Annotated in this window: 55 protein-coding genes and 1 pseudogene; 28 read left to right on the forward strand and 28 right to left on the reverse strand. The window is 48.3% G+C overall.

Annotation, left to right across the window (positions count from 1 at the left end; translation table 11 throughout):
- Positions 1 to 365: 365 nt before the first annotated feature.
- Positions 366 to 1,688: an extracellular solute-binding protein gene (locus ACTHRH_RS16845; protein ID WP_186328525.1), complete on the reverse strand. Its 1,323-nt coding sequence runs from the start codon at positions 1,686 to 1,688 to the stop codon at positions 366 to 368.
- Positions 1,689 to 2,171: 483 nt separating this feature from the next.
- Between ACTHRH_RS16845 and ACTHRH_RS16850 the strand changes: the two genes are divergently transcribed.
- Entirely contained in the window at positions 2,172 to 2,981 is an 810-nt protein-coding gene (locus tag ACTHRH_RS16850) for an AraC family transcriptional regulator (RefSeq protein ID WP_440416730.1), read from the forward strand.
- Positions 2,982 to 3,494: 513 nt separating this feature from the next.
- Here ACTHRH_RS16850 and ACTHRH_RS16855 read toward each other — a convergent pair.
- Positions 3,495 to 3,893, reverse strand: a complete 399-nt coding sequence (locus ACTHRH_RS16855; protein ID WP_379289084.1) for an NUDIX domain-containing protein — start codon at positions 3,891 to 3,893, stop codon at positions 3,495 to 3,497.
- A gap of 232 nt (positions 3,894 to 4,125) precedes the next feature.
- On the opposite strand from ACTHRH_RS16855, the gene ACTHRH_RS16860 reads away from it, so the two are divergent.
- The 3 genes from ACTHRH_RS16860 (at position 4,126) to ACTHRH_RS16870 (ending at position 6,296) form a co-directional block, all read left to right on the forward strand.
- Positions 4,126 to 4,542: a hypothetical protein gene (locus ACTHRH_RS16860; RefSeq protein WP_440416671.1), complete on the forward strand. Its 417-nt coding sequence runs from the start codon at positions 4,126 to 4,128 to the stop codon at positions 4,540 to 4,542.
- 79 nt (positions 4,543 to 4,621) lie between these two features.
- Positions 4,622 to 5,410 (forward strand): hypothetical protein, encoded by a 789-nt coding sequence (locus ACTHRH_RS16865; protein WP_440416673.1) that lies wholly within the window; start codon positions 4,622 to 4,624, stop codon positions 5,408 to 5,410.
- Between the two features lie 103 nt (positions 5,411 to 5,513).
- On the forward strand, positions 5,514 to 6,296 hold the full coding sequence (locus ACTHRH_RS16870; protein ID WP_440416675.1) for an alpha/beta fold hydrolase: 783 nt from the start codon (positions 5,514 to 5,516) through the stop codon (positions 6,294 to 6,296).
- 103 nt (positions 6,297 to 6,399) lie between these two features.
- Here ACTHRH_RS16870 and ACTHRH_RS16875 read toward each other — a convergent pair whose 3' ends face one another.
- The 4 genes from ACTHRH_RS16875 to ACTHRH_RS16890 all read right to left on the reverse strand — a co-directional run bounded on the left by ACTHRH_RS16875 (position 6,400) and on the right by ACTHRH_RS16890 (position 9,157).
- Positions 6,400 to 7,083, reverse strand: a complete 684-nt coding sequence (locus ACTHRH_RS16875; protein ID WP_440416677.1) for a hypothetical protein — start codon at positions 7,081 to 7,083, stop codon at positions 6,400 to 6,402.
- A gap of 455 nt (positions 7,084 to 7,538) precedes the next feature.
- Positions 7,539 to 7,739, reverse strand: coding sequence for a hypothetical protein (locus tag ACTHRH_RS16880; RefSeq protein ID WP_379289092.1), 201 nt, complete (start codon positions 7,737 to 7,739; stop codon positions 7,539 to 7,541).
- 343 nt (positions 7,740 to 8,082) lie between these two features.
- The gene (locus ACTHRH_RS16885; protein ID WP_440416679.1) at positions 8,083 to 8,319 is read right to left on the reverse strand and encodes a hypothetical protein; all 237 of its coding nucleotides are present in this window, start codon (positions 8,317 to 8,319) and stop codon (positions 8,083 to 8,085) included.
- A 466-nt stretch (positions 8,320 to 8,785) separates the two neighbouring features.
- The gene (locus ACTHRH_RS16890) at positions 8,786 to 9,157 is read right to left on the reverse strand and encodes a hypothetical protein (RefSeq protein ID WP_379289094.1); all 372 of its coding nucleotides are present in this window, start codon (positions 9,155 to 9,157) and stop codon (positions 8,786 to 8,788) included.
- Positions 9,158 to 9,401: 244 nt separating this feature from the next.
- On the opposite strand from ACTHRH_RS16890, the pseudogene hisD reads away from it, so the two are divergent.
- A pseudogene (hisD, locus tag ACTHRH_RS16895) lies at positions 9,402 to 10,714 on the forward strand (histidinol dehydrogenase).
- 761 nt (positions 10,715 to 11,475) lie between these two features.
- Here hisD and ACTHRH_RS16900 read toward each other — a convergent pair.
- Entirely contained in the window at positions 11,476 to 12,432 is a 957-nt protein-coding gene (locus ACTHRH_RS16900) for an ABC transporter permease (protein WP_440416681.1), read from the reverse strand.
- Positions 12,425 to 13,351: an ABC transporter ATP-binding protein gene (locus tag ACTHRH_RS16905; protein ID WP_440416683.1), complete on the reverse strand. Its 927-nt coding sequence runs from the start codon at positions 13,349 to 13,351 to the stop codon at positions 12,425 to 12,427. Before ACTHRH_RS16905 ends, ACTHRH_RS16900 begins: the two co-directional genes overlap by 8 nt.
- 370 nt (positions 13,352 to 13,721) lie before the next feature.
- Here ACTHRH_RS16905 and ACTHRH_RS16910 point away from each other — a divergent pair, with 370 nt between their 5' ends.
- From ACTHRH_RS16910 to ACTHRH_RS16940, 7 genes are all read left to right on the forward strand, one after another.
- Complete coding sequence (locus ACTHRH_RS16910) at positions 13,722 to 14,684, forward strand: LacI family DNA-binding transcriptional regulator (protein ID WP_144941343.1); 963 nt, start codon at positions 13,722 to 13,724, stop codon at positions 14,682 to 14,684.
- Between the two features lie 92 nt (positions 14,685 to 14,776).
- Complete coding sequence (locus tag ACTHRH_RS16915; RefSeq protein WP_379289116.1) at positions 14,777 to 16,033, forward strand: ABC transporter substrate-binding protein; 1,257 nt, start codon at positions 14,777 to 14,779, stop codon at positions 16,031 to 16,033.
- Between the two features lie 120 nt (positions 16,034 to 16,153).
- Positions 16,154 to 17,029, forward strand: a complete 876-nt coding sequence (locus ACTHRH_RS16920; protein WP_144941345.1) for a carbohydrate ABC transporter permease — start codon at positions 16,154 to 16,156, stop codon at positions 17,027 to 17,029.
- On the forward strand, positions 17,029 to 17,865 hold the full coding sequence (locus tag ACTHRH_RS16925) for a carbohydrate ABC transporter permease (RefSeq protein ID WP_440416733.1): 837 nt from the start codon (positions 17,029 to 17,031) through the stop codon (positions 17,863 to 17,865). The genes ACTHRH_RS16920 and ACTHRH_RS16925 overlap by 1 nt, the downstream gene beginning before the upstream one ends.
- A 34-nt stretch (positions 17,866 to 17,899) precedes the next feature.
- Positions 17,900 to 20,188 (forward strand): glycoside hydrolase family 65 protein, encoded by a 2,289-nt coding sequence (locus ACTHRH_RS16930; protein WP_440416686.1) that lies wholly within the window; start codon positions 17,900 to 17,902, stop codon positions 20,186 to 20,188.
- A gap of 24 nt (positions 20,189 to 20,212) precedes the next feature.
- On the forward strand, positions 20,213 to 20,860 hold the full coding sequence (gene pgmB / locus ACTHRH_RS16935) for a beta-phosphoglucomutase (protein ID WP_379289104.1): 648 nt from the start codon (positions 20,213 to 20,215) through the stop codon (positions 20,858 to 20,860).
- A gap of 14 nt (positions 20,861 to 20,874) precedes the next feature.
- The gene (locus ACTHRH_RS16940; protein WP_379289106.1) at positions 20,875 to 21,684 is read left to right on the forward strand and encodes an inositol monophosphatase family protein; all 810 of its coding nucleotides are present in this window, start codon (positions 20,875 to 20,877) and stop codon (positions 21,682 to 21,684) included.
- A gap of 154 nt (positions 21,685 to 21,838) precedes the next feature.
- Here the strand turns inward: ACTHRH_RS16940 and ACTHRH_RS16945 are convergent, their stop codons facing one another.
- From ACTHRH_RS16945 to ACTHRH_RS16955, 3 genes are all read right to left on the reverse strand, one after another.
- A complete protein-coding gene (locus ACTHRH_RS16945; RefSeq protein WP_440416688.1) occupies positions 21,839 to 22,429 on the reverse strand; it encodes a hypothetical protein in 591 nt (196 codons plus the stop codon).
- Positions 22,430 to 22,725: 296 nt separating this feature from the next.
- Positions 22,726 to 23,082 carry a GIY-YIG nuclease family protein gene (locus ACTHRH_RS16950; RefSeq protein ID WP_144942030.1) on the reverse strand — a complete coding sequence of 119 codons (357 nt, stop codon included), beginning with the start codon at positions 23,080 to 23,082 and terminating at the stop codon, positions 22,726 to 22,728.
- Positions 23,083 to 23,108: 26 nt separating this feature from the next.
- Positions 23,109 to 23,867 carry a DUF2087 domain-containing protein gene (locus ACTHRH_RS16955; RefSeq protein WP_440416735.1) on the reverse strand — a complete coding sequence of 253 codons (759 nt, stop codon included), beginning with the start codon at positions 23,865 to 23,867 and terminating at the stop codon, positions 23,109 to 23,111.
- 369 nt (positions 23,868 to 24,236) lie between these two features.
- Here ACTHRH_RS16955 and ACTHRH_RS16960 point away from each other — a divergent pair, with 369 nt between their 5' ends.
- From ACTHRH_RS16960 to ACTHRH_RS16990, 7 genes are all read left to right on the forward strand, one after another.
- Entirely contained in the window at positions 24,237 to 24,647 is a 411-nt protein-coding gene (locus ACTHRH_RS16960; protein ID WP_379289110.1) for a YjdF family protein, read from the forward strand.
- Positions 24,648 to 24,877: 230 nt separating this feature from the next.
- Positions 24,878 to 26,110 (forward strand): aminopeptidase, encoded by a 1,233-nt coding sequence (locus ACTHRH_RS16965; protein WP_440416691.1) that lies wholly within the window; start codon positions 24,878 to 24,880, stop codon positions 26,108 to 26,110.
- Positions 26,111 to 26,439: 329 nt separating this feature from the next.
- Positions 26,440 to 26,988 (forward strand): sigma-70 family RNA polymerase sigma factor, encoded by a 549-nt coding sequence (locus ACTHRH_RS16970; protein WP_379289409.1) that lies wholly within the window; start codon positions 26,440 to 26,442, stop codon positions 26,986 to 26,988.
- Complete coding sequence (locus tag ACTHRH_RS16975; RefSeq protein ID WP_379289411.1) at positions 26,975 to 27,934, forward strand: DUF4179 domain-containing protein; 960 nt, start codon at positions 26,975 to 26,977, stop codon at positions 27,932 to 27,934. Before ACTHRH_RS16970 ends, ACTHRH_RS16975 begins: the two co-directional genes overlap by 14 nt.
- A gap of 683 nt (positions 27,935 to 28,617) precedes the next feature.
- A complete protein-coding gene (gene thyX / locus ACTHRH_RS16980; RefSeq protein ID WP_440416693.1) occupies positions 28,618 to 29,304 on the forward strand; it encodes an FAD-dependent thymidylate synthase in 687 nt (228 codons plus the stop codon).
- Between the two features lie 663 nt (positions 29,305 to 29,967).
- On the forward strand, positions 29,968 to 30,282 hold the full coding sequence (locus tag ACTHRH_RS16985; protein WP_440416695.1) for a PadR family transcriptional regulator: 315 nt from the start codon (positions 29,968 to 29,970) through the stop codon (positions 30,280 to 30,282).
- The gene (locus tag ACTHRH_RS16990) at positions 30,283 to 30,819 is read left to right on the forward strand and encodes a DUF2812 domain-containing protein (RefSeq protein ID WP_440416697.1); all 537 of its coding nucleotides are present in this window, start codon (positions 30,283 to 30,285) and stop codon (positions 30,817 to 30,819) included.
- A gap of 518 nt (positions 30,820 to 31,337) precedes the next feature.
- On the opposite strand, the gene ACTHRH_RS16995 is transcribed toward ACTHRH_RS16990, so the two are convergent.
- The 6 genes from ACTHRH_RS16995 to ACTHRH_RS17020 form a co-directional block, all read right to left on the reverse strand.
- A complete protein-coding gene (locus ACTHRH_RS16995; RefSeq protein WP_440416737.1) occupies positions 31,338 to 31,805 on the reverse strand; it encodes a GNAT family N-acetyltransferase in 468 nt (155 codons plus the stop codon).
- A gap of 251 nt (positions 31,806 to 32,056) precedes the next feature.
- Complete coding sequence (locus ACTHRH_RS17000; protein WP_260982156.1) at positions 32,057 to 32,995, reverse strand: AraC family transcriptional regulator; 939 nt, start codon at positions 32,993 to 32,995, stop codon at positions 32,057 to 32,059.
- 83 nt (positions 32,996 to 33,078) lie between these two features.
- The gene (locus tag ACTHRH_RS17005) at positions 33,079 to 34,272 is read right to left on the reverse strand and encodes an acyltransferase family protein (RefSeq protein ID WP_144939473.1); all 1,194 of its coding nucleotides are present in this window, start codon (positions 34,270 to 34,272) and stop codon (positions 33,079 to 33,081) included.
- A gap of 134 nt (positions 34,273 to 34,406) precedes the next feature.
- Positions 34,407 to 35,318, reverse strand: coding sequence for a carbohydrate ABC transporter permease (locus ACTHRH_RS17010; protein ID WP_144939471.1), 912 nt, complete (start codon positions 35,316 to 35,318; stop codon positions 34,407 to 34,409).
- A gap of 3 nt (positions 35,319 to 35,321) precedes the next feature.
- On the reverse strand, positions 35,322 to 36,263 hold the full coding sequence (locus ACTHRH_RS17015) for a carbohydrate ABC transporter permease (protein ID WP_144939469.1): 942 nt from the start codon (positions 36,261 to 36,263) through the stop codon (positions 35,322 to 35,324).
- A gap of 112 nt (positions 36,264 to 36,375) precedes the next feature.
- Complete coding sequence (locus tag ACTHRH_RS17020; protein WP_144939467.1) at positions 36,376 to 37,680, reverse strand: ABC transporter substrate-binding protein; 1,305 nt, start codon at positions 37,678 to 37,680, stop codon at positions 36,376 to 36,378.
- A gap of 583 nt (positions 37,681 to 38,263) precedes the next feature.
- On the opposite strand from ACTHRH_RS17020, the gene ACTHRH_RS17025 reads away from it, so the two are divergent.
- Together ACTHRH_RS17025 and ACTHRH_RS17030 are read left to right on the forward strand one after the other, a co-directional pair.
- Positions 38,264 to 40,900: a hypothetical protein gene (locus ACTHRH_RS17025; protein ID WP_440416700.1), complete on the forward strand. Its 2,637-nt coding sequence runs from the start codon at positions 38,264 to 38,266 to the stop codon at positions 40,898 to 40,900.
- A gap of 316 nt (positions 40,901 to 41,216) precedes the next feature.
- Complete coding sequence (locus tag ACTHRH_RS17030) at positions 41,217 to 41,705, forward strand: GyrI-like domain-containing protein (protein ID WP_440416702.1); 489 nt, start codon at positions 41,217 to 41,219, stop codon at positions 41,703 to 41,705.
- Positions 41,706 to 42,045: 340 nt separating this feature from the next.
- On the opposite strand, the gene ACTHRH_RS17035 is transcribed toward ACTHRH_RS17030, so the two are convergent.
- From ACTHRH_RS17035 to ACTHRH_RS17060, 6 genes are all read right to left on the reverse strand, one after another.
- On the reverse strand, positions 42,046 to 42,840 hold the full coding sequence (locus tag ACTHRH_RS17035) for an ABC transporter ATP-binding protein (protein WP_144939461.1): 795 nt from the start codon (positions 42,838 to 42,840) through the stop codon (positions 42,046 to 42,048).
- The gene (locus tag ACTHRH_RS17040; protein ID WP_379289432.1) at positions 42,840 to 43,790 is read right to left on the reverse strand and encodes an ABC transporter permease; all 951 of its coding nucleotides are present in this window, start codon (positions 43,788 to 43,790) and stop codon (positions 42,840 to 42,842) included. The genes ACTHRH_RS17035 and ACTHRH_RS17040 overlap by 1 nt, the downstream gene beginning before the upstream one ends.
- An 81-nt stretch (positions 43,791 to 43,871) precedes the next feature.
- Entirely contained in the window at positions 43,872 to 44,924 is a 1,053-nt protein-coding gene (locus ACTHRH_RS17045) for an ABC transporter substrate-binding protein (protein WP_144939460.1), read from the reverse strand.
- Positions 44,925 to 45,051: 127 nt separating this feature from the next.
- Complete coding sequence (locus ACTHRH_RS17050; protein ID WP_144939458.1) at positions 45,052 to 45,654, reverse strand: pentapeptide repeat-containing protein; 603 nt, start codon at positions 45,652 to 45,654, stop codon at positions 45,052 to 45,054.
- A gap of 275 nt (positions 45,655 to 45,929) precedes the next feature.
- On the reverse strand, positions 45,930 to 46,361 hold the full coding sequence (locus tag ACTHRH_RS17055) for a hypothetical protein (protein ID WP_379289426.1): 432 nt from the start codon (positions 46,359 to 46,361) through the stop codon (positions 45,930 to 45,932).
- A 17-nt stretch (positions 46,362 to 46,378) separates the two neighbouring features.
- Positions 46,379 to 48,622, reverse strand: a complete 2,244-nt coding sequence (locus tag ACTHRH_RS17060; RefSeq protein ID WP_440416705.1) for a PrsW family glutamic-type intramembrane protease — start codon at positions 48,620 to 48,622, stop codon at positions 46,379 to 46,381.
- Positions 48,623 to 48,932: 310 nt separating this feature from the next.
- Between ACTHRH_RS17060 and ACTHRH_RS17065 the strand changes: the two genes are divergently transcribed.
- The 3 genes from ACTHRH_RS17065 (at position 48,933) to ACTHRH_RS17075 (ending at position 51,383) form a co-directional block, all read left to right on the forward strand.
- Positions 48,933 to 49,904 (forward strand): helix-turn-helix transcriptional regulator, encoded by a 972-nt coding sequence (locus ACTHRH_RS17065; RefSeq protein WP_379290809.1) that lies wholly within the window; start codon positions 48,933 to 48,935, stop codon positions 49,902 to 49,904.
- Positions 49,905 to 50,086: 182 nt separating this feature from the next.
- Positions 50,087 to 50,350, forward strand: a complete 264-nt coding sequence (locus ACTHRH_RS17070; RefSeq protein WP_144939450.1) for a zinc ribbon domain-containing protein — start codon at positions 50,087 to 50,089, stop codon at positions 50,348 to 50,350.
- A 259-nt stretch (positions 50,351 to 50,609) separates the two neighbouring features.
- Entirely contained in the window at positions 50,610 to 51,383 is a 774-nt protein-coding gene (locus ACTHRH_RS17075) for an IclR family transcriptional regulator (protein WP_379290812.1), read from the forward strand.
- A 117-nt stretch (positions 51,384 to 51,500) separates the two neighbouring features.
- Here the strand turns inward: ACTHRH_RS17075 and ACTHRH_RS17080 are convergent, their stop codons facing one another.
- From ACTHRH_RS17080 to ACTHRH_RS17090, 3 genes are all read right to left on the reverse strand, one after another.
- Positions 51,501 to 52,298: a creatininase family protein gene (locus ACTHRH_RS17080; RefSeq protein ID WP_440416708.1), complete on the reverse strand. Its 798-nt coding sequence runs from the start codon at positions 52,296 to 52,298 to the stop codon at positions 51,501 to 51,503.
- Positions 52,299 to 52,482: 184 nt separating this feature from the next.
- The gene (locus ACTHRH_RS17085; RefSeq protein ID WP_379290851.1) at positions 52,483 to 53,226 is read right to left on the reverse strand and encodes an SDR family NAD(P)-dependent oxidoreductase; all 744 of its coding nucleotides are present in this window, start codon (positions 53,224 to 53,226) and stop codon (positions 52,483 to 52,485) included.
- Between the two features lie 85 nt (positions 53,227 to 53,311).
- The gene (locus ACTHRH_RS17090; RefSeq protein ID WP_379290816.1) at positions 53,312 to 54,424 is read right to left on the reverse strand and encodes a hypothetical protein; all 1,113 of its coding nucleotides are present in this window, start codon (positions 54,422 to 54,424) and stop codon (positions 53,312 to 53,314) included.
- 334 nt (positions 54,425 to 54,758) lie between these two features.
- Here ACTHRH_RS17090 and ACTHRH_RS17095 point away from each other — a divergent pair, with 334 nt between their 5' ends.
- From ACTHRH_RS17095 to ACTHRH_RS17105, 3 genes are all read left to right on the forward strand, one after another.
- On the forward strand, positions 54,759 to 55,340 hold the full coding sequence (locus ACTHRH_RS17095; RefSeq protein WP_144939485.1) for a TetR/AcrR family transcriptional regulator: 582 nt from the start codon (positions 54,759 to 54,761) through the stop codon (positions 55,338 to 55,340).
- 72 nt (positions 55,341 to 55,412) lie between these two features.
- Entirely contained in the window at positions 55,413 to 55,760 is a 348-nt protein-coding gene (locus ACTHRH_RS17100; RefSeq protein WP_144939448.1) for a DMT family transporter, read from the forward strand.
- A complete protein-coding gene (locus tag ACTHRH_RS17105; protein ID WP_144939446.1) occupies positions 55,760 to 56,074 on the forward strand; it encodes a DMT family transporter in 315 nt (104 codons plus the stop codon). Before ACTHRH_RS17100 ends, ACTHRH_RS17105 begins: the two co-directional genes overlap by 1 nt.
- A 59-nt stretch (positions 56,075 to 56,133) precedes the next feature.
- Here ACTHRH_RS17105 and ACTHRH_RS17110 read toward each other — a convergent pair whose 3' ends face one another.
- Positions 56,134 to 56,355, reverse strand: a complete 222-nt coding sequence (locus ACTHRH_RS17110) for a DUF1128 domain-containing protein (protein ID WP_379290819.1) — start codon at positions 56,353 to 56,355, stop codon at positions 56,134 to 56,136.
- Positions 56,356 to 56,515: 160 nt separating this feature from the next.
- On the opposite strand from ACTHRH_RS17110, the gene ACTHRH_RS17115 reads away from it, so the two are divergent.
- Entirely contained in the window at positions 56,516 to 56,923 is a 408-nt protein-coding gene (locus ACTHRH_RS17115) for a secondary thiamine-phosphate synthase enzyme YjbQ (protein ID WP_144939442.1), read from the forward strand.
- 124 nt (positions 56,924 to 57,047) lie between these two features.
- Here ACTHRH_RS17115 and ACTHRH_RS17120 read toward each other — a convergent pair whose 3' ends face one another.
- The gene (locus tag ACTHRH_RS17120) at positions 57,048 to 57,410 is read right to left on the reverse strand and encodes a DUF4383 domain-containing protein (RefSeq protein ID WP_260982155.1); all 363 of its coding nucleotides are present in this window, start codon (positions 57,408 to 57,410) and stop codon (positions 57,048 to 57,050) included.
- Positions 57,411 to 57,671 lie beyond the last annotated feature (261 nt).

The following is a 57,671-nucleotide window of genomic DNA, read 5'->3' on the forward strand; positions in this document are numbered from 1 at the left end:
TTGGGTTACTTTTCCTGTATGCACCTTTAACCTTTATTCCCATGAATTTTTCGACAAGAACTTTTCACTGTCCAGTAGTATTACAACTACTATATAAAGTCCGAAAATTCTCATTACAGTTTTCATCTGTACAGCCCCTTTCTCTGTTGAGAATAATTTTATAATATATAAATGATTCTGCATATATAGAGTGAAGGGCAGAGAGTTTCTGCCCCTCCTCATCAAACCACCGTACGGAAAATTCCCTCATACGGCTTTCCGATGTTCGTCATTCATGTGCCCATACATCTTGCTGAGCAACCTCACTTCATTCCCGGAGCTACACCAGCGATTGCACTGGCGTTTCTTTGCGTATCACTTTGTCACTATTCCTGCTTAGCTTTCTCATCTTTAATCTTAACTTCCAGCTCCTCTTGCAGTTTCCGTAAAAAAGTAATCACATCATCATCCGATTTCGCAAAATCATCTATTTTATAGTCAACCAATCGATCCCATTGACTTTGCCTCTCTAGCTCTGCTGGTGTCCATTCGTAAAAAGCATCCACATTTTTCCCTACGTAACTAGGGACATCTGCCCCATATTGGCTTAATACATCTTTGTTTTGCAGAACAGAGCCACTTCCAGCCTTTCGAGATATTCTAAGCTGATTCTCTTCGGATACATATTCCAGCAAGACGGCAAAAGCTTCGTTCACATGCTTACTTTCTTTCATAATCATCATTGGAGTTGTTGTTAAATAAGGGTGGACACCGGGAAGTTCAGGCCAGGTCGGTACAGGTGCAATCTCGATTTTCCCCTTGTTTCCTTCCAAATCGCCCCAATCGCCTAGTAAAGTAGCAGACCATCCGGCATTCATTGCAGCAAATCCTTGATAAAATAAATTCCCCTCCACTCCTACATCCATAATGCCCGGAATACTATAATATTGCCTCATTAAATCATAATATTTTCTAAAGGCAGGTTCTTTCGTCAATAACACCTCATCTGTATCAGGATCGACAGGATTAACCGCCCATTGCTCTAACGGGATTTTCGGTTCATCAAAAACCAATCCCGTATACTTCTGACCGTTTCTTTCTCCAGTCATTTGTTTAGCAAGCTCCAATGCCTCATACCAAGTTATTTCCTTGGTCGGGTACTCGATTCCAAATAAATCGAAAATTTCCTTATTATAAAATAAAGCCTTAAATCCTACCCCATCCGGCATCCCTATCAATCTGCCTTCCGGGTCATAGGAACGGGCATACGAAACTAAAGCCGGATTAAGATCCTCCAGGTTAAAATCGCTATTCGCGATCAGATCATCAAGCGGATAGATTAAATCGGCATCCAGTAATTCCTTGATTGTGTCATAATGGATACTAACAACGATATCCGGAACAACACCAGAAGCAAAAATTTCTTCTAAACCACCCCAGGTGGTGTCAAAAGGAATCCGTTCAATGTTAATATTGTCTAATTTTTTGTCTATTTCACCAAACCTGGAATCAAAAATTTGATCATCCCAACCGATGGCGATTTTAATCGTTACCGGTTCTGACGAGTGCTCCTCCTTGTTATCTTGTTGATCATTTTCCAGCCTATTCTCCTGCGATTCGCTATGCATGTCTGTATTCGTAGAACAGGAAGTCATTAAAGTAAATAGAAGTCCTATAACGAGCCAACCGAACCACCTCTTATTCACCATACGATATCCCCTTTCGAGATTTAGCATACATAGTTAATTAGAGTCTAAACAACAATTTGCTTTATTTCCCACTCCCTTCCAACGCCTGCTGCATGAGAGCGCTTTATAATATTATAAAATCATGAAATGGGAAAATGATCTCGTCAAAAGGTAAAGGTTCTCGTCGTGATAAGGTTTTTCCGTTATAAAATATTCTGAAACTTTTCACATCTCGAAGCGGGAATTCTGAATCAACGGCGGGTTATCACCGGTTTGAGTTCTCCTCATTCCGATTTATGTTAATGATACATTTCTAATGTGGGATGTTCTCTATCTAATTTTGCTTAGTTTTCGCACAATTTTGCTTTGGGGATTCGTTATTTATACACCAAAAACGAACCGTACTTTCATTTTATTTTGACCGGTACAAGGGGGATTTTCCATGAATCATAAAGTTGAATATCAGGAATTTCCGGTATTAAAAAGTAAATCCTTCCCCTTTTTATTTATCAACCGCCAAAAGACAATTCTTTAGCTCTTTTTCACCCTCATTGGCATGAGCAAATCATTGAATTAATTTACATGGCAGAGGGAGAAGCGAAATTTCAAATCGATGGGCAAACATTCCATGCGGTTGAAGGAGATATTTTTATCATTCGTGAAAATCTTATCCATGCTGGGGAAGCAATCAACGAAACACCCGATTATTATGCGATTCTATTTAATAGGGAATTACTAATCAACCCCGAGCTGCTTGACTATTATGATAATATCCCCCTCATTAACCCCTTGTCCCCGCCAATAGTATTAAAACCAACGGACGCTAATTATCGGATATTTATAGAACCGTTGCAAGGCATTATCCGGGAATATAACGAGCAAAAAGTCGGTTATGCCATAGCCATAAAAGCATATATCTTCGTCATCACAACGGAATTAGCCAGGCTCTATTCATCTGAAGATAAACCAACCCGAAGCATGGAAGCGGATAAACAAAATATTAAATTGCTAAATCAAATCATTCATTATGTAGAAAAGCACTACCATGAAAAAATCACCTTGGAAGAAATAGCGTCCATTGCTAATATGAGTTCGTCTCATTTTTGCAGAATATTTAAGAAGGCGACAGGGGGAACATTCACGGAATTCGTTAATAAATTCCGCATCAAAAAATCCGAAAAGCTGCTTGACGATCATAGTCTGACCATCACAGAAATATCCGATGCCGTCGGCTTTTGCAACATCAACTACTTTGGCCGACTATTCCGAAGATACAAAAACTGTACCCCTATGCAGTACAGGCACCGACAATAGGAAATAAGACCAATCATACCCATATGCGGATCATCGGCTATCAGAATTGAGGGGATCTTCTTTCGGCAAGCCGGGGTTCTTCTCAAAGCCCCCCATACCGGTCGTCCAACTCATCCCACATACCGGTTAACCACATCATCCTGCCGATTTTCCAACTTGATACATATGGGCGGTTTCCACTTGAACGGCTTTGAGAGTTTTCCCCTCCGTATGATGCATAACTACATAAAAGTGACCTGATTCCGTCCGGTGAAATTGTATCTATGATTTATGCGCAGAATACCCGGACATAGTTTACTATTCTCGTAAAGATAATCCTGAAAGGATAACGAGCGCTCCAACTCATGGCGGCGCCCCTCTTCATTAAGCGGATACCTTTGCGGATGGTAGCATTTGACGAACAATGGTCCTTTATTTGTTTGGATACTCCATAAACAAATACTTCTTCTCTAATCACGGGATCATCGACTACACGAGCTTCCTTTGAAATGACCATAATCATCCCGCCTTTCGTTAAGGGTAGGCAACATTAAAGCATTTAATGACCTTCGATACCTGCCTGTCATGTTTCATTTCTTCAAGTGTAAACCAAGCCACTGCTTTCATAACTTGCTCATTCGGCGGAAGTTCCGGGTCCTCTCCCAGTTGTGCCTCTTCCTCTGGATCAACGCTAACTAAAAAACAGTAATCGGGACCGAGGGAATATGTATCTTCGAATAAAAAGCGTTCGACTCTGCCATTCAGCTTTACTTCCTCCTTGACTTCGCGCAATACGGCTTCTTCCAAAGTTTCTCCCTCTTCTACTGCTCCTCCTGGAAATGTCCAAAAACTGCGATCCCCATGATCGTGAAATACCATTAAAATTCGATTTTTTCTAATAATTGCGGCGCAAACCCTTGGTCTAAGCGTCAATTTTCTTCCTCCTTTTTCACGGCAAATTCAGGGACGAGGTTGTTTTAATATTTGATACCTCCTCTGAGTATTCCTTCTATTTTCCAAAAAAAGTTTACTTATCACCGAAACTGAGTCAAAAGACGCTGTCCTTTTCGCCATGAGAACCTATAATTAAATTTGCGGGCGCTACCGGGACTGGGAAAATAAAATCTCGAAGCTGGATATCCTGCATAATCCAAAGCTGAAGCGGTTGGATTATGCCGATAACCTCATCGTCCAGCCGGACCATACCGTCAAGGGGATAGCCACTTTCACGTACGATGGCTCAGTATCTTACTATACAGCCGTACTTCATTATCAGGGGAATGAGCTTTCTGTTACCGCGGATGTTCCAGGCAAAGCGGATATGAAACGGCTGTCGCCCATCATCAAGAAAGCTTGGCACAACTTTGACGAGCTTAATGGTCGGGCGTTGGACCTGATCGCCCAGACGCATCCTGACGAAGATGTAAGCGAATTGGTCCTGTCCGAGCTTAGGTTTGACGGGGACGGAACCACTCGGTTGGGTTACGATGCGGGGGATACTCCGGCCGGACAACTGTATATTTACGTGTCATTTAATAGAAAGCTTGAAATGAATCGCCAACTCATTTACGAAACTTATTAACTGCCTCAGACGGGTCGGTTCGCATTCATTTTCATCGCTTTCAATTATCCAATTATTGGATTTCATCCGGTGAAATATTTTGGATCAGTCGTTGACCTATATGGAGGAGAATATGACGGACGAATCCTTTTTGGAAAAAGTGAAGCTGTTAATACAGATGCATAGGGAAGGTCTTCTTGGCGGGGAGGTAATGCCTGAGGATGCTCTAATTGGAATGGTCCCTGACGCGGAAATGCCGAACGTGTTGACATTGGGAATGTCGTTAAATTATCAAAGAAATTCTTTCACGCTTTGGGAATTCATCGCGCAGGCTTATCACGATAAAAGTACCAGATGGATATTTCATCCCCGTGCCGTATCCGAAAGCTCCCTGGATGAACTGCGCTTGGCTTTGCTTCAGTATCGTGTAGCTTTACAGCCCAATCGTCATCCGGAAATTTGGCGGAAGGTTTCACAAGGAATCGCTCAATCCTCGGCTAAGGGAGACGTTTGGGGCTTGCTGGAATCGGTGCAATTTGACGTCGCCCCCCTCAAACACATAATGCAGGCCACCCGTAAATCGGAATTTCCGTATCTGTCCGGCCCGAAAATTTTCAATTATTGGCTGTATGTGATGGAGACCTATACAGGAGTTAAATGGAAGTCCCGTGAACTGATTACGGTTGCTCCTGATACACACGTTTTGAAAGCTACGGTCAAATTAGGATTGTGTTCTTCCGATGTAATGAATGGCACGGCAGATGACCGGAAGGCGGTCGCGGAAGCATGGGAAAATGCGCTGCATGGCAGCGGATTGGCACCGATTGACGTTCATACTCCCTTATGGCTGTGGAGTCGTGCAGGATTTCCACCTCTATCCACCAAATAGCCCCCGCCTTATTTGCAAGAAGCAAACGGGAATAGGCATTCACCTTTGTTTCCCTCAGTGAGTATCTTATGGTTGATGCACTTTGATTAACGGAGGAATCGACGTGGGATACTTTGTTACTGTAGAACCGGGAGTAAAGCTCTATGTGGAAGATATTAACCCCGGCGGACATAAGACGATAGTGTTTTTACATGGTTGGCCGTTAAGCCATGAACTGTTTGAATACCAGTTTAATGTTCTACCCGCCATGGGATACCGCTGCATAGGCATAGACTGGAGAGGCTTCGGCAAATCGGATAAACCGATAAGCGGCTACACTTATGACCGGTTGGCGGATGATATCCGAGCTGTCATTGATGCGCTTCAATTAAATCATTTCACTCTTGCGGGGCACTCTACCGGTGGAGCGATCGCCATTAGATATATGGCACGTTACAACGGTTTCGGAGTATCCAGGCTTGTCTTAATAGACGCTGCAGCTCCCAGAGGGTTTACCAAAGAAACGGCCAATCAGCTTCTTACTGAAGCATTAAATGATCGCCCCAAGATGATGCGGACCGTTACAGAAACCTTCTTCTTTCAATATATCACCGAGCCATTTTCGAATTGGTTTATTCACATGGGATTACAAGCCGCCGGCTGGTCAACTGCGGCCATTATCATTTTGCTGAGGGATGAGAACCTGGTGGCCGATCTACACAAAATTGTTGCCCCTACTCTAATCATTCACGGCATTCATGACAAAGTGATCCCTTTCGCGCAAGCTCAAGAACTCCATCACAGGATAAGAAACTCACAGCTCGTCCCTTTTTCATACAGCGGCCATGGTCCATTTTGGGAAGAACGCGACAAATTTAATCAGCTATTGAGGCAATTTATTGGCTGATAGTCATGTTAAGCGTCGGCTATCATGAGAAGCTGTGATAAGAACCGATTGGGAGTTGAAGTGAAAAATATTCTTTTGTAATATTTTGCCAATTTCTTCAGTGTCATGCTCGTTGTAACATCATGGACATTCCAGCCCAAACAATAAAACATGAATCTATAAAATTAATGAAGATCATTTCATTCTTATTTAGAACAACAGCATTTATGTCGTCTTCGCAAGGCTGGTATTGATAGATGCTGCTACTGACATCTTCCAATTTATCCCATTTATTTTCGGTTATAAAAGTTAGAATAAATGGATTTAACAGTGATTCTTCGTACAACCTTTTGTATATATTATAGATTTTCATTTTTGATTCTAAACTTGATAGCCTAGCTACAACAATCGTTTTATCTTCTTTGTAAACTACAACTAAAGAATCGAAGATTGAAAGCAAATTTGATAATGTCAAATCACTTAACTTACTATCCTCTTTAGGATAACAAATCTCACAAGTTAATTTTTCCTTTGAACGATCTTCTTTATTTTCTACAGCACTATAAAAAACATAAAATTGATACAAAGCAAATTGAATTTCTATATTAGACAGGATAACTTCTGCCATATTTTTTTGATCAAATATAGATTCCGCAAAATCAATTCCACTACCGATAATCCTTCTCGTAATAATTTTATTATTTCTTAAAGAACAAACTTCCTGCCTAATAGAATTCATATCTAATGGAACACCATATCGATTATTAAATTCCTTACTATCGATCTTAAAAAGAATTTTTGAAATCATAAAAATCCCCTCCTCATATTAACGCGGGATTCATTAAACCTGTTATGGCCTCTGCTGACTCCTGCGGATTCAGCGTGGCTTCTCAACCACGGTTACGAAGTGACTTCGCGTATTCAGCAGGTCTCCCCAGATAAGAACGTCATCTGTCTGTCCGCAGCCACCCGTGTATACAAGACTAGCTCTTGGCGACTTCGGATTTCGTCTGTTGTGGGGACTCATCCAGCTAGCCTTGCCTCAAATCGAGTTCGTGTACCTTGGCTCGTGCATTTTCCTCTAAGCTTCCTTCAGATTCCGCCTCACGGCGGACACCCTTGCTCTTGGCTAACGGTAGGCGTTCGCCAGCCCCCGTTTCGGGATTTTCACCCTAGAGATGACGCTCATGCTGGGCGTACTCATAAAAAAATGCCGCTAAGTGTTTGCGGCATTTTTTTAAAAATAAGTATTTTGCAGAAGTGTTACTTAGGGTTTCTTTTAAAATATCCCCACAGTAGAAAACCAATTCCAGCGAGAAACGAGATCAGAATGGGGGCATTTGAGATAGGATTACTTATCGCTTCATACGCAGAATTGAAGGTTGGTGACGCTGGCTGCCACTTTGCGGAGGCCAGTATGGCAGCACTGATATAATGGATGCCTTTTTGTGCAATAAACAGCAACGTACTTACTCCTAATAAAAATACCCCGATGCCCTTTTCGTTCATTTAATCACGTCGGATTGCAGACGCCACCACTGCAAGGTGCTTCTTTAAAAATGTAATAACCATCAGGCATTCCTCCATGCATTTCTCTTGCTACGTAAATGTCAACCCAATAATCTTCTTCACCTAAGATTACCCCAGGATGTTCAACCGATCTCTCAAACACAACCTTCTCTCGTATTTAATACTTCCAATTTTATTCCAAAATAATGGGGCTGTCTACCAAATAAATCTTTAAATCACAAAACAAATGTTTAGTTGCATAAAAAGTAAGATTAAGGAACCAAATAATGTAAGTTAATTAACAATCATTTGGTAGCCCAACAATATTTCCAAACCACTTTACGGAATATCGGGCAAAGTACGTTGTGGCTTGACCAAGCCCCTTTTTCTTTGCATAAAAACAAATAGCTTCAGCAGTCATTAATAGAATCACTTGCACCTCTTTAAATTTATTGTTATAATCATCTGTAAATAATTGGCTGAAGGGACTTAAGTTATGAATACCATAGTTCTGAACCAACTTCATCATCATCACAAACAGCGTTAGTACACCTGTAATATTCAGGGTGGGCTAACGCTTCTCGCGTTGGCCTCCCTGCGGCATATAGAACGCGCAGGACCAAGAGGTCTTGCGCGTTTTTTTATTTAATCTAAAAAAAGAAAGGGACGATGGTTTATGCAAAATGTAAAAGGCACCTACGATTTTTAATCGGAGTGTCTTCAGAAGAAGAAAAATTGTCTGCCATGCTCACTCTCGACAAAATTTAAAAAATCGGAAATGAGGGGGTGATTACAAAATGCAACCAGGATCGGGATAAGGACAATTTGGCTGAACCGGCTAAACAAGCTGAAGCAAGCTGAAATCGAACCGGATTATACTGTTAAGGATCTAACGAGAACGGAGGAGATTTAACTGCAGAATTTTGAGATGGGTTAAATGGAAATGGGTGGCGCTCCCCCACTTTCTAGGAGGCAGCGCCCCGACGATGCTTGCTTGCGTCTTATCCCCGCAAACTCGCCAAGCGTCTTCGTATGTTCGAAGCCGTCTCTGTAGGGTTGTCGGTTTGAAAAATAACGTATTTATAGTGCTCGTGCCCTTCCAGCTCGATATGGACCAGCGGCTCGCGGCGTTCAAAGGACAGGAAGTACCACTCATCCGCATATTTAAAGCTGCCTTCATAGATATAAAGGGCCGATATGGAGGTACCGGGCATTCTCAGCATCCAACGCGGAGGGTCAAACTCATCGACTAGTACATTCTTGATGGTGTGATAAGGCATAACCAGCTTTCTTTTGACGGCAAACCAGCTTAATAAACCTTTCATATATAGTGTGATCCCTGTATCACTATACTGAACTTCTCTTCCGAACATGGCAGGCCCTCCTTTACGGTCATTATCTCACAAAGCAGACGGATGTTATTCAAACTTTGCCTGCTCTTCCTCTGAGTACCCGCTGATATTCTTTAACTGTCTTGCGTATGGATCGTTCCTCAGCGTTTCCGCTCGTGATCCTGCAAGAGCAAGCGAGTCTTTCATTTATATTGGTTCTATTTTGTTATACTCCAATGAGCCGCTTTGGTTTCTCCGGAGAAATATTAGTAGGAGGGATACTGGTATGAGCCAAATCATTTTTCGTTTTCCCGAGGAGCGGGAGGCTTTCGCCAAACGATTTCAAACTCACAAGGCACTGTTCGACCGCGGGGTGTTGACGGGGATTTATTCTATTTTTGATGACGTTGCCCTGCATAAGGATGACGGCATTCGCAAGGCAACGAGCACCTATGATCAAGTAGTGCTGGATGATGTGATTCTGCCTCAAGACTATATCGATGAAAGCATCGCCTCGCTTACCCCTGCCTTGAGAGCAGTGATCGACCAGGCAATCGAAAATGTCAGGGAAGTCAACAAAGCCATGAAGCCCGAGTCCTGGGAGCTGGAAATCCGTCCGGGAACGGTAATCGGGGAGAAGGTCAACCGCTGGATTCCGTAGGGATTTGGATTCCCGCCCGGAAAGGCCCGCTGATCTCCACTTCCATCATGCTGGTCACCGCAGCCAAGGTAGCCGGCATCCGGAATATCATTGTCGGGATGCCTCCCTTGCCGAACGGTCTGGGAGATCCCGGGACAGTAGCTGCCGCCAGGCTGGCGGGTGCCGATCATTTCGTCGTGGGCAACGGCGTCTCCATCATTGCCGGCTTCGCCCAAGGCACGCCTTCTGTTCCGGAGGTGGACGGAATCTTCGGTCCGGGTCCGGGCGGCATTGCCGCAGCGATGAGCGTGGCTCTAGCCTTCGGCAAGAAGACCGTAGTCGGTCTCGGTCCGACCGAATGCGTTATCTTGGCGGACGAATCCGCGGACCCTTCCACTGTTGCCCATGACCTGATCAACGAAGGAGAGCATGGACCGGATTCCTCCTCCTTGCTGGTTACGACATCCGGCCGTCTGGCCATCGAAGTGGAACGGCTGCTCCGACAGTGCATAGACAAAGCGGAAGAACCGAGAAAGTCCTACTTGAGAAACGTGTTCGGTCCATCCGGCAAAGGAGCTATCCTCATCATGCCGGACATGGATGAGGCCTGCCGTCTGATCAATGATTTCGCTCCGGAGCATTTGATGGTAGTTTCTCAAGAGGAGCTCCAGGACCGGGTGCTAGGCCAGATTAATCGTGCAGGGGAAATTCTGATCGGAACCTGCACTCCTTTTTCCGCAGCCAATTATGGAATCGGGATTACCGCTGTGCTGCCTACCAACGGCTTTGCCCGGGCCTTCTCCGGAATCACGGTCAAAGATATGGTCACGTATTCGACCATCGGCCAGTTGAATCAAGAAGCGTTGGAAGCTCTCTATCCCCTCATTAAGGAAATAGGCTCCTACGAGAAGCTGCCGGGCCACGTGGAAGCAGCCCGCATTCGTGTTCACAGGAATTGAATGATGTACGGCGCATTAGTCTGATTACGCTCACGGCGCAAAGGCATACCTCAATAGGTTACTGCAAAACTACTGTTGGAAAAGCCTAACCGCATAAACGGTTAATACTTCCGAAAGAAAGAGCGAGTCCAGCGGTCCTATTCCGCTAACACTCGCTCTTTGTCCGTTTTCAACTTATGAACTTTGAGAGGCTGTCGGTTCATTGTGGGAAAAGCGTTCAACAGGATGTTGCACTAGTGAAAAGTCCAACAGGCGAAAACGTAACGGACCTGGGAGACCCTATTTCGCCAAAATAGGAGGTTTTTTTAGACTAACGGAAACAGTTGGGCTTATTGCTTGGAATTCTCCTACTTTCGCGTGCATTTCTTGAGAATAAGGTCATTCCGGTCCGTTAAAATGACCGAATGGCCCTTTTGGAGCGATTAAGGTCTCTGGGGTCCGTTAAAACCAAACCGTGCGCGATTATCGCATGATCTTTGGTTGTATACCATTAATCGACAGTCTCCTTGGTAACGTTATTGCCGTAAAAACGATGCCATTTCAAATATTACGAAACTCGGGATCGTTATCTGGGCGAAATCATGCTCCATGGCCTTCTTTTTTGGTCAATAGCGATATGGAGTTTCGTAAGAAAATGGAATGGTGCCATTTTGCCCAAATAACGTTTCCAGGTTTCGCAAGAAAATGCAGCGCTTCTATTTACCTGAGCAACCTGAGCTTTGAATGCACCAAGACTCCTCCTGGCACGTTAGAGCGAAGTGTCACCCCGCCACATCCCGCTTCGTAAAGAGCAGCCAGGCAATAAAATGGAATACCGCATAATAGGCCAGCAGAACGCCGATGGAGAATGGCATCGTCATTTCCGGACGAAGCGGAGTCCCCCTGACATATTGGCTTAAATCAATGTTAGCGAATAACAGATATTTCACCCATTCAAACGGGCTTAAAATTTGCACGATCGGATGGCCCAGCATCATGAACAGCAGGGAAAAGGCGATGGCCATCGATGAACTGCGGAAGGCCGCCGATACCATAAAGGCGAAGGTTACATACATGATCAGCTCAACCACTTTGAAGCCATAGCTTTGCAAAAGATGGAGAAGCATCGAGCCTTCCTGAATCCGGCCATCAGCCGCAATAGTCACATAGGGCTGCACGAGCCCTTCCGTCCCGTAGAAAAGCACCCCCAAGCCAAACGCGGACAGGAAGCAGACAACGAGCAGAAACAGCGCAAACCCAAGGGTAGCCGTATACTTGCTCAGCATCACTTTGGAACGGGAGGCCGGGCCAATCAGCAGCAGCTTAACCGTTCCCCACGAAAATTCGGCCGCTATCATGTCGGCAGCGACGATAACCGTCAGCAGCGTAACCAGAACAAGCAGCATCGCCGAGTTGTTCACTACGTCCCAGAGGGTGCTCTGTTCCGGGTTCCGATTATGCTCCAGGTAGTACTCGTTTAACTTCAGCTCATGTTCCACTCTCTGCTTCGCATCCGGACTCAGGCTGGCCCCTTCCGTCTCCAAATGCTGACGGATTTGCTCATTCTGCTGTGCTATGTTCTGCTTCCAATCCCTGCTAACGCTTCGGCTTTCATCCCATTTGACAATGCCCGCCATTAATGCCACAGCCAGAATCAAAATTCCAACCATCGCCCATGTGCGCGGCCGACGGTAAATTTTCATATTTTCATTATGAACAAGGTTAACGAAACTAGACAATTTGCTCCCCCCTGGTAATCTCCAAAAATTGCTCTTCCAACGATTGCTGAACCGCGTGAATGCCGTAGACATCAATTTCCGCATGCACCAATGCCCTGATCAGCTCGGGAATCCGCTGCCGTTCCGCCGTTATTTCCAATCTCCCGCCGCGTATGGCGATATGCTCCGCCGGCAGCAAGGAAATCAGGGCCTCCTTCGTTAATTCCGGCTCACTAACCTCGATCAGGATCTGATGCTTCCCGCCGGCGCTCTTCATCTCATGGACAGAACACACGTCGATCAATCGGCCTGTTTGGAGAACCGCTACCCTGTCGCACATCAGCTCCATCTCGGACAGCAAGTGGGACGAAACGATAACCGCGATCCCCTCTTCCCGGGCCAAGTGGCGCAAATATTCCCGGAGCTCGCGAATCCCCGCCGGATCAAGCCCGTTCGTCGGCTCGTCCAATATGAGAACCGAAGGCCTGTGCAGCAAGGACTGTGCAATCCCCAGCCGCTGACGCATGCCAAGAGAGTACCTCTTCACCTTCTCATGAATCCGGTGCTGCAGACCGACCAGCTCAATGACCTCACGGATCCGCTCCTTCGTGACAACGGAATGCTTCCGCGCAGCCTGCAGCAAATTCTGATATCCGGTCAGAAATTTATACATCTCGGGATTTTCCACGATTGCCCCCACATGGGTCATGGCCAATTCAAATTGCTTCCGCACGGAAACCCCGTTAATGATCACTTCGCCCTTCGTCATGGAGATCAGTCCGACAATCATGCGGATCGTTGTCGTCTTCCCTGCTCCGTTAGGCCCTAGCAATCCGAATACTTCTCCACGGGAGATGTCTAAAGACAGTTGGTCGATAATCGTGCGTCTCCCGATTTTCTTCGTAACATTCCGTATCTGCAGTACGGCTTCCTCACTCATCAACAAATAACCCCCAGGCAATATTTTGTTTACCAGTTTACCTTTCCCCGCCCTGATGCGAAATGGTCCCAGGTTGAGTGCCATACTGGACCAAAGTCTGAACTCTGCTATGGCCCGCAAGGAAATCTCGTAATATACTGTTGTTATGAAACTAGCGGGATTAACTCCCGGCGGGCATTTGACGGGCAAACAACCTCGCTTAGGATGCATTTTATCGTCAAATAGACTTTGGAAGTATCCAAATAAGCATTTAACAACAATCATTTTCGGTAAAATATTTTACTTTTTATCTATACAATCGAGTAAAATTTACATGAATTTATTCGATATGCTATAATCCATGCTAGAATGAAATAAAGGTGGGGCCAAGATGATAGGGATCAAAGATATAGCGAAAATAGCCGGGGTATCGGTATCCACCGTGTCCAACGTGTTAAACGGGCGTAAAAATGTCGGAAAAGCGACAAGGGAGCGCATTCTGCAGATTTGTGCCGAGCAAGGCTATCATCCGAATATTATGGGAAAAAACTTGAAAACCGGGAGGAAAAACACGATCGTCTTTAATTTCAGCGAGTTCGACCGTTATTTTTACCTCAAAATTATTAACGGCGTTCATGATTATCTTAAAGACAACGATTATGACCTCATTATCTGTACTGATAAATCCAGCAAAAATTTCATGAGAAGCAGCTTCGCTAGCGGCGCCATTACGCTGGACAGAAAGCTGTCGGACGATTTTCTAAAATCGGTTTCGGGCAAAAATTTTCCAATCATTCTGATGGACAGGGTGATTGATACCGAATATACGAAGAGCGTCATTGTCGATAACTATACGGTGATGTGCGAGCTGGTCCAAGCCCTTGTCAACAAAGGCTTCAAGCGGTTCGGCTTCATCGGCGGGCCGGACTATACGCTGGATAACAAAGAGCGGTTCGCGGGGTTTGAAGATACGCTGAAGAAGAATAATATTCCATTCGACTACAAATACTATTTTCACGGCAATTACCGCGAGGAAAGCGGCTATCAGGCGGTCAAAATCTTTATTCTGAGCCATTCCCTGCCCGAGGTACTCGTCTGCGCGAACGACGATATGGCTTTCGGAGCCATCCGCGCCCTGGAGGAGAATAATATAAGGGTTCCCCAGGATATTTCCGTTACGGGGTTCGATGACGGCGACCTGGCCGAAATGGTCGGATTGACTACGGTAAGCATCCCACGGTACGAAAGCGGGTATTTGGCCGCGAAGGAACTGCTGGAAATGATCGGAGGCGCGGTGAACGCAGGACCGTTCAAATTCAGCGCCAAAATCAACTGGAGAGGTACGGTAAGGTAAAAATCCGCACTTGACAGCGCTATCCACATTGCATATAGTTTTAGTATAACGTTTTACTAAAATTTAATAGTTATGAGGGGATGCACATGGCGTTGAAAGCAAACAGAAAACTTATTTTACTTGTTTCATCCTTGCTTATAGTGGCGCTGGCGCTGGCAGGCTGCGGTTCATCCGAGAACAAGAACGCGGGTGACGGCGGCAAGTCTCCGTCCGAAGTCAAAAGAATTACTGTCTTCAACAGTAAGGTTGAAATCTCTGAGCAACTGGAGGAATTGGCTGCGAAATACACGGAAGAGACCGGAATTGATGTGGAAATTTGGGGCTCTACCGGCGACAGTTATCTGCAAACGCTTCAAACCAAGCTGAGCAGCAATCAGGGGCCGACCGTCTTCTCTGTCAAGCTTAGTGAAGCAGATAAATTGAAGTCTTATCTGTACGATCAGAGCAACGAAGAATACGTGAAGAATATTGCGCCTAATATGGCTCTGAAGGTTGACGATAAAGTCGTTGGCGTTCCTTACGGCGTAGAAGGCTACGGCCTCGTTTACAACAAAAGCCTGGTCAGCCCCGAAGACGTGAAGGATTACGATTCGTTTGTCAAAACGCTCGAAAAGTTCAAAGCAGAGGGTATTAACGGACTGGGACTATCCCAGGAAGGCTATTTCCTGATCGGGCATATTTTGAATACGCCTTTCGCTCTGCAGAAAGACCCGGTAGACTATGTCGACAAGCTGAACAAAGGCGAAGTCAAGATGGCGGATACGAAGGAATTCCAGGAATTTGCCAAATTCATGGATGCCATCAAAGCCAATACCAGAAATCCGATGGAAGTGAAATACGACGATCAGATCGGTGACTTTGCGACCGGCAAGAGCGCGATGATCCACCAAGGAAACTGGGCTTACGGAATGTTCAAGGATTACGGGGATCTAGGTTTCGAAATGGGCATGATGCCATTCCCGCTCAGCGGCAACGATAAGCTGGCGGTCGGCGTGGCCAGCAACTGGGCGATCAATGCCGATGCCAGCGAGGCGGAGATTAAAGCAGGCGTCGACTTCCTAAACTGGATGTTCACCAGCGAAACCGGAAAGCATTATATTGTGGATGAGTTCGGATTTATTCCGGCTATGACGAATATTGAAGCCGGCAATCTGGATCCGTTATCGAAAGCCGTACATGAAGCTTCCAACAGTGGGAAGACCATTCCTTGGGCCTATAACTACTTCCCGCCTAATACGATCATCAACGATCTGGTGCCGGCGACTCAGGAATATTTCCTCTCAGCGGACATGACTGGCGAGCAACTGCTGCAAAAATTAGATGCTGCGTGGGCAAACAGCGTAAAATAAAGCAAAATTAGGATAATCATTGCACAAAAGGCCCTCACACAACGGTATGGTCAGCATACGTCGGGTGATGGGCTTTTTGTTATGTAACGCCGTCAATAGCAACGGAAGGAAGGGATTGAATTGAGAAGCTGGAAGGATAAAGCTTGGTTCGCTTTATTTACGGTACCTCTGCTGATAATTTTTATTACCGTCGTGATTATTCCGTTTATTATAGGAATCTATTATTCGTTCTTCGAATGGAACGGCATTCCTTCTAACCCGAAAATCTTCGTAGGATTTGACAACTATGTCCAGCTGTTCGGAGACACGCGCTTCATGGATTCGGCCTGGAATACGATCAAATTTACCGTTATGGCCATCTTGTCGGTCAATATCCTGGGGCTTGGCTTTGCCCTGCTGGTCACCTCCAAGCTGCGCAGTGCCAAAGCCGCGCGCACGCTCTTCTTTATGCCCAATTTGATCGGCGGATTGATCTTGGGCTATATCTGGAAATTTATTTTCTCGGACGGGTTCAGAATTATTGGAGAATCAACAGGATGGAAGGGAGTCTTCTTTAACTGGCTGTTGGACCCCAACTATGCGCTTTATGCAACCGTTATTGTTTTTACATGGCAAATGGCGGGCTACATGATGATCATTTATTTGGCTGGTCTCCAAGCCATCCCGGGTGATGTGTTTGAAGCTGCGAAGGTGGACGGGGCAAGCGGCTGGCAGAAGCTGACGAAAATCACTTTTCCGCTGTTGATGCCTTCCTTCACGATCTGTCTGTTCCTGTCTCTGGCTAACGCTTTCAAAATTTTCGACGTCAATCTGTCCCTGACCAAAGGCGGCCCGGCCAACGCCACGGAAATGTTTGCGATGAATATTTACAACGAAATCTTCGGTTACGGCCATTACGGATTAGGGCAGGCCAAGGCGATCGTGTTCTTCGTCATTGTCGCCGCCATCACGTTGACACAGGTATACATCACTAAGAAGAGAGAGGTGCAAATGTGATGAGAAAATCCGGCAAAATTATCGGCGAATTGTTTCTGTTGGTCGTCGCATTTGCCTTCCTGTCTCCGATCTACATTATGCTGGTCAATTCGTTCAAGAACCGGCAAGAACTCTATGACAATGCGCTGGCACTTCCGTCAAGCTTAAGCTTCGAATACTATTCCAAAGCGATTCAAAAAATGAATTTTCTCACCGCGTTCGGCAACTCGCTGTACGTTACCGTAATCTCGATCATCCTGATCGTTGTTCTGACCTCCATGACCGCATGGATGCTCGTCCGGACAGACAACGCGCTGAGCAAGTTCATCTTTATGACCTTCGTGGCGACGATGCTGATTCCGTTCCAGACTTTAATGATGCCTCTGATGCAATTTATGGATATGATCGGCAGAACGCTGCATATTCCGATGCTGAATACGCATGAAGGCTTAATTTACATGAATATAGGCTTCCATGCGAGCATGGCGGTATTTCTGTATCACGGCTTCATCAAGTCGATTCCGGTTGCCTTGGAGGAAGCAGCGACCATTGACGGCTGCTCCAAGTTCGGTATTTTCTGGCGGATCATCTTCCCTTTGCTAAAGCCGACCACCGTAACGCTCATGATCCTGAACGTCATTAGTATTTGGAACGATTACCTGCTCCCTTCGCTGACGCTATCCTCCAAAGGATTGCGGACGATTCCCCTGTCGACCTTCTACTTCTTCGGGGAATTTACGATTCAATGGAATCTGGCCATGGCGGGCTTGACGATGACGATCATTCCGGTTGTAATTTTCTACGCCTTCTCGCAGAAATACATTATTAAAGGCATTGGAGAAGGAGCCGTTAAGTAATACGAATATTAGTAACGATTAAGGAGCAGTAGAGATGAATAACGACAACTTGCGTTTTCAAGTGCGGCAGTTAAGCTTGGACAACGACGATCTTATGTTAAATGAAACTTTATTCCATAACGCCAACGGATATCTCGGCGTACGTTCGAACTTCGAGGAAGGTTACCCCGACGGTTATCTGTCGATCCGCGGACAATATATTAACGGATTCTACGATTTTGCGGAGATGAAGCAGGCGGAGAAGCTCTACGGCCTGGTCGAAGAGAAGCAGACGATGCTTAACGTTGCGGATACTCAAGGAATCAAGCTCTATATTAACGGCGAAGAGTTCAGCATGTTCGACGGCGAAGTCGTGGAAAGCTCAAGAACGCTGGATATGGGCAGAGGCTGGTCGATGCGCGAGGTGCTCTGGAGATCTCCGGAGAAACATGAAGTCAGGATCACTGTCAAAAGAATGGCTTCCTTTCATCTCCTTCCCTTATTTACGATTGAATACGAAGTGGAATCGGTCAATTTCGACGGCGAACTTCGCCTGGTGTCCACTCATATCGGGAACGTGCAAAACTACTTCAACCCGAACGATCCGAGGGTAGCCGGTGAAACCTTCCAGTATATTTTACCGGTAAGCGCGGAATTTGTCGGAGAGACATCTCTCCTTGTATCCAATACCTCGAAATCCGGGCTGCAGGTGGCGTCCGCGGTCCGTCACGAATGTTCCAAAGCCGGACAAGAAAGCCGCTTCATCGAGGACGGGACGGCCATCTATGAATGGAAGACAGAGCTCGCGCCCGGGGAGAAAGCAACTCTTGTAAAATATACCATCCTGTCCGACTCCATCCGCAGCGCAAGCTGCCGGGACGAAGCATTGAAACTGATGGAGCGGGTGTCTGCCATAGGGCTGAACCGTTTGTATGAGGAACAGGAAAAATATTTGACGGAATACTGGGAGAACTGCGCCGTTAACATTTACGGTGACGATGAATTGAGCATGGCGGTTTATTTCAACTTGTACCAGCTCATTCAATCGGTCGGCAAAGACGCCTACAGCAACATTGCTGCGAAAGGGCTGAGCGGTGAAGGCTACGAAGGCCACTATTTCTGGGATACGGAAATGTACATGATGCCGTTCTTCTCGCTGACCAACCCCGAGATTGCGAAGAGCCTGATCCGTTATCGCCATAACATACTGGACCAGGCTAGAGACCACGCCCGACTGATGGGGCATGCCAGAGGAGCTTTGTATCCATGGAGAACGATTATGGGCAAGGAATGCTCCGGGTACTTCCCGTCGGGGTCCGCGCAATACCACATTAACGGCGATATCGCCTATGCCATTATAACTTACTATTTGCTGACGAAGGATACGGAGCTTATGCTGGAATGCGGCGCCGAAATCCTCTTCGAAACCGCCCGACTGTGGCTGGATGCGGGACATGAACATAAGGGCAAATTCCATATTCATAATGTGACGGGGCCGGATGAATATACTTGCCTTGTCAACAATAACTATTACACCAATGTACTGGCGCAATACCACCTGCAATGGGCCTCCAAATTTTACCATCTGCTGCAAGAGCAGGATTCCGGGGCGTTCTCGAAGGTAATCGGCAAAATCGGGCTGACCGAGGCGGAGATTGCGGCGTTCCGGGAAGCAGCGGAGCGGATGTATTTGCCCTATGACGAGGAGCTTGACATCAATCCGCAGGACGATTCGTTCCTTTCCAAGAAAAAATGGGATATCGCCGGTACGCCGAAGGATAAGTTTCCTCTGCTGCTTCACTATCATCCGCTCTATTTGTACCGCCATCAGGTGTGCAAACAACCGGACACGGTGCTCGCCCATTTTATACTGGAAGACGCCCAGAAGCTGAGCACGATCCGCAATTCGTTCAATTACTACGAGAAAATAACGACACATGATTCGTCGCTCTCTACCTGTATATTCAGCATCATGGCTTCCAAGCTGGGGCTTCATGACAAGGCCTACGAATATTTCGGCGAATCCTCCAAGCTGGACCTGTTCAATACGCATAAAAACACGAAGGACGGAATCCATGCCGCCAATCTGGGCGGAACCTATATGGCCATCGTCTACGGATTCGGCGGTCTGCGCGTGAAAGAGCAAGGATTGTTCATCGCACCGGCACTGCCTGATCTATGGGAGGGATACGATTTTAAAATCCGCTTCGAGGACAGTCTGATCCAGATCGTTGTCCGGCGGGGAGCTTTCGAAGTGCTTCTTCTGAAGGGCACGACCAAAGAAATTCATATATATGGCGAGAAACATACGTTGAAGGATCGGCTTCAGGTGGAATTGAAGTAACGGAAGTAACGGAGGTACCGGAGAATGAAATATCAATGCGCGCTCTTTGATTTGGACGGCGTTCTGGTCGATACGGCCAAGTATCACTATTTAGCCTGGAAGGAGCTGGCCGATCAATTGGGCTTTGACTTTACGCTGCAGCACAACGAGAGACTCAAGGGGGTGTCCAGGATGGCTTCCCTGGACATCCTGCTGGAAATCGGACAGATGCAGGACCGTTTTACCGAAGCGGAAAAAGAGAAGCTGGCCAGCGAGAAGAACGACCGATATGTCGCTTATATTCATAAGATGGACGCTTCGGAGCTGCTCGACGGCGCTTTGGAGCTGCTGCACGAATTGCGGCAAAGAGGCATACAAATTGCGTTAGGCTCGGCGAGCAAGAATGCGCCGCTTATTTTGGATCGTACGGGCATTTCTTCTTATTTCGATGCCATTGTAGACGGCAACAGCGTATCGAAAGCCAAGCCTGATCCGGAGGTCTTCAAGCTTGGAGCGGACAAGCTGAATGTGCCTTATCGCGCATGCGCAGTATTCGAAGATTCGCAAGCGGGCCTGGAAGCCGCCAAGGCAGCGGAAATGCTCGCCATCGGAATAGGAGAAGCCGGGAATTTAACCCAAGCCGATATCGTGTACCGCAACCTTAAGGAGATAGAAGTCGACAAGTATTTTTAACGGGGGGCTGACGCATGGACCACTTTCAGGAAGTATACGCAAGAGCCAAGGAGTGGACGCGGGAAGCGGGAAGAAACTTACGCGACAGTCTGGGACAACAGCTGCACGTAGATTATAAAACGTCGGAAGCGGATCTCGTGACCGAGAAGGACCGGGAAATCGAACAATTTTTTATCGATAAAATAAAGAATGCCTACCCTCACCACCGCATTATTGGCGAAGAAGGCATGTCGGCCGAAGCCGAGAGCGACCCGATGGATGAAATCGTCTGGCTGATCGATCCGATTGACGGAACGACGAGCTTCGTCCATCAGAGGGAAAATTTCGCTATCTCGGTAGCCGTCTATGAGAACGGGCAGCCTAAAATAGGCGTCATTTATGATCCGATCAAGGATGAACTGTTCCATGCTTTGCACGGACAGGGCGCTTATTTAAACGAAACGAAGCTTAAACCGCTGAGCGATACGCCGGTCAAGCATTCGCTGATCGGAATCAACAGCCTGTGGCTCGTTCCGAACGATTACTGCGATCACACGAAATTTCATCCTCTGATCCAAGATTTGCGGGGCACGCGAATTATAGGATCGGCCGCGCTGGAAATGGCCGCCGTCGCCTGCGGCAGGCTCAACGGCTTTATCTGTTTGCGCCTGTCCCCATGGGACTACGCGGCTGGCCTGGTCATCCTGAAGGAAGTCGAAGCGGTCACTACCTCTATTGACGGCAGTCCCGTCCGGATGTTCGAAGCCTCCTCCATTTTCACGGGAAACCGCACCCTGCATGAAGAGATACTGACGAATTATTTGCGGGCCGGGGCCGGTTTGTGATCGTCCATATAAACCTGGATCTTCTCCAGTTTACTCATGAGCGTCTTCCTCGTAACCAGGGCAGTGAATGTACCGCATTCCCGGACCCCGGTATACGGGAGGCGCTCTTTTTTTGTTCACGTCACAGACCAAAGTTAATGAACAGGATTAAGAATTACTTGTTCCAATCTTCAGGTAATGTGTTTATTTTGTATGTTAGTGTGACACTGGCATTTTGACCCTCTTGGATAGTCATCCGTAATTCAACGTCTAATCCATCATCCGCTTTCCAAGTCTCAAGGAAATCAGCAGACTCTTTCTCCGGTAAATCTTCATAGTTCGGCATCTTTGAAATTGTATTGGTCAATTCCGGATAAGTCGCTGGCTCTCCGTAGGCTTTATTTAAATCCTTTTGCAATTTTTGGGTAAGGTCATATGCATCCTTTTTTTGATCTTTAAACCCTTTTATATACATAAACCCATACATTTTATCATTATTTATGTCAAAAGTAAGAGCAAGCTTAAGAGATTGACCGTAAACAGTACGTTCCTCCTTGAAGGCGTATATTCCGGCCTTTCCATCGAACTCCTCAATATCCTTTCCCTCTTCCAGCTTTAAATTGTTAAAAACTTCTTCCTTCTTTAAACCAATATTTTCAATCAAATCCTTAACATCTTTATTGCCCGTTATATAGTCTGAACCACATGCCGTAAAACTAGAGACGACCAGCACAATAATCAGCATAAACCCAAGTTTTTTTATCATATAAGTCACTCCTCTTATAATGCTCCCATAAAGCATGTTGCAGGAGCGTAATAATGAAGTTGTAGTAACCATGCGCAACAACGTGTCCAAAAATCGTCAACGCCGCTTTCTCTTCCATAATCCTTGATACATAATTGACGCATCCAAATGAAATGATGTTCCGTTTTTTTCAAAAATCGATCCGGCGCATCTAGCCACAAGCAAACATACCATTTTAATGACGATCAGCCCCGCCCTTGTAGACAAAAAAATAGACCGCCTATACAAGCGGTCTTCCCGGTCATTGATGCTAACGCTTATTTTTCCGTATGATACCCGCGCTCTCCGAATGGCTGGAGCTTGTCGATCCATTTTTCCTCCAGCTTGGCCAGCTCATCCTTCGTATCATAGTATACATTTTCCTTCGGCTTCAACGTCTCCAGCACTTCAATCTCGAACGCCTCTTCCCCGTATTCCGTCCATTCCTTCTGGAGCTCCTTATGAACATCCGTCCCGTTATTCAGGGCGAAACGCTTCCCGTTTAGCGACTTCAGATTGGGGGTGCTGCTGATGAACAGCTTCCCGTTTTTAGTATTTTTGATCTGATAGACTCCGGCCTCGATCTTCATTTCTTTATACTGCTCTGCGAGCTGTTTTTTACGTTCACGATCCATCTTTTCCTACTCCTTTATTATCGGATTCACCGGGCCATTAACCAATATTGGCTTCCATCCGGCTTCCGGTCCATAAATCCATATTCGATAAGATACCTTCTTATCGTTACATAGTCGTCATAAACTTCCTGCAAAATCTCGTTGACTTCCTTCTCGCTGTAGACCCGTTCTTGCTGAAACCGCCTGGCGATCTCGCGCAGAACGATCACCTTCTGCTTTTCCTTGAGATGAAAAGTCTTCAAGCGCCCTCCTGCTTCTTGCGGAAAATATTTCTGTAGAACCGCCTCTTCCTCTTCCAAAGTGATGTTATAGCGGTCATCTATCATGGTAGCCGAAGTATGAACCTCTATGAAGGACGGGGCGTGCTTATCTTTGTCTTTCAGCAGCTCCATCAGGGTAAGGTATACCTTGGCTTGGCGTTCTTTCTCCTTTAGTGCAAAACGGTGATTCCGTATGGTGGAGGCACTGCCTATCCCCATCTCCTGCTGAACCTCCTTGTCGTTCTTCCCCTGATAAAAGAGTCCGAGAAGGCGGCTCTGATGCTCCGTAAGGCCGGTCAGTTTCTTATCCAGTCCGATCAAATGGTCGAACACCGATTGATGCGCCCGCTCAATATGAATGCGCATATACCTCTCCGCCTCGTAGAACACTCCCTCCGCAGGGTAAACGACCCCTTGCTCCAGAGCTTTGCCGCAAAGCAGGCACCAATAATAATCTCCCTCCCGAACATAGCCACGTCTCAGCTCTTCGAGTGACGCATTCCAAAACCGTTCCGATACATCCAACAATAAACACACCCTCAAAATAATGTCTATTTATATAGACATTATCATATAACGTCTATGAATTGTCAATTCCTCATGCCGTCCATCTACTTCCCTTCATCTCCTCTTATGAATTAAATCAAGAGGCGTTCCGAACGGTTTCCCGGAATGCTCTCGATCTAATCCGTCCTTCCGCTGCCGCTACCTTGCGGGAAGCATCGTCCCGATTGACATCTTGGAATGATTTCTCCATAATTTATTGTGAGAGTGTAAAAACACAGCTCCGGTTGGTAGTCCGGACGCACGGCGATTTCGTCCGCGGACCCGTGTCAGTAACCTTCCCCCCTCGGGATGTCCGTCACTCTCTGCATTAAGAGAGGGGGTATTTGTATGAAAATGACGGTTTATCATGACGGCCAATTCTGGGTTGGTATCATCGAGCTTCACGACGGGGGCAAGCTAAAGGCCGGCCGCTACGTATTCGGAGCCGAGCCTAAAGATCAGGAAATCCTCGATTTCGTAAACAGCCATTTGCTGAGCTTCTGCAGAAATTTGTCTCAAGAGGTCTCCGCAGGCCATCGTGAACGGAGAAGAATCAATCCGAAGCGGATAGCAAGGCTGGCGGCCAGAGAGATGAATAAGCCGGGGGCAGCCTCCGCCGCCCATCAGGCCATTCAATTGGAGTACGAGAAGAGGAAGAAAGAGAAGAAAGTCTTTACCCGGGAGCAGAGGGAAAAGCTTAAGGAACATAAGCGGGAGATCGCGCGGCAGAAAGCTAAGGCCAAGCACCGGGGAAAGTGATCTCGCTTAGGCCGGGCCGTGCCTCGGTCAGCTGGATGGAGTTCGCTTCACCTGTTTTCCAACCCCGCCTGGGGCGGTGAGGGATTAACCAAATAATGAGCAAGGAGATGGGGCTCGCCTGGGGCTCCATTTTTATATAGGGGAACAGGATGACAAAATCTAAGTGAACTCCCTTTCACAAATGGGGTACAATAGTAAAGGTCAGGATTATTTTTACAAGGAGGCTTACCATGACTGATTTCAAGCAGAAATTAGAGCAGTATGCGGATTTGATCGTTAAAGTGGGAGTCAATGTGCAGCAGGGTCAGACCGTCTTCGTGACCGGTTCCACGGAGATGACCGAGCTAGTCAGGCTGGTTGCGAGTAAAGCATACGATGCAGGGGCCGCCAATGTTCTGGTCGATTGGACCGATGAAGGGCTGTCCCGGCTCAAGTACGAAAAGGCCGCAGACGAGGTATTCACGCATTTTCCCGAATGGGAAGTGGTCAAGAGAAATGCATTGCTGGACAAGAGAGCCGCCTTTATCTCCATCATTTCCCCCAATCCCGATCTGCTCAAGGGAATCGATCCGAAGCGCATCGCCAACTTTCAGAAGGCTTCGGGGCAGGCACTCGAACGTTTCCGGCAGTATATCCAGTCGGATAAGGTGAGCTGGACCGTTGTGGCGGCCTCCACCCGGGATTGGGCTTCCAAAGTGTTCCCGAATGTCAGCACCGAAGAAGCGGTTAATCAACTGTGGGAAGCTATTTTTGAATCGGTGCGCCTGAATACGGACGATCCGCTGAAGGCATGGGAAGAGCATAACGCTACATTACATAAAAAAGTCGATATCCTGAACAGCAAGCATTTCCATAAGCTTCATTATAGAGCGCCTGGAACGGACCTGACGATTGAGCTCCCCGAGAAGCATCTCTGGGTCGGGGCCAGCAGCACGAACGAGCAGAATGTCGGGTTCATGGCCAATATGCCTACGGAAGAAGTATTTACGGCACCGAAGAAAACTGGCGTCAACGGTTATGTGACGAGCACCAAGCCTCTCAGCTACGGAGGCAACCTTATCCGGAACTTCAAGCTGACCTTCGAGGAAGGCCGCATCGTTCGGGTGGAAGCGGAGGAAGGACAGCAAATCCTGGAGCAGCTCGTCGATACGGACGAAGGCTCGCACTATTTGGGAGAAGTGGCGCTCGTGCCGCACCAATCCCCCATCTCGCAATCGAATATTCTGTTCTACAATACGCTGTTTGACGAGAACGCTTCTAATCACCTGGCCGTTGGCAGCGCCTATGCCTTCAATCTGGAGGGCGGCAAAACGATGTCCCAGGAGCAGTTGGCCGAGAACGGCCTCAATTCCAGCATTACGCATGTGGACTTTATGATCGGCTCTGCAGAGATGGACATTGACGGCATTCATGCGGACGGCACCGTCGAACCCATCTTCCGCAAGGGGAATTGGGCGATTTAGCACACACAATTACTCTAATTACTCGCAACAAGAGCAGCAGGAGCATGAAGAAGCTTCTGCTGCTCTTTATTTAACTCAAGGTGATAAAACTACCCTATATCTGGTATGGCACTTATCATTTTTCTGTATCCACATTTATTATTTCTGTATAGGATTCTTCAATATAACGCAATTCCCCGATGCACTCCGTGACTCAAAAGCCAGAATGTTCGGAGTCGTTAATGGACCCCAAAATCAAGTAAGTAAACCGCGGCATCGTGGTTTTTATTTTTTTTTGATGGAATGAACCTTTTTAGTTGCTCGTGACTCTTAGTAACAGAGGTGAAGACATGGATGTAGTTAATGTAGTTAAGAGAGCCAAAAAGGGGGACAAGGAAGCTTTACTTCAATTGATTTTAGCAGAAAAAGAAGCGTATTATCGGCTAGCTTATTTCTACATGAGAAATGAAGCGGATGCCATGGATGCCTTGGAGGAAATGATCGTGAGGCTTTATGAGCGGATCGGCCAATTGAAGAAAGAAGAGTCCTTTTACACCTGGAGCAAGACCATTCTGGTCAATCAATGTAAACGCTCGTTGAAAAGAAACAATAAAGTAATCCCATTAGGAGATCAGCTAGATGTGAAAAAGGGGCACATCAACTCTACCGGAATATCCGATTACCACCAAGTGGAAGAGCAGATGGATCTGCAAGCACTACTGACCCATCTGAACGCAGACCAGCGTGAAGCTATTCAACTCAAATATTATCATGATCTGGACTATGGTTCGATTGCTGCGATGACCCGCGTTTCAACGGGAACGGTCAAATCAAGAATTTATCAAGGCCTTCAGAAACTGAAAGCTTTATACGGGAGGAATACAGATGAGCAATATTGAAGATCGGTTGTTGGAAGAGAAAGTGCGGTTAAATGAACTTTCCGCCCCTGAAGAGTTGGAAGCAAGATTAAGAAAGGCGTTAAACACCGCAGTTTCCAGAAGAAAAGCGAAATGGAAGGCAAAAAGAAGTTGGACAATCGCGGCAGCAGTCCTTGCGATTATGCTGTTCGCGGGCAACCAATATCATGCGTTAGCCTATTATGGCAGGATGCTACTCGGCTTTGACAAAGCCGTATACGACACGCTTAGCGAACTTGACAAGCAGGAGAAGGGGCAAGCTCTTAACGAGCGGTTCCAACTCGAGGACGGTACAATGCTTACCATCAACGGCCTTATGTCGGATGAAAATCAGTTTATCTTGTACTATACCTTGAGCAACCCGGATGGACTTCGGAGTTACGATGGTTTTGATCCTATTGGAATTAAAGGTTTTCAAACGGATTCCTCCAATATAAAAGGCGGAGCAACATCGGGGCCAACCGGAGGGGTTACCGAGACCAAAGGATACTTGGCTTTTGATCCGGTCAGCCCGCTTGCAAAGAAATTAACGCTTACGTATTGGTATAAGCTGCCGGAAAGTGATCAAAGACAGGTGGGACAAGTTACGTTCCCTTACCGGCCGGATGAAGCCATGCCTACTAAGATTAAACAATCCGTAAATGTTACCGTTAATGATCAAAAGATAACCATCGGCACGATCACCGCAACTCCGACGATGACCTTAATTGAAGGTACTCTTGCAGTGGAAAATGACCAACTGAAACAAGCAGTACTGAACGGAATAGATCTGATCGCCAATGGAGATTCGGTACCCATATTCAGCAGCGCATGGCAGTATACGACCGGAGCATTTTCAATGAAGTTTGATGCCCTCCCGGAAAATCTTCATTCCTTGCAACTTATCCTAAAGAAAACGGGTGAAACAGTGCAGATACCGGTGAATTAATAATGTCATCGTCTTAGTGTGTCAGAATGGTGTTAAAGATTCAGGGGGCTTTTTTTGAAGTGAGGAAGCAATATAAATCCGGTGATTTTCTTGGCCAGGAAGTTTGAAACATATTGTTATCAAATTGCTTTTTATATACTCAAACTTCGCAGCTTGAAATAGGCAGATAAGCCTTGAGATAACTGGGCAAACCTGCAATCCATGCAATCCATGCTTTATTTATCAAGGGTTTATAACCAATTTCGCTCTGCGAAGATTGAGACGAAAACTTATAAAAAGTTTTATTTTTCATCAGACATTAACGGTTTGGTAGAACAGTAACTTCTCCAAAGGCCTCAATAATAGCTTTTTATTCTAACGAACAAAGATGCGTATTTCCTAGATTTCTTGTTTTTCCAAATAAGACTTTCCAAGCCCGTAACGTTGCCGAAAATTATATGCTATAATGCTTCCAAGGATACCCCTGTTATAGTTGGTGAGGCTAGTGGATAAGAGCGTTATCCCGTCAAACATTTCTACTTCGTTTCCAGTTAACTGCGGCGATTAAGTTCCCCTCCCAACCTCAGACGGAGAAAACCGCTACGGGTACCGGCAGGCCAGTTGACGTAGAGCCCAAGTAGTTCTGCCAAGAACGCATTGCCTGATGCCGGTAGTCGATCAGTTTATATAGAGGAGTGCTATATATGAAAATCAATGTACTGGACCGCGGGTATGTCCGCCTGGTCGATCGTATGGGAGGAGATCTGGCTGTTGTTAACAGCGCCAGAGTCTCCTATGCCAAGGAGTCTAAACAACTAACCGATAAAGATGTCAAGCTGATTAAGTTTCTGGCACGCGAGGGGCATATGTCGCCTTTCCGCCATGCGACCGTTCAACTGGAATTTTATGCTCCGCTGATGGTAGCTAGACAGCACTGGAAATATGTCGTTGGGAGCGACCATACGATGGACGCGTGGAACGAAGCCTCCCGGCGTTACATAACGATTGATGTAGAGAACTATATCCCCCAACCGCTCGAGTGGAGAAGCAAGCCGGAGCATTCCAAGCAGGGGAGCGGAGAACCGGTAGACGAATCCATCGGCAGAGAAGCGACGGAACGGCTGCTTCGCCAGATTGAGCAAGGAATCAAGGATTACGAATGGGCGCTGGAGAGCGGGATCGCTGCCGAACAAGCACGTCTGCTCATTCCTTCCGCATACGGCATGTATACGGCTTATTACTGGACGGCTTCGCTGCAATCAGTCAGTCATTTTCTAAACCAGCGGCTGGCCCACGACTCGCAATATGAAATTCAGGAATATGCCAAAGCGGTATATGAACTGGTCAAGCCGTTGTTCCCTGTCTCTCTGGAAGAGCTGCTTAAATCGTAGCCAAGTTGCAAAAGAAGATAGAGCTGATCGCCATTGTTAATCGTCCTTCCCTTGATAAATGGAACAATGAAACTATAAAAAAGGGCTCAATCTCAAAATCAGTGCTTGATTTTCTACCTGCGGAATAACTAACTGGTCATCTGCCCGGCTCCCGTCCGGTTTCAATCTCGCTAACGAATCTGGGTAACGTTATTGATTTAAAAATGATGCCGTTTCAAATATAACGAAACTCACAATCGTTATTTGGGCGAAATCCTGCTCCATAGCCTTCTTTTTTGGTCAATAGCGATATGGAGTTTCGTAAGAAAATGGAAAAGAGCCGTTTTGCCCGAATAACGTTTCCAGGTTTCGTAACAAAATGCATTTTGTTTACCCCATACTCCGCCGCACACGTTGGAGTGAAATGTTACCCCGCCACATCCTGCTTCATAAAGAGCAGTGCCTGATCGGATGGCCCAGCATCAAAACCAATATGTTTACCCCATTCCTTTGCCCGTATAGTTATTATGGAGCCACGGATTTCTTTCAAACACTGATTATGGTTTTGAGCCTAAAAAAATGAACAAACTTTTGCTTTGTTCATTTTTTTCTTGTTTTTTATATCATTAAGTGATATATTGTTTTTAGGATATATCACTTAATGATATAAAGTGAGGGAATTACATGAAGTCATTAGATCAATTAACGGATTCGGTTTTTTATATCATGGCGGGGTTTATCCAGCCTAGGCATGGTTATGCGGTAATGAACTTAATTGAGGAAATTACAGAAGGTCAAGTTGTGGTTGGTCCTGCTTCGTTATATACGATTATAAAGAAATTAATGAAGGAGTCCTATATTGAGCTTTATGACGATTCAGATTCACGAAGGAAGATATATGTACTGACAAGCAAAGGAAGAAACGTATTAATGCAGGATATTGAAAGACGTAAGAAGATGGTGGAATTTGCGGAACAAGAATTAGAGGAGGATAAGTAAATGAGGGAAACAAAACATGTTATATCGAACGGAATTGCGTTTTCAGAAAAGAAGGACCTTGAAATGCTGCGCAAAGAAGCAGCAAATGGATGGATTGTGAAGAGATTTAAAAAGATGGGATACGAATTTGAAAAAGGGAACCCGGAGGACGTCATATTTAGCATCGATATAAGGGAATTGGAAGAAGAAGAGTTAGACGAATATATCGAGTTATTCGAGACTGCCGGGTGGACGCATATATTTTCCCATTATGACATGCATTTATTTAAAGCTTTACCGGGCGCGAAACCGATTTATACGGATAAGGAATCGAAGGTTGGAAAGATCGAGCGTCTTCAAAAATCGGTCGGTCCGGCTGCAGCCATTTCCTCGTGTGCTATGGTGGGAAGTTACATTATACAAGAGATTGCATCCGGTACGCTTAGCAATGTATTTCGTGTAGTGTTTTTCATATCGGTTGTCATCGCAGTACCAATGATAATGACTTTTTTAGCGACGATGTATCATTCAATAAAAAGTAAATATGTTAACAAGTAAGATAAGCGAGCCCCCCTGATCTGCTTTTCGTCAGGCCAGAGCTTTGATGCAGCAGGGTGCCCGTCAAAAAAAGCAGACTGTTTCCCGCAGGGACGGTCTGCTTTTGACTTGTGCCGGTGAACGAGGATAACCGAGCGGCTGAGACTGTCGATTAATGGAATACTACCAAAGATCATGCGAAAATCCTGCACGGTTTGGTTTTAACGGACCCCAAAGACCTTAATCGCTCCAAAAGGGCCTTTCGGTCATTTTAACGGAACCAGATGACCTTATTCCCAAGAAATGCCCGCACAAGTAGGAGAATTCTAAGCAATAAGCGCAACTGTTTCCGTTAGTCTGAAAAACACATCTATTTTGACGAAATAAGGTCTCCCAGATCCGTTACGTTTTCGCTCTTGGACTTTTCACTAGTCAACATCCTGTTGAACGCCTTTCCCACTATGAATCGACAGCCTCCGGCTATCTGTCAAAACAGCGGCCCACTGCTTACTGCAGACATATCGACCCGCTCATTCAACTTATTCCGCATTATTATGCAAGTCTTGGGACAAGCGAATCATATCCCGGCACGGAATGCCGTTCTCCACTATCTCCATCGGGTAATGCCGGATGAAAAAATCCCGGTCTACTCCTGTAATCCGGAAGCCGCATTTCTGATAGAGCGCCAATTGAGCCACACTTGAATTGCCGGTCCCTACCTCGATGGTCCATGCTCCTTCCTCTCTTGCGGTTCGGACGGCATGAAGCACCAATTGCTTGCCTATCCCACGCCCATGCCTGCTCTCCTCCACCGCGACATTAACCAGCTCCACCGTTTCCGGCCGGGTGGGGATCAGCACATAAACCCCGATGACCGCACCATCCTCCTCGGCCACATAGCACTTCCCTCTTCCAAGGTATCCTTCCACGATATCCCGCGACGGGTCGGCCAGCAGCAGCAATTCCATAGGCGGCTCTTCGCCGCTGCCAAGAGGGCGGATAATGATTTCGTTCATAGTCTTGTCATCTCCTCAACATTGACTATACCAGAAGCGGGGCATGCCAGAAAGAGGAATCTCATTGTTCAACTATCTATGTATCATGACTTGTACCGAGAGCCCGATCATCTTCTTTGCCAATAAAGGGAGCACATTTCCCGCAAAATAACGCTGCCTCTATTCTTGAAATAAGAACCGGCTATGACCGTCTGATTCAAAGCCCCACCCGGTTTACACTACATCGTAAGAGCTTGCTAAAGCTACTCCTTCATAGCATTCTTTTTATAATAGGAAGGCGACACTCCCGTATGCTTCTTGAAAATCCGGGAGAAATACGTCGGATCGTTAAATCCGACCCAGAAGCAGACATCGGTAATGGACAGGTCGGATAGCAAAAGAAGCTCGGTTGATTTGCGTACACGAAGATCAATTAAGTATTCGTTAAACGTTTTGCCCGTGAAATATTTAAACAGATAACAGAAATACGTCTTGGAAAGCATCGCCAGCTTGCAAATTTGCTCCAGCCGGATTTCCTCCTGGTAGTGATTATGAATATATTCCACGGCTTTGGCGATGACATGGCGGTATTTATGCAGCTTGACGTCCATGCCCGGCATCGATTCCTTCGTATATTCCCTTATAATAAGCGAGAGAAGCTTGAGCAAATTCCCTTTGAGCAGCAGCTCAAAATAAGGCTTCTGCGTAGTATACTCCTCGTACATTTCCTCCAGCAGCTTTTTCACTTCCAGATCGTTGCTCCCGGTTAAAGCCACCTTCGGAATGATTTCGTTCTCATCGACCAGAAAATGCTCCAAGTACGCAAAGTCAAAAAAATCTTTGGAAAAAGGAAACTGTCCGAACCGATCGTTAATAAAGTGAGGAAGAAATTCGCATCCGATGATCTGCATCTGCTTCCCGGGAACGATCTCTACCCGGTGAACCGCGAAAGGAGGGATGACAAATAAGTTGCCTTGAACCATTTTGTACTTTTTACGATTGACGGAATGGAGAAATTCACCCTTCAGCACATACCAAATCTGAAAATAATCGTGGGTATGGTCGTAAATGTTGCCGAATTTTTCATCGATTTTATACAGCTTGCACGGATGGTTCTCCAGAAACTCGATCTTGGAATGAAAGAAGATCACTCCCTGCTTCGATAGTTCGTCATGCTTCTTATTAGCCCATACATAGTTCAAGTTCATCACCCACTCGATGATTTTTGTAGGGGAACAACTACAAGGCTGGCACAAGCGGCAGGCCTGCGGAAGAGCCAAATATCCTAGGACTGGCGAAATGACTTCGAACCAGCTTGCCGGGCCCCGGAAACTTGCGGACGGCTCGGACGAAAATTTATTCGGGACAGCAGCCGGACGATAGGACCGTCTACGCCGATGTACATCAGATGGGCAAGAATAAAAATGAGCGGCATGGAGACTGCAGTGGTAAGTAGAACATTCCACCCGTAAGCCAGCCGGTCCGATAAGTGCAGGAACAGCAGGCTGGAAAAGCTGCACAACACCGCAAAATGAACCAAATATAACGAGAAGGATACGCGCCCCAAATATTCCAGCGGCCTGCTGGCGAACATCTTCTGTCCCAACCGGCTGCTCAGCATGACGGCCAATAGGAGGAAGGCGCCGATGGTACGATATGCAATCGCATTAGTCAATAATCCGCCGCCGATAGGAAGCCAGCCGTAGACCGTTCCGGCGGGATCGACATAAGGATATGATCCTAAATAAATGCCGGCTGCGGTCAGGCACGCCAATAGGACCTTGGAATGGATACGAATCCGGCTTCCGCTCCGGGAGTTCGCCAGGTCGCTAAGCAGCAATCCGAGCCAGAAGCCTAAATAGTAGGAATCGTGAAACCACAGGATTCCTGCGATATAGAGCAGGTAGCGGAAGCGGAAGGTTCCTGCGATAAGCAGCATCCCGAAGATGATGAAGGAACCGAACAGCTCATAAGTCATCGTCCACAGCACAGGATTATACGCCATGCCGTAGGTAAAGAACGTATGATACAGGCCCTGCTTAAGCAGCTCGGGAATACCCGGTATTACCATATACGGATCCGGCATTGTGGCCATCGTCAGATTGCGAACTTTGTCGTAATATCCCCAGCCGTTCACCATGACCAGATAGGCCAACAGAACCGAAACGAAGGCGGGCACGGCCAACCGGAAGTACCGCTTAACGAAACCGGCCATTACTATTCGTCTATCCTTCATGCGAAAAAATTTATAGCTGAGCACATATCCGCTCAGAACGAAAAACAGACAAACCGCGAAGTTACCGTTAAACAGCACATTGAGAGGGGTCTTGGGCACGATCCGGTCCCATGCGAAGTGGGAAAGCTCGGGCCGGTTCTCGAACACGGCCGGGACGAACACCTGCAAATAATGGGCGATAACGACGGCCAGAGCGGCAGCTCCGCGAACTCCATCAAGATAAGTTACTTTATTCCCTTTCACATGCCGGTCCTCCCTTATGCCGAACAAACCCCGGTCACCCCGGGGTTTGTTCGAATAGTCTGTATGCGTCCCTGCTTCCGCCCGAATGCGATGCCGAGGTCATCCGCATGGGGTCACGGAACGGGTCTGGTTGGTTACTTGAAACCGGTCAGCGCCGAACCGGCTTTCATGAAATATTTCTGGCCGAAGAAGTACAAGAGCACCATGGGCACGGTGAAAATGGCGGATGCCGCCATAAGCAGCTCCCATTGAGCCCCGTGATCCTGAAGGAATCCCTGCAGACCCACTGTAATGGTCCATTTGGCATTATCGTTCAAATAGATGAGCGGCCCCATGAAATCGGTGTAGGTGCCCACGAATGTAAACAGCACGATCGTCATCAGCGGAGGCTTAAGCATCGGCATAATAATCTGGATGTAGATGCGCAGCTCCGAGGCACCATCCATCTTCGCCGCTTCGGATAGCTCGCGGGGAATTCCCATCATGAACTGCCGCAGCAGAAAAATGTAGAACGGGGCTCCGAAGAAGCTGCCGATCGTCAGCGGCAGGAACGTATTGATCCACCCCAGCTTCGCAAAGATGATGTATACCGGAATCAATTGGACCTGAGCCGGCAGAATCATTGTGGCAACGACCAGCGAGAAAATGATGCCCCGGCCCTTCCATGGAATTTTCGAGATCGAATAGGCCACAAGCGGAGCCGAGAATAATTGGCCCACGATATTGATGGCGCACAGCAGCAGAGTATTCCCCATGTAGCGAAAGAAAGGGATCGCTTCAATAGCCCCTATATAATTGCTCCAATGCCATTCCTGCGGGAAGAAGGAAGGCGGGATTTTGAAAATTTCCTCCGGGGTTTTCAGCGATGTCAGGAATAGCCAAAGGAAAGGAAACAGAAAGACGGCTCCAAGCAAGGCAAGCAGAACATGCGGTATGACGGGACTGCGCAGCAGCCCGGCCTTCCGGGAGGAACCGGTCTGCGGAGATCTGCTTAATTCAGGAGGAGCGGAGCGGCCGGCTCCTGCTCCGGAAGATCGTGCGTCCATAATCTATTCCCCTCCGTAATACACCCAACGGGCGGATGTTTTGAGCAGCACCATCGTAATCAGAACGACGATGACGAACAGAATCCAGGCCAGCGCGGAGGCGTACCCCATCTTCAAATACATAAACGCCGTCTGGTACAAATACACCGAATAGAACAGTAAGGATTGATCGGGGCCACCCAGGCTCCCCGTGTTGCCCCCGGTCAGAATGAACGATTCGGTAAAGATTTGGAATGCGCCGATCAATCCCATAATGAGCTGGAACAAGATGATGGGAGAGAGCCCCGGCAGCGTAATGTGTCGAAATCGATGCCACATGTTGGCGCCGTCGATCGAAGCCGCTTCGTAAAACTGCTGGGGAATCCCCTGCAGAGCGGCCAGGAAAATAAGCGATCCTGCGCCGGAGCCCCACAGTCCCATCAGAATAAGCGAGGGCTTGGTGAAGGCAGGATCCAAGAGCCAGGCCGGATCAGGCAAACCCAGCGCCCGCAGAACGGAATTGATGATTCCGTAGTCGGGGTTAAGCAGCCAGGTCCACAGAATGGCATTGGCAACTACAGGAATCACTGCCGGCAAGTAATACACCGTCCGGTATAAAGCGATCCCGCGCACCTTCACATTGAGCAGTTGGGCGATAAGCAGACTGCTGATCAGCCCTATCGGCATGGCGATGAACGCCATATAGAAGGTGTTCTGCAAGGATTTATAGAAGCTGGAATCCTGCAATATTTCCTTATAATTGTCCAGACCTATCCACTGCGGAGGATTGAACAGGTCATAGCTCGTAAAGCTGAAGTACAATGATCCGAAGAACGGATAGACGGTAAAGGCAAGGAAGCCGATGATCCACGGCAGAGCGAAAGCCAATCCGGTCCAGAACATACGCCTCTCCTTGCGGGTACTCCGCCTCGCTCCGCTGGCCGTGCCCGGTGATATGCTTCTCATGATCGGTCTCCTTTCTTCTCATTCTTTCCCCGCTTCTGTACCGCGTACAGTCCCCTTCGCGGCGCAGCGTTATTTTGCATGTATCGACCGTGCCAACCTGATCAATCGCAGCCTAGGGCTGAACCAGCGGCTGGATCTTCTCCTTGATCTGCTTCAGCCCTTCGTCGAGCTCAACCTTTCCTCTAAGAATATCGTTAAATCTCTTGGATATTTCGTCCATGTATTCATTCATGAACGGAAGGGACGGGAAGGAGCCCATATTCGGACTTTTGGCGTACTCGGTAAATTCCTTGAAGCCGGGCACATCGTTATAGGCCGGATCATCCAGCGCCGAGACCCGGGTCGGCAAATTGCCGATGGCCGCCGTAAATTTGACCATCTGCTCCTTCTCCGTCAGCCATTTCAAGAACTGCCATGATTCTTCGGGATGCTTGGCTCCCTTGGGAATATAAAACACGCTAGTGTTAATGTTGCCTGCATTCTTCCGCTCCGGCTTGGATTCATCATAAGGAATCGGGGCAATACCATAGTTCAGATTCGGAGCAAACTGCTTGATGAAGGTCGGAAGCCACTCTCCGTCAATGGCCATCGCATACTTGCCGGCGAACAACGGATTTTGGGCCGATTGGTATTTGCCCAGTGAAGCAGAGAACCGGTCCAGATTTTCGCTTCCGAATTTATCCCACAGCTCTTTGGAAAGCTGAACCGCCTGCTTGAAGCCCGGATCCTCGGGGGTGACTTCTTTCTTGTCCGGGTCCCAGAATTTGCCTCCGAATACTTGAGTGAACGTATAGGCGTCCGTTCCCGGCCATAAGCCGAGCCGCTCCAAGCGGCCATCCTCTTTAACGACACTCAGCTTGTCGATATATAATTTCAGATCGCTGATCGTCTCGGGAGGACCTTCCAGGCCGGCCTCCTTCAGCAAGTCTTTATTGTAGAACAGCATCGACACATGCATGGCGATAGGCAATGCGTAAGTTACACCTTCATACTGCGCAGTGGAAAGCGCGGACGGCACAAAGTCATTCAAATCAACCTGATCCCGCTTGATATATTCATCCAGCGGCTGCATCGCCCCCTTGACTCCCCAGGACGTCACATTCTGCCCGAATTGGGAAGCGATATCAGGCGGGTTGCCTCCGGTAATGGCGGTCAACTGCTTCTGATAATCGCTCTGGCTTAGCCCTTTCACTTGAATATGGTCATGAGTCTCGTTGAATTCTTTGATCAATTGTTCAAGTGCTTCGCCCTCAGGGCCAGTCCAGCCGTACCAGAAGCTGAGTTCCACCTTCTTGTCCTTACCGCCCGTTCCGGCATCGCCCTCTCCTCCCTCACCCGGCTCTTTGACGCCTCCCGACGAACACGCTGCTGCCGAAACAATAACCGCAGCGCTTAACAGCATGGCAATTTTACGCATGGGATGACCTCCTTTTAGTTTAGTGATTAACCGAAGATGCTAATTTATGATAACGCATACAATGTCAGGTTGTTTGAAAAATAATCCATTAAACTTGAATAATTGTCCAAATTTAGTTTATTTTTGGTTTATTTTTCTCCTATTGCACCGTTCCTAAGAAGGCTTCTCCCGCACTTCTTGCTGGTCTGATCTTCCCCCGCCGCCCGTGGACTTTTGTCCGAATTCATAGGCCTATCCGTTAAGAATTGCGGAAAACCGGCCATTTAAAGCGCCGCTTCCAATCGGCCCCTTGCTCAAGCTCCTTTCCCTGTCCTGCTTCATCCGGGCAGCCCGAGCATTGGGAATTCCTGCCTTCCGTTGAGAACTATAATGGCACTTTAAAACAAGTGAAGGGAGAGCTAAGAAGGAAGATGCTCGCGGCACAGCAACTTTGGATACGAAAGTAAATGGCTGGGGACAAATACGAAACGGATAAACTATGGTAATTTAGGGAGGATTTCGAAGAAAGGAGAATGAGTTTTCTATTTTGCAACCGCTTAATGAATACGATTTCAAACGATCATATCAAGGGAGATGATTATTCATGTGGAAGCCTCGCAAAACCATTCTGGCCATGCTCAGCGGCTGCCTGATCGCGGGCAGCTTGTTCGCAGGAGGAGCTTCCAGAGCAGAGGCCGCAGAGCAGCAGCTGCAGCCTATCGATCTGGGCTCTCCGATCCAAACCGTGCAGACTGTTGATGTGGCATTTGGCAAAGAAGAGGGAGCCAATGTCATTTATACAACGGTGTCAGGCAGCGCTTCAGGCGGTGCCCCGGCTATTTTCAACGTCATTGACATCGACAATCAGCAGCTGCTCCGCTCCTTCCCGCTGCCCGGAACCTCCAGCTCCTGGAGCCACGTCGTCACTCCGGATGGCCGCGTCTTCATCGGAGCTTCTGCCAAGATGTTCATGTATTCCCCGGCAACCGGGACGATTACTGATCTGGGCGTGCCGATCAAAGGCACCGAGTCCATCTGGGCGCTGACCTCCGATGAGAATGGCAACGTCTATGGAGGAATCTATTCCAAGTCGATAGGCGGAAGAGTGTTCCGGATCGATGCGAATACGCTGGAAATAACGGATTTGCTTGGCGGACGCGTTGATGACGGTACGACTCCCGGCGATGATGGCAAGCCCGAGGATTATGTTCGCTCGATCGCTTATTACCAAGGCCACGTCTATGCCGGAACCGGAAGCATCAATGGACGGGTATGGAAGATTAACCCGGCTACCGGAGAGAAGACCCAGCTCCAGCTGCCCGAGCCGGCAAGCCGACCGGAATATGGCGGCAAATACAATGCGATGGGGACGACCTACGGAATGACTGTCGTCGACCACTACCTGTTTGCGTTCTTCAACGGCCCTTTTGCCATGCTGGTGTACGATTTGGATAAAGAAGAATGGAAGGATACGATTATTACAAATGTTCGCGGGCTGCTGGCAGTTACGCCGGAGCATAACGGGAAGGTCTATACGTCCAAGAAAGACGGCCACCTCTATGAGATCGATGTCGAGACTCTGACCGAGAAGAAATCGATTCCGTTCGATAACTCCATTCGCAGCAGCGCTTGGCTGAAGGTGGCCAACCAGCCGGATTTCCCGGATACGGCCATGGTTACTATTTCTTATGACGGTAAAGTGCTTCTGCTTGATCCCGATAGCGGGAAAAAAGGCGTTATCCGCACTCTCGCGGAAGGTCAGGCCAACAATTTGCAGAGCTTGGAAACCGGTCCCGACGGCAAGCTCTATATCAGCAGCTATATGGGGACAATCGGGGCACAGTATGACCCGGCAACCGATACGTTCGTCCACTTCCCTCTCGGCCAGGCCGAAGGCATGGGAGCATTGGGCGACACGATGTATTTCGGGTTGTATCCGAAAGCGGATATAGCCGCATGGGATACTACACAGCCCTTGTCCTCCACCACAGGACCGAAATCCGTGTTCTATATCCCTGATGAACAGGATCGGCCGTTTATCGTCACCAGCGGAGGCGGCAAATTGTTCGTCGGCACCATTCCATTGTACGGCCAGCACGGAGGCTCCCTGACGATCTATGATCCGGAGGCTTCCCGCCAAGCAGGCCAACCCGTTGTTGAATCCTATCGCCATGTCGTAGAGAATCAGAGTATTGCGGGCCTTGCTTATAAGGATGGAAAAATATATGGTTCCACCACCATTAATGGCGGGCTGGGGGATGACCCGATCGCTTCCCGGGCCAAGCTGTTCGTATGGGATGTGGAAGGCAAGCAGAAGCTGACGGAGTTCGATCTGAAGCTGGACGGGTTAAACAGAGTACCGATGATCAGCGGGCTGACGGTCGGTCCCGAGGACGGTTTGATCTGGGGAGCGGCTAACGGAGTTCTGTTCGCTCTCGATCCTGACACTTTGGAAATCGTCAAGCATAAGAACATTTATCCGGAGATTGATAATTACGGTATGTGGCGCCCGGTTTATATTCGCTGGGGACAAGACGGATTTTTATATACCAATATAGCCGGCCGTTTAACGGTTGTCGATCCGCATACTCTGATGCATAAGCGGCTTGGGATCGACAGTCCCATGATTGCACTGGACTCGGAGGATAACTTGTATTTCGTACAGGCCACCCGGTTGAAGAAGCTGCCGAAAATCGAAACGGTCACCGGATTAACCTTGACGGTCCCCGAACAGCTTGCCGTTGGAGAGAAGCATTCCCTCGGCGTGACTGCCGATCTGTTCGGAGCTTCGGCAGATGTGACGGAACACGCCCGACTGACGGCATCGCCCGATGGAATAGTCGCGATTGAGAATGGGCAAATTCAGGCTTTGCGGCCCGGCACTGCCGAAATCACGGCTTCTTACGGGGATAAGAGTGTGACTCGAACCGTGCTTGTCCAGAATTCAGTGAAGGAGTTGGTATCCATAGAGGTCGCCTCTCCGGAGCGCGCATTGATAGTCGGCGAGGAATATCAGCTTCATGTAACCGCCGTCTATGCTGACGGAACCCGTGAGGATGTGACGGAACTAGCGTCCTACACCGTCAAGAAAGGCCCGGGTTCGGTCGAACTGACCCCGGAAGGCCTGATTCGTACCGTTAAACCGGGAACCGGACATATTACCGTGAAATATGAATCGGAATCCGCCCAGTTCAAGGTACAAGTTCGTCCGGCCCAATCGCAAAACGGGAACAAACGATAGTAAGAGTACCCATCACGGTTTGATGAAATAGACTTCAAGTTAAACGTACATAGGGATGTCCGCTGTTGAAAATTGCCGCGGACGTCCCTTTTTGTCTATAACGGCTAAACTTATCGCACCTTCCCCCGCCTTATCCCCTTGCAAACCGCCGACAAATCACTTTACACAGGAACACTTGTTTGTTATTCTACAAGAAGAATCGGCTATCGGCGTCCTGCCAAGGACGTACAGTTTGTCGATGAAAGTATGCAGATACTTATAGACAACTATACGGTAGAAGAATAACAACTATTTTCATATGAAGGAGACATCGTCTATGGCAACTCCCAGAATGATATCGAAAGAGGAGCTCCGGTTCATCGGAATATCCGTGCGCACCAGCAATCAGCGTGAAGCCTCCAACGAGGCCTTGATTCCGGGCTTATGGCAGCAATTTTATGAAGAACAGGTAATGAACCGAATCCCTAATTCATTGAACCCCGGCGTCACTTATGGAGTCTATACAGACTACGAGAACGGAGCATCCGGAATGTACTCCATATTGTTAGGCTGCCAAGCGAGCTCTACCGATCCTGTTCCCGAAGGAATGACCGCGTGTACTATACCCGCTTCGAAATATGCGGTATTCACAACGGAAAGAAGAGATATCTCGAAGGTTGTCCCCCGGCTGTGGCAGGAAATATGGGAGTGGGATCGTACACATTCACTGCGTTCTTTCACCGGCGACTTTGAATATTACGACGCCAGATGCCAAGATCCCGCCAACGCACAAGTAGATATCTATATTGCTCTGAAAAATTCCTAGGAGGAGATTACAATGCCGTTACGTGAGGAAGAATGGGACTTCTTCAGATTAACAAGCAAGGCTGGGATAAGGTGGGCCGACCAGTTTTTTGAAGGAACATTTTGAGACTCTTGACTATGGTCCCTATGCTCCGGCGGAGAAGAACTGAAGCTGTTCGGAGATATTCGGAATCAGGTAGGAAAAAAGCCTCTATCCCCACCTTTGGCGGTATTGGAGGCTTCTTTGCTTATAATTTGGAGCCGGACCGTCCTTATAACCTTGTGGGCCGGCCCCGAAATAGCGGGATTAACCGCTGCCGAAACTAGCCGGTCACGGAGACATGGTCTCTTTGAATAATGATTTACCCGAGAACCACCCGATCGTCCGCCAGCTTAACTCCGCGTATTCTTTCAAATTCCTGCAGCAATCTTTCCACCGTCAAATTTTTCTTCTCTTCGGCGGGTACATCGAGAATAATTCTTCCCTTATCCATCATAATCAACCGATTGCCCAGTCGAATCGCCTGCTCCATGTTATGGGTAACCATCAATGTCGTTAACTTGGATTCTTCTACGATTTCCTTGGTCAATCGTGTAATCAGCTCGGCACGGGAAGGATCCAATGCGGCCGTATGCTCATCCAATAGCAAAATATCCGGCTTGGTAAAGGTCGACATAAGCAAGCTGAGCGCCTGCCTTTCTCCCCCGGACAACAGACCGACTTTGGCGGTTAACCGATTTTCCAGCCCGATCCCCAGCCGCTGAAGCTGCTCCCGGAATAGGGCCTTCTTCTTGGAATTTACACCCAGGCTGAGCCCGCGGCCTTTATTCCTGGCATAAGCCATCGCCAAATTTTCTTGAATGCTCATATGGGGGGCGGTTCCCGCCATCGGGTCCTGGAAAACTCTGCCGATCCATCGGCTTCTGCGATGCTCCGGCAGCATTTCGACCGACCGGCCGCCAATTTGTATCCTGCCCGTGTCCGGCAGGAGTACTCCCGAGATCATATTCATCAATGTAGACTTTCCCGCGCCGTTGCTTCCGATAATCGTTACGAAATCCCCCGGATTCAAGTGAAGATTTATTTGGGAAAGCGCCGCCTTCTCATCAGGAGTTCCGGGGTTAAACAGTTTCGATACCTGTTCCACTCTCAGCATTATCGTCCACCTCCGCTTACTGTCTGCCCGGCGCCGTCCTTCTCCAGCTGCATAATTCTTTTGCGTGCCAGCGATTTGGCCTTGAAAGAATTTCTAATCATAGGCAGAGTTAATGCCAAGATAACAATAAGCGCCGTCAGCAGTTTTAAATCGGACGCCTTCAACCAGCTCATTTGCAAACCGAGCGCATAGACGAAGCGGTAAACGATCGAGCCAAGAACCGCCGCCAACGTCGCTATGATAACCCTTCTGGCGCCAAACAGCGTCTCCCCGATGATGACGGAAGCGAGCCCGATAACGATCATCCCTATTCCCATCGTCGTATCCGCAAATCCGGATTGCTGCGCAACCAACGCCCCCGATAAGGCCACTAATCCGTTCGATAAGCTGACCCCGACAATCGTCGTCGTATCCGTATTGGCCCCGAAGCTGCGGATCATACGCGAGTTATCTCCCGTTGCCCTTAAAGCCAATCCGAAATCAGTGTAAAGAAACCAATCCAGCAGCAGCTTGACGATAAGAACAATGACGACCAGCACGATAATAATATTCCAGGTTTGGCTTAGAAACGGGATGAGGTTGCCGAGATTGCTGAACACGGTCTTCTCACCCAACAAAGAAATATTCGGCTTGCCCATTATTCTTAAATTAATGGAGTATAAGGCTATCATCATTAATATTCCGGAAAGCAGGCCGTTAATTTTCCCTTTGGTATTCAGCAGACCCGTGCACGCTCCGGCCAGCATTCCGCCGGCAAAAGCGCAAACGGTAGCCAGCAGGGGGGAATATCCGCTAGTAATCATAATTGCGGCGATGCCGCCCCCTGTTGTAAAACTGCCGTCCACCGTCAAATCGGGGAAATTCAATATTCTAAACGTAATATAAACACCAAGAGCCATCAGTGCATATAGCAAACCGAGCTCGATAGAGCCCAAACCAGCCGATAGCAGCCTTTCAATCACGATGTAAACCCTCCTGCCAACAGAATAAGGAGCGGGGACCATATAGGATCAGCCGCTCCCTGTCATGCTTTATTTCGAATCATTCAAAATGTTGTTTTTATCCTGAACCTTGTTTCTCATGGAGTCGGTAATTTCCACTCCTTGATTTTTGGCGGCTTCTACATTAATAATCAGGTCGAGCTTATCCGGGAGAGTTACCTTCATATCTCCGGGATTGGCGCCGTTCTTCAAAATTTCGACAGCCATCTCTCCGGCTTGGTAGCCATGATCATAGTATTTGAAGCCGTAGGTCGCGATCGCGCCTTTCTCCACCGTATCCCGGTCGCTGGAGAAGAAAGGAATCTTCTTGTCGTTAGCTACTTGGATGATCGCGTCTGCCGCGCTGACTACGGTGTTGTCCAGTGCGATAAAGATGGCATCCGCATTTCCAACGAGCGATTCCGCCGCCTGCTTCACTTCAGAAGTGTTCGTGGCGGCTCTCCGAATCAATTTAATATCATGCTTCTTCAACGCTTCCTCCGCCTTGTCGATCATAACTACGGAATTCGGCTCTCCTTCGTTAACGACCGATCCGACCGTCTTCACATCGGGAAACTCCGCGGCGATAAAATCCATCAGCTTGACAATGGCTTCCGGATTGTAATCGGCAGATCCGCTAACATTGCCGCCAGGCTTGTCCATATTGGATATCAGCTTGGCTCCGAGCGGATCGGAAACTCCCGCGAACAGCACCGGAGTGTCTTTAACCTGCTGGACGATGGCCTGCGAGGTAGAAGTAGCAATGGACAGAATCAGGTCTTTCTTGTCGCCAGCCATTTTTTGCGCAATAGACAAGTTGTTAGGCGGCTCATTCTGGGCATTCTGATAATCCAGCTCCATGTTCTTGCCGTCTTCGTACCCATTATCCTTCAGAGCGGCCAGGAAGCCCTCGCGAATCGCATCCAGAGACGGGTGCTCTACCAGCTGAGCAATTCCGACTTTAACCGTTTGGGTTTGTTCCGGTTTGGATTCACCTGCACCTTCCGGCTTCGGCGACGCTCCCCCTGAATTGCCCTGTCCTCCGCATGCAGAGAACAGAAGCGGCACTGCAATCATTAATGGAAATAATTTTCTAAGTTTCATCTTTATGCCCTCCCCTTATTCGTTTAAACTTTCAACGCACAAAAGCATTACAGTTATCTTATTATGCTTTCCGGTGCCCGTCAATCGTTGAACAATTAGTTTTTTCATCCTTTTTTGGTTCGATGTCCTAATCAATTAATGCCCCATAGGACCTTGCTACGAAGACAGCCTGCAGCATATCCATCCGGACTCCGCGCAGATTAACCCCGGTAAAATCGATACCTTCCACAACAGCCTCTCGAAGATCCGCTCCTTTAAGCCTGGCCTGCTGAAAAATAACCCTCGTCAAATCGGCCCTGACAAATTTGGCCATCTCCAGATTGCAACCGTAGAAGTCTGCTTCTTTCAGCTTTGCTCCGCTAAAGTCTGTCTTCGGCAGCACATGATGGCGCATATGGATATAGGACCAGTCTCCCCCGAGAGGGGTCCATCCGGTAACCTGCGCCTCTTCGAAGACAGAGCCGGTCATTTTGCATTCTTCGAAGCGGGCCATAAAGAGATTGGTATGCCAGAACAAACTGTTCATGAACGCCGAACGGAAATGTGTTGATGCATTTAATTGCGCGGATGTAAAATTACACTCTATAAATTGACAGCTTTCCGTATTCAGCTCCTGAAGCCTTGCCCCGACGAAGCTGCAGCGAGTAAATCGGCTTCCTTTCAACTCCTGTCGCGTTAAGTCCATTCCGTCGAAATTTTCATTTGAATAGGTTTGGTGGCTGGCAAGCAAGCTGTTCCCTCCTGTCTCATATCGTTAGGATAAACAACAGCAGACCTTCACTCCATGTTTTTTATACCCTCACCCTCACGACAACCTTTGACATGGCAGACCGATTCTATTATACAGGTATAAGCTCAAAATGATAACACTTTCATTCATGGTTCCTGCGGGTATTGGGCCCTAGGGGATGAAACTGCCACATATAACAGTGAAGGCGCAACCGATAACCGATAGATACGGTATCGCTGCGCCAGTGACAATCAGCCTCCCGCTGCCGAGGCCAATTAGTTGTCTTCTACCTCCATTTCAAGACTTCCCCGAACCTTTATAATGTCCCCCTCCTTCAGTTCAACCTCCATCTCCGTTTCCACCGGCACATACCCTCCAAGTGCACCGAAATCACAAATACAACAATATTCGTCCTGGACTTCAAGCACCTTTCCCACAGCCTCAATATGCGGAGAGTTATCAATAGGCTGCCGGTGTTGAAGCTTCTCCACCCGATCCAGAACAGAGCATTCCGTCACCATTTGAATGCTAATCTCCGCTTGCAGTCGATCACCTGGGGATAGACGGCTCGACGGTTCACCTGCCTCCAAATACTCATCATGCTGGAGAAAATGGCACCAGACCGCAAGATTTCTGCTTTCCAGAAAAATTCGGGCCCTCCGTTCGTATCCATCTGCCCATAGCTGTTCGATCAAAACTGTCTCCATATCGTTCCCCCCTAATTTTATTGAAGCTTATTAAACGATTTCGGGTCACTCGGCATCATCGTCTGCAATTTTCGGTCCTTTATGATAACGACAACCCCTTTTTTGGCCTTCTCCGCACCCTCAATAAAATAAATGTCTTTGCCATCCACATGTCTATGCATGGAACTTTGGGCGACACGTTCCGCTTGATTCGTAAAATTCTCAAAGCCCTTTACACTAAGCTCGAAATCCGAAGGATCGACGCCGAGCCGCTGAGCCAGAGAGGGTATCCGTTCCGGGTATTTCTCCCAATAATCGGCGAAATGCCGGATTCCCTGATTCGTCCCGTCAGGAAGCACTCCCCACTTGTCGCTGGATGGGCTGTCGAGCATCGACTGTCGCAGCTCCGTGTCCACCTTTGTCGCCCCGCCGTCACCGTCCTTGCCGCCGCTGCCGTCGCCGCCTTTGCCGCCGCTGCCGTCGCCGCCCTTGCTGCCGCTGCCGTCGCCGCCCTTGCCGCCGCTGCCGTCGCCGTCCTTGCCGCCGCTGCCGTCGCCGTCCTTGCCGCCGCTGCCGTCGCCGCCCTTGCCGCCGCTGCCGGCTCCGGCTTCCGGCGTATCGTGGCTGCGACCGGCGCCGGGGCCTTGATGGCCGGCATTCGGCGCAAGCGGGTCCTTCGCTTTCTTACCCGCCCCGGTATTCATGACATTGTCGGCGAATCTCTGCAATCGCGCTTGTAGCCATGGGCCAAGCCGGCCAATCGGGATCCGGTTTATAACAAGCTCAGTCCCCAGGGCTATGGCAACGGAAGGTGAGAGCATCCGCTTCGGGTCGCGAATATTCGCCGCTATCTCCTGCCCGCTTCCCGCAACACTGCTAACGGTCAGTGCCATTCCTACCGCAGGCCAGAACTCGACGAAAAGCAGTGCAGTCGCGAAAGCGATCAGCACCACCGCCCCTTGCTCATACCATTCGAGCCGGTCCCACCATCTCTGGAGGTCATCGAACAGACAAGCGAAGCAAGCGTTCTCCGAGCCTGTCGCCCCGAGCGCAGCATCTTTCAAAAACAGAAGGATCGCAAGCAGCCCCGAAGCGACGATTAACGGTTTGTAAAACTTGTATACCGTCTTCCGCAACGACGGCAGAAGCTCTTTCGCTTCGGACCTTCCATACAGCAGGGTAAACCCGAGCTCCTTCCTCTCCCTGTAAAAATGCATCAATACCCCTGCTCTGCCTCTCTCGGTAAAGAGCGCCTTGCCCATTCTCCAAAGCTCGGATAGAGGGTTCAGCACCTTTTCACCCGCCAATAGCGGAAGCTGCTTGACCATCTTGTTCAGCATCCAGTAGTCAAGAATAATGGCGGCCGCCAGCATTAACAGAAACAAAGGTTTAGTCGAAAACCCGCTGCCCAGCAAGCCATGAAACTTCCGCAGCCATTCCGGCATGCCGTATTGGCCGTTGAACATGGCATGGTCCAACGTTCCCCATGCAAAGAAAAACACCGGAATAAAGTGACTATAATGCCCGATTCGTTGAAAAAATCTTACCGCAAACCCGATGGATAACGCAATCATAGACGTATGTACAGCATGACTGACCGTCATGTTCAAGGGGAAATAACTTTCTTTCAAATAACCTGGAAACAAATCGAACAAATTCCAGTGAAGCGTCTGCCCTCCCAGCCACGAATAACCGTATTCAAAAAGGCCCCCTGTCGTCAGCCTGCGGGTTGCTTCCTCCATAAACTGAAATCCCGCCCCCGAAGCCGCCCCAATCAGGGCATAATCACTTAAGCTTAGTGATGAAGCCCGCCGTGACAGAAACAGATAGACCGCCAAGGGAATTAGCTTGAATAACTCCTCGGCAATAGGGGTGAGGATAGCCTGGCTCCAAAATTGCATGGTGGTCACTCCCCCGAGCCAGTCAGTCAGCTCCGTTACAACCAGAGCCGTAAAGGGAGTAACGAAATAAGCTCCGCTCAGGAAAAAAATCATATATTTTTTCCAAGAGATGGTTTTCCCCCGACACAATACCCAGAATTGAATCACGACATAGAACGACCATAAGAACTGAACGGCCATCTTACGGGAATCCGGGAACAAAATCAGGCTCAACACCAGAACGGCGAGCGCCATCCAGCAATAAAGGACGTAGACCTTCCCCAGAACGGGATACTTCTCCATCAGCTTTTGGCCCCATCCGTAGACGGCTTCCAAAGCCGCCCTAATCCCCAGGCGCGCCTTCCTCCACCAGCTCAAAGTGCTTAACGCATCATTCGCCATAAATGCATCTCCCCCATTCTGCTTTTTTTCTTCCAACCGATATGGACAGATATATGTATGTGTTAGTTCAACCGGAAACCGGCTAATTAATCATGCACCGAGGATAGCCCATAGGATAGCACCCCCGCTGTTTAATGTCTTCCTACATTCGCCGCAATTTTCAGCGGCATCTGCTTCGTACTTTTATAAGGAGATAGTCCGTTTGTCCCGGCCCACTTGCTCCGCCTTGCGGCTCCCTTTACAGGGACGACTTTGCTATACTATGGATACTTGCAATCACCGGGAGAACAGCCCGACGGGAGGGTTATCCATGAGATTAGACCGGCTTCTGGCCATTACGATGATTCTTATGAATCGCAAGAAAATTCCGGCCAAGGAATTGGCTCAAATGTTCGAGGTATCCCCGAGAACGATTTATCGGGATATCGAGGCCATTAATCTGGCAGGCATACCTATCGTCAGTTACCCCGGCCTTAATGGCGGAATAGGTATTGTGGAAAGCTTTAAGCTGGATAAGAACGTCTGGACACAGGACGAGTTGGCCTCCATCACGGTTGCTCTACAAAGCGTTTCTTCTTCGTATAGAGACGACCAAGCCGCCCGGGCACTGGAGAAAATCAAAACGATGATTCGCGATAACGAATTCGAAAGCTTTGAATCGAAAACCTCCCATTTGTTTATCGATTACAGCCCTTGGGACAAAGATCCGGGATATAAAGAAAGAACCTCTGCTCTCCAGGAGGCCGCCCTTACCTCCAAAGTCATCCGATTTACTTACCGAAGCGCAAACGGAGAAGTCTCCCGACGGGAAGCGGAGCCGCATACTCTTGTTTTCAAGGGGCAGAAATGGTATCTGTACGCCTATTGCCGCACCAGAGATAATTTCCGCCTCTTCAAAGTTATACGGATGAAAGACATAGAGGTTCTCACCGAAACATTTCGACGCCGGAACATCCAGCCCGATCAGCTGCCCTGGGAGAAGGAATGGCACGACCCCGCCAATAAAATCCGGCTTATTCTAAAGTTCCAGCCTGAGCTTAGAGGCTTGGCCGAGGAATGGTTCGATCCGTGGTCGCTCCAAGAGACTGAAGAAGGGGCTTTCGTCGTGGAAGCCGACTATCCCGAGAGTGACTGGCTGTACGGCTTCATCCTCGGCTTCGGGGACAAAGTGGAGGTGATCGCCCCGGACAAGATTCGCCGGCGAATCCGGGAAACAGCCGCAGGCATAGTGAGTGTATATGAGCATTCCAACATATCATCCAGGACGATCTCCAAACGTTGACATAACGTTGTCATCATTGCCGGTTAAACTGGAGCTATAGGATCGGTTGCAATAATTGGAGTCCGTCTTTAGTCCGATTCTTGAACGCACGGAACTTCGGGGCTCTTTCCCGGGAGCAGAGCCCCTTGGACCGGCATGAAATCCTGTTTTAAACCTAACAACGTTATAAGGAGGAATTAAGAATGAAAGCCAGTTACTGCCAAAGCTGCGGAATGCCCATGGAGGAACAACAAAGGGCCAGGGAAATGGACGGGACCGTCAATGAAGAATTCTGTCTCTATTGCTATGAGAACGGAGAGTTCAAGCAACCGGAACTAACGATGGAGCAAATGATCGAAATCTGCGTCCCTTATATGAAAGAAACCGGCATGCCGGAGCAGCAGGCACGCGCCATTCTGCAGGAGCAATTGCCCACCCTGTCGAGATGGAAAGCCGCCGGGGCGTAGGACGCTGGGAAGCTGCAGAAATGGCATCTAAGGCTTTTTTTCGTCATCCTGACGGCTGTACATCTTATATCGGCACAAAGCAAGGCCGCATCCTATCGATTTGGGGTGCGGCCTCATTCTATGTCATCCGAACAGACAAGTATAATGAAAGCTTCGTATATAGAAGAACCATCGGATATCGACATTCGCTTCGGAATACAGTAAAATCTAAACAGTTTCATATTTATGAATTATTTTCGAAGAAAAGGTGTTATCCAATATGAGTTCGCAAACGCCCAAGGTCAAATCTGCGGATCGAGTGCTCGATATATTTGAACTTTTTACAGGCGATAAGGAAACCTATAATCTCACGGAAATATCCAAATCTCTGAACATGCCGCCAAGCAGCACCTATTTGATCCTGCAAAATATGCTGAGCAGGGGCTATCTGGAGACCGACCGTTCCGGTAAACAATTCCGAATCGGCTATAAGCTCTTCACGATTCGTTCCGGCTATATGCGCAATTCCAGCTTAACTGGCGAATTCAGCCAAATCGCGGACAAAATTATCGACGATCTGAATGAGACAACAAGCTTGGCCATTAGAGCGGGCAATAATCTTCTTTACATCGGGGAAAAGGTGAGCAAGCACGCCCTTCGCTTCACCCCGAGTATCGGAACCCACCTGCCTCTGCATGCAACAGCTTCAGGGAAAGTGCTTCTAGCGGATCTGTCGATGGAAGAGCTTCGCGAGCTTTATCCGAATGATGAACTGGAGAAAGTAACCGACAAGACGATCTCCACTTTCTCCGATCTGCTCAAGGAACTCGAGAAAGTCCGCCAGCAAGGCTTCGGCTACAACATGGGAGAAACCGTTGACGGTGTGCACTGCGTCGCCGGCGCCGTGCGTGATGCGGATGGCCGCACCGTTGCATCCGTCAGCATATCGGTCCCCGTTGTCCGTATTACAGGGGAAATATGGGGGGGAGTGCACGATTGGATTAAACGTTCCTGTGAAGAATTGAGTAACAAAGTATATTGTCAGCTTAGATGAATAAATCCCCGATTATCCGCAGACTGCACATAATCGGGGCAATTTTTGCTGCGTGTAGAAGCCGCCAGGAGTCTGCGGCTATCTATTATAAATTCCGGCTGTTTCATCGAACAGATTCTATGAAGGCTTCATGCTTTTCTCTCCCTGTTCCATCGAACGATAAGTCTTGATCAGCCAATCCGCTACGCCGGCGCAAATCGCGTTTATATAGCGAAGCCCCCGTTCTGCGGTTGCCAGATGCGGGGTATCGGTATAGCCATCCATTCCGGTTAGCTCTTGATGCCGGCCGATGAACGTACCCGGCGGTCCGGAATGAATCCATGCGCGTGGCGAATGATCGGCCGAAACGGCCTCATGGATCGAATCAACCAATTGCTCCCGCAAGGCCAGAACAATAGCGGTTTCGAAACCGCCGGCATGTCCCGGAACCATACCGACCTCTTTGGCATTCTCCGCTTCCAGTGCCTCACGCGAGACATTCCAATAGGAGGCTGAAGCCGTCCAGATCGGATGCTTCACGGCCAGATCGTTTGCCGTCTGATGCATAATTTGCTCATTGCCCCCGTGAGCATTCAGAAACGCAATTTTGCGGAAGCCCCCGCGTACGAGGCTTTCCCCTATGTCGCGAAGCATGTGCAAATAAGTAGCGGATGAGAAAGACAACGTTCCGCCGAAACGCAGATGATGATCTGAACAGCCGATAGATAGCAGCGGACAGAGCAGCAGCGGCACTTCCCGGGCGGCAGATGCCACTGCCTGAATGGCCACATATTCGCCAATCAGACAGTCCGTGGATACAGGCAGATGCGGGCCGTGCTGCTCCGTCGCGGCCAGCGCTACGACAGCCATGTATCCTTCCCGGGCCATCCTATTTATTTCTTCCCTCGTATGCTCCTGATAAAGAAATGACTTCACAATCCATCCCCTGCCTTCCATTTATTTCTCCATGCAGCCGGGCGTTTTTATCATTTTTCATCGTCCCCTTGGATCTGGTTTCCATCCCTTTGTACGTAATGGCCCTACGCTCATTCGCTAAACAGCAACGTTCCAAAGCATCCGACCATCGTACTTAAACGAACGGGCAAACCATGCTCGGCATTCAATGAAAACCTCCGTCTACTTGATAGAGCGAACCGGTCACGTAGGAAGAAGCGTCCGACAACAGGAAGGCGGCCACTTCATTGATCTCCTCCGCTTCCGCTGAACGGCCGAGCCATGTGCAACGCCGGATGGCCGCCTTCTCCTGTTCAGATTCCAGAGCCAATAATTCCTTGGAACGGAAATTTCCGGGCATGATCACGTTGGCTCGAATGCCGTATTGTGCGTAGTCTGCCGCGATTACCCGCGTTAACTGGTTAACGCCTGCCTTGGCCGCCCCGTAAGCGGTACAGCCCTGCGAAACGACCTGCCCCAAGATCGAGGACGTGTTGACAATCGAGCCCCCTCCGGATCGAATAAGCAGAGGCAGAGCATATTTATTCAGCAGGAACGTGCTCGTGAGCGTGCCTCTTATGCCGTATTCCCACTCCTCCAGGGACATTTCGAGAATCGGCTTCCAGCCATTAGAATAGACGTTGTGATAAGTGCCGTCCAGCCTCCCGAAGCGGCGCTCAACATCCTCGACAAGCGCCCTTACTTCCGATTCGTCGCACATGTCCGCCTGCCTATACACCAAACGGTGTTCGCCGTATTGCTCCAACCACCGTTCTTTTTCGGAAAATTGATCCGGGGGCAGGCAGTCGCAGCCATATACGAACGCCCCCCGTTCCAGGAACATTGCAACCGCCGAACGTCCCAGCATGCCTAAGCATCCGGTAATGAGCACGACTTTATTCTGCAGCATGTTCAATGAAATCACCTTCTTCTATATGAAATTTAGCATCAAGCTATCGCTGTATCTTCGGACATGACTGCACTGCAACCAGACATTATAATCGGTATGTAATGCCGAGGCACGGGGTTTCCAGCTTCCTGCCTTCAAATAAAGAGTCCATCGCGAAACTGATCATTCCGGTCGTGAGAAGGATGCGCTCCGGAGGAAACGGCTCTTTGCCACTTATGATGAAATTTTCGATCATCCGGGTCAGTCTTTCAAAATGTGCGAAAGGCCTCTCCAAATCACTGTCGCACAGCGCCGCCGTCACCCGGCCCTGCCCGTTGCGGAACGCAAAGCTCCACTGCTCGACGAGCCGCTTGAACTGAATAATATAGCCTTTAGTGCCGTCCATATAGTCTACAATGAACAAGGCCGGCTCAGGCTCCAATTCTCTTGGATGCGCATCGGGCACTCCGGGAATCGCTTTCAATGCTTGCAGAAGAAGGTCCTCCGGCCATTCTCCCCGATCCATCGCGCTCCACGTTTCATCGCCGGAGCCGCCAAGCAGCCGAATCGACCGGACGCCGGTTTCCCCTCCCTCTCTTCGTTCGGCCAGAGACTGCATCACCTCCATCGCATGGATGCCATAAGCTTCAAGTCCGCCCGAACTGATAACGAGAATTTCCCGCAAAGACCGCAGGTTCTGTTCATTGAACGTTGGAATGTGGTCGCAATGAGGAATCGACGAGCCTCCCATAAACGGAATCTTCCGCGCTTTCAGCTGGCTGAACATCCATACGGCGTCATTATAGTTATAGGCGAGATGCTTATCGGAAAAAATCGGCACCGCCAGACCGAGATAATCCAGCGTAACAAGCGTCTCCTCAAGAAAACGCCGCCGCGGATACATCATTTGCCCCCGTTCGTTCATCGGATAATCCCCGTGTTCCCCGATAATGACCACCCCATCGATCGGTTCCTGGCAATGTCCCGCACGGACGGCCTCCGCGATCGTCGGATAAATCGGGATTCCGCAGCGGGCTGCGACCTCTCTGCTCATATCGTTCACCGGCACCTGGTCCGTATATAGAGAAACGACTTCAACACTCGGCTGGTAGCCCATATCACCAAGCAGCCGTCCGACGATTACCTCGGCATGAGAATTATGCCGGTATTCCGTGACGATTGCCGCTATTTTCTTCGGTCTGTTGGTGCTGGCGTTCACCTTCGCCCCCCCTTAATCGGTAAAAAATGTTAATATCGATAAGTGAATTCTATCTTCGATATCGATTATAGTCAATAATTTTTCACAAATGTGCAAGTCTTTCTTATACGAGAATAATTAAGTCGATTAATGGCGGATCATGCGTGGAGCACTCTTCTAAATTATGAATTTTGTTGTATGCTCGAAACTGTCATCAGAACGGATCGATCTGCAAAAAGGTACTTTAATTATATTCCGTTAGTCATTAATGAACTTTATATTTTTTCGTATTGACAATCGGGCGGAGCTGTGAGAGAATTCAACCTAACGACCGGTAGGAAGGGAGAGGTTGGCTGTGACTTCGGAACGGATTAAAGAAGCGGCTCTCACTCATTTTGCGAAGGACGGTTACGAAGGGGCGTCGCTAACCAGCATTGCCGCAGATGTGGGGATCAAGAAACCTTCCATTTATGCACATTACAAAGGGAAGGACGATCTTTTTTTAAGCGTCATTGAGGATGTGGCACGCGATGAATTTTTGTTTGTCGTGAATTTTATCGAGTCCTCGGCTGAGGCATCCTTGGGAGATCGGCTGTATTCGCTGCTTGTCCAATATCAGGAGCGATTCGAGCATAACGATAAGTCCCGGTTTTGGCTGAGAACGATCTTCTTCCCCCCCACTCATCTGTATGAGGAAGTAATGGTGTATGTCTACACTTATTTAGATAATCTGGAAGGATTAATGATCCCTATATTTGAAAAAGCTATCCTCGACAGAAACATCCAACCGGTCGGAGCCGAACGGGCCGCTGTCGCTTTCATCGGATTGATGGATAGCGTCCTTGTGGAAATGCTGTATGGCGGCCGCGAAAGATTTGCCAAACGGCTGAATGCTTCCTGGTTTATCTATTGGAAGGCCCTGAATCCCGGGCAGTGACGGTTTAAAGATTTACATTTTTCGTTACCGCCGGATCTGCTGCAACATCACATCATAAGGAGGGAACGGTCCATGAATCGAAATTGGGCTTATGTGCTTATCGCCGGGCTATTCGAAGTCGGCTGGGTAGTCGGTCTTAAGCACGCCAACACTTGGCTGGAATGGGCCGGTACAGCTATAGCTATTATTGTCAGTTTTGGATTATTAATTCTGGCAAGCAAGAGATTGCCCGTCGGAACGGTTTATGCCGTATTTACCGGACTGGGGACTTCAGGAACGGTGTTAATGGAATTTCTCGTATTCGGGGAACCGTTCAAATGGGCGAAAGTTCTGCTCATTCTGCTGTTGTTAACGGGCATTATCGGATTGAAATTAATTACTAAAGAAACGGATGATGCTGAAGAGGGGGCGAAAGTCTGATGAGTTGGCTGTTTCTCATTCTGGCCGGAAGCTTCGAGGTTGTTGGGGTCACCGGAATTAACAAGGTGAATCGCAACCGCAACTGGCAATCGTTTCTTTATTTGATCGGGGGCTTTACTCTCAGCTTCCTGTTCTTGTCGCTCGCGATGAACAGCATTCCCATGGGCACCGCTTATGCGGTCTGGACCGGAATTGGCACGGTAGGCAGCGCCTTGGTCGGAATGTTTATATACGGAGAGTCCAAGAGCGTTCTGCGCATCGTGTTTATCGCAATGGTTCTATCCGCAGCGATCGGGCTGAAGCTGATTTCTTAATAATAAAATCGCAAGGCTCCCTCCAATCGGAAGGGAGCCTTTGGTTTGGTTTCGATGGATCAGTTTTCCTTGCGCAGCTTCCCCAATTCCATAACAATGGCATCCATCTCGCTGACGCTGAAATTGTTCTTGCTCATCACCAGATCATGAATATCGACCAAATCTTCATATTTATTGTAGTCAAAATGGCTGGCCTTAATAGCCGAGCCCGTGGCCACCCTAAGCTTCGATTTAATCGCTTCCAGCATTTGTTCGACCTCGCTGGCTACTTTGTCGCTCATATTCCGCAGTCATCCTTTCCCTTTCGGTATGGTTTCATTGTACCACGCCCAAGCTTAAAAATCGCTACTGAAGTCATTTTTCCAAACCGGGAGATCGTTAATGGCCCGTCATGTTCTGGTATACTGAAAATAAAATTGCCGCGAGGAGGACTTTTCCACGATGATTCATTCCTTTACCATTCAATCCAGACAACGTGACGAGATGCTGGAGATTACAGACCGCATTGAACGCCTGATTCGCGATTCCGGTATTCGGCAAGGGCTTGCCGTCGTTTATTGTCCGCATACGACAGCCGGCATTACCATTAACGAAAATGCGGACCCGGATGTCAAGCATGATGTGCTGCTTCGCCTGGACGAGGTTTATCCCTGGAACCATCCCGGGTATCGTCATATAGAAGGGAATACGGCATCCCATCTTAAGGCTATGACGGTCGGTTCTTCCCAAACCGTCATTATCGACCAGGGAAAACTGCTTCTCGGGCGGTGGCAGGGGATTTATTTTTGCGATTTTGACGGCCCCCGAAGCCGCACCTGCTATGTCAAATTAATGCCGGACCAGGGATAACGCTAGGGCTCCTGGCGAAAAGGCGGCAAATCTGACGCGAAACAATAGAACCCCGCTCTCCGGTTAAGGGAAGGAAAGCGGGGTCACTGCTGTACTGCTGCTGATTTCTGCAAGCACCATGCCGTTAGATCGCTTTTTTCATGCCGGATTTCGGCTCGGCGAGAACAAATCCGACGTAGGTGCCTGCCGCACCGACGAGGAGATGGTAAATGCTTTCGGCCATCTGCAGGTCCATCACTCCAAACAGACTGGGAGAGAAAACTCCCAAAGAGCCGATGATCAAATAAACGATTCCGACAATTTTGGCGTACAGAGCGGCATGGGATTCCTTCTTCGCCGCCCACAGCCCCCAAGCTCCGATCAGGAGATGAATCGCATTATGTACTGCATCGAAGTGGATAAAATTCAGCAATTCTTTGATGAAAAATCCGAAAATCCCCAACAGCAAGAAGACGATCCCGGACCATTTGGCGAATCCTCTTATCACCGACAACTCCTCCTTTGGATTGGTATTTGGCTATCGGTACAAACCTCGACACAGTACAGTTTATGAACAGGCCCGGCCTAAAAATGACTATATCTGCTAAAAATATGGACAAAAAACGGCAAGAAGCCGATTGAATCCGTTGGCAGAAAGCGTCAAACAGCGTTACAAAATGACCAGCAGAAACGCAGATCTTTTGAAGGAATATAGGCGAAATCCGCAAATGACAAGCAATAGTGCAGGTAAGATTGTTAGTGATTTGGC

The sequence above is a fragment of the Paenibacillus sp. SAFN-117 genome (genome assembly GCF_051966115.1).
In the GTDB taxonomy this organism is placed as follows: Bacteria; Bacillota; Bacilli; order Paenibacillales; family NBRC-103111; genus Paenibacillus_L; species Paenibacillus_L residui.

Coding starts and splice junctions, on each gene's coding strand:
- ACTHRH_RS16910 (WP_144941343.1), top strand. CDS start 13,722: ATGATAGGGATCAAAGATATAGCGAAAATAGCCGGGGTATCGGTATCC.
- ACTHRH_RS16975 (WP_379289411.1), top strand. CDS start 26,975: ATGAGCAATATTGAAGATCGGTTGTTGGAAGAGAAAGTGCGGTTAAAT.
- ACTHRH_RS17065 (WP_379290809.1), top strand. CDS start 48,933: ATGAGATTAGACCGGCTTCTGGCCATTACGATGATTCTTATGAATCGC.
- ACTHRH_RS17105 (WP_144939446.1), top strand. CDS start 55,760: ATGAGTTGGCTGTTTCTCATTCTGGCCGGAAGCTTCGAGGTTGTTGGG.
- ACTHRH_RS16845 (WP_186328525.1), bottom strand. CDS start 1,688: ATGGTGAATAAGAGGTGGTTCGGTTGGCTCGTTATAGGACTTCTATTT.
- ACTHRH_RS16930 (WP_440416686.1), top strand. CDS start 17,900: ATGAATAACGACAACTTGCGTTTTCAAGTGCGGCAGTTAAGCTTGGAC.
- ACTHRH_RS16875 (WP_440416677.1), bottom strand. CDS start 7,083: ATGATTTCAAAAATTCTTTTTAAGATCGATAGTAAGGAATTTAATAAT.
- ACTHRH_RS16925 (WP_440416733.1), top strand. CDS start 17,029: ATGAGAAAATCCGGCAAAATTATCGGCGAATTGTTTCTGTTGGTCGTC.
- pgmB (WP_379289104.1), top strand. CDS start 20,213: ATGAAATATCAATGCGCGCTCTTTGATTTGGACGGCGTTCTGGTCGAT.
- ACTHRH_RS16950 (WP_144942030.1), bottom strand. CDS start 23,082: ATGGATCGTGAACGTAAAAAACAGCTCGCAGAGCAGTATAAAGAAATG.
- ACTHRH_RS16970 (WP_379289409.1), top strand. CDS start 26,440: ATGGATGTAGTTAATGTAGTTAAGAGAGCCAAAAAGGGGGACAAGGAA.
- ACTHRH_RS16965 (WP_440416691.1), top strand. CDS start 24,878: ATGACTGATTTCAAGCAGAAATTAGAGCAGTATGCGGATTTGATCGTT.
- ACTHRH_RS17100 (WP_144939448.1), top strand. CDS start 55,413: ATGAATCGAAATTGGGCTTATGTGCTTATCGCCGGGCTATTCGAAGTC.
- ACTHRH_RS16960 (WP_379289110.1), top strand. CDS start 24,237: ATGAAAATGACGGTTTATCATGACGGCCAATTCTGGGTTGGTATCATC.
- ACTHRH_RS16940 (WP_379289106.1), top strand. CDS start 20,875: ATGGACCACTTTCAGGAAGTATACGCAAGAGCCAAGGAGTGGACGCGG.
- ACTHRH_RS17030 (WP_440416702.1), top strand. CDS start 41,217: ATGGCAACTCCCAGAATGATATCGAAAGAGGAGCTCCGGTTCATCGGA.
- ACTHRH_RS17085 (WP_379290851.1), bottom strand. CDS start 53,226: ATGCTGCAGAATAAAGTCGTGCTCATTACCGGATGCTTAGGCATGCTG.
- ACTHRH_RS17115 (WP_144939442.1), top strand. CDS start 56,516: ATGATTCATTCCTTTACCATTCAATCCAGACAACGTGACGAGATGCTG.
- ACTHRH_RS17045 (WP_144939460.1), bottom strand. CDS start 44,924: ATGAAACTTAGAAAATTATTTCCATTAATGATTGCAGTGCCGCTTCTG.
- ACTHRH_RS17020 (WP_144939467.1), bottom strand. CDS start 37,680: ATGCGTAAAATTGCCATGCTGTTAAGCGCTGCGGTTATTGTTTCGGCA.
- ACTHRH_RS17110 (WP_379290819.1), bottom strand. CDS start 56,355: ATGAGCGACAAAGTAGCCAGCGAGGTCGAACAAATGCTGGAAGCGATT.
- ACTHRH_RS17015 (WP_144939469.1), bottom strand. CDS start 36,263: ATGAGAAGCATATCACCGGGCACGGCCAGCGGAGCGAGGCGGAGTACC.
- ACTHRH_RS16890 (WP_379289094.1), bottom strand. CDS start 9,157: ATGTTCGGAAGAGAAGTTCAGTATAGTGATACAGGGATCACACTATAT.
- ACTHRH_RS16990 (WP_440416697.1), top strand. CDS start 30,283: ATGAGGGAAACAAAACATGTTATATCGAACGGAATTGCGTTTTCAGAA.
- ACTHRH_RS17060 (WP_440416705.1), bottom strand. CDS start 48,622: ATGGCGAATGATGCGTTAAGCACTTTGAGCTGGTGGAGGAAGGCGCGC.
- ACTHRH_RS17075 (WP_379290812.1), top strand. CDS start 50,610: ATGAGTTCGCAAACGCCCAAGGTCAAATCTGCGGATCGAGTGCTCGAT.
- ACTHRH_RS17055 (WP_379289426.1), bottom strand. CDS start 46,361: ATGGAGACAGTTTTGATCGAACAGCTATGGGCAGATGGATACGAACGG.
- ACTHRH_RS17010 (WP_144939471.1), bottom strand. CDS start 35,318: ATGGACGCACGATCTTCCGGAGCAGGAGCCGGCCGCTCCGCTCCTCCT.
- ACTHRH_RS16985 (WP_440416695.1), top strand. CDS start 29,968: ATGAAGTCATTAGATCAATTAACGGATTCGGTTTTTTATATCATGGCG.
- ACTHRH_RS17070 (WP_144939450.1), top strand. CDS start 50,087: ATGAAAGCCAGTTACTGCCAAAGCTGCGGAATGCCCATGGAGGAACAA.
- ACTHRH_RS17035 (WP_144939461.1), bottom strand. CDS start 42,840: ATGCTGAGAGTGGAACAGGTATCGAAACTGTTTAACCCCGGAACTCCT.
- ACTHRH_RS17025 (WP_440416700.1), top strand. CDS start 38,264: ATGTGGAAGCCTCGCAAAACCATTCTGGCCATGCTCAGCGGCTGCCTG.
- thyX (WP_440416693.1), top strand. CDS start 28,618: ATGAAAATCAATGTACTGGACCGCGGGTATGTCCGCCTGGTCGATCGT.
- ACTHRH_RS16905 (WP_440416683.1), bottom strand. CDS start 13,351: ATGAGTGAGGAAGCCGTACTGCAGATACGGAATGTTACGAAGAAAATC.
- ACTHRH_RS16945 (WP_440416688.1), bottom strand. CDS start 22,429: ATGATAAAAAAACTTGGGTTTATGCTGATTATTGTGCTGGTCGTCTCT.